The 57,671-nt window shown below is 40.9% G+C and carries 54 protein-coding genes and 1 pseudogene (1 of these 55 running past the window's edge); 32 read left to right on the forward strand and 23 right to left on the reverse strand.

Features of this window, described 5'->3' with window-relative positions:
- On the forward strand, positions 1 to 489 hold a 489-nt coding region (locus VL121_RS17200), incomplete at its 5' end, for a helix-turn-helix transcriptional regulator (RefSeq protein WP_325407640.1).
- Between the two features lie 83 nt (positions 490 to 572).
- On the forward strand, positions 573 to 1,682 hold the full coding sequence (locus tag VL121_RS17205) for an alkene reductase (RefSeq protein WP_325407642.1): 1,110 nt from the start codon (positions 573 to 575) through the stop codon (positions 1,680 to 1,682).
- 134 nt (positions 1,683 to 1,816) lie between these two features.
- Here the strand turns inward: VL121_RS17205 and VL121_RS17210 are convergent, their stop codons facing one another.
- Both VL121_RS17210 and VL121_RS17215 read right to left on the reverse strand, forming a co-directional pair.
- Positions 1,817 to 2,191 carry an outer membrane beta-barrel protein gene (locus tag VL121_RS17210; protein WP_325408054.1) on the reverse strand — a complete coding sequence of 125 codons (375 nt, stop codon included), beginning with the start codon at positions 2,189 to 2,191 and terminating at the stop codon, positions 1,817 to 1,819.
- A gap of 54 nt (positions 2,192 to 2,245) precedes the next feature.
- Complete coding sequence (locus tag VL121_RS17215) at positions 2,246 to 3,388, reverse strand: papain-like cysteine protease family protein (protein WP_325407644.1); 1,143 nt, start codon at positions 3,386 to 3,388, stop codon at positions 2,246 to 2,248.
- A gap of 614 nt (positions 3,389 to 4,002) precedes the next feature.
- On the opposite strand from VL121_RS17215, the gene cas6 reads away from it, so the two are divergent.
- The 9 genes from cas6 to VL121_RS17260 all read left to right on the forward strand — a co-directional run bounded on the left by cas6 (position 4,003) and on the right by VL121_RS17260 (position 15,483).
- Positions 4,003 to 4,815, forward strand: a complete 813-nt coding sequence (gene cas6 / locus VL121_RS17220) for a CRISPR-associated endoribonuclease Cas6 (protein WP_325407646.1) — start codon at positions 4,003 to 4,005, stop codon at positions 4,813 to 4,815.
- A gap of 10 nt (positions 4,816 to 4,825) precedes the next feature.
- Positions 4,826 to 5,719 (forward strand): helix-turn-helix transcriptional regulator, encoded by an 894-nt coding sequence (locus VL121_RS17225; protein WP_325407648.1) that lies wholly within the window; start codon positions 4,826 to 4,828, stop codon positions 5,717 to 5,719.
- A 631-nt stretch (positions 5,720 to 6,350) separates the two neighbouring features.
- Positions 6,351 to 8,471, forward strand: a complete 2,121-nt coding sequence (locus VL121_RS17230) for a hypothetical protein (protein WP_325407650.1) — start codon at positions 6,351 to 6,353, stop codon at positions 8,469 to 8,471.
- An 11-nt stretch (positions 8,472 to 8,482) separates the two neighbouring features.
- A complete protein-coding gene (locus tag VL121_RS17235) occupies positions 8,483 to 9,919 on the forward strand; it encodes a hypothetical protein (RefSeq protein WP_325407652.1) in 1,437 nt (478 codons plus the stop codon).
- Positions 9,909 to 10,634, forward strand: a complete 726-nt coding sequence (gene cas5 / locus VL121_RS17240) for a CRISPR-associated protein Cas5 (RefSeq protein ID WP_325407654.1) — start codon at positions 9,909 to 9,911, stop codon at positions 10,632 to 10,634. The genes VL121_RS17235 and cas5 overlap by 11 nt, the downstream gene beginning before the upstream one ends.
- Positions 10,631 to 12,931, forward strand: coding sequence for a CRISPR-associated helicase Cas3' (gene cas3, locus VL121_RS17245; protein WP_325407656.1), 2,301 nt, complete (start codon positions 10,631 to 10,633; stop codon positions 12,929 to 12,931). The genes cas5 and cas3 overlap by 4 nt, the downstream gene beginning before the upstream one ends.
- Before the next feature lie 425 nt (positions 12,932 to 13,356).
- Positions 13,357 to 14,115 carry a type IV toxin-antitoxin system AbiEi family antitoxin domain-containing protein gene (locus tag VL121_RS17250; RefSeq protein ID WP_325407658.1) on the forward strand — a complete coding sequence of 253 codons (759 nt, stop codon included), beginning with the start codon at positions 13,357 to 13,359 and terminating at the stop codon, positions 14,113 to 14,115.
- Positions 14,116 to 14,162: 47 nt separating this feature from the next.
- On the forward strand, positions 14,163 to 14,990 hold the full coding sequence (locus tag VL121_RS17255; RefSeq protein WP_325407660.1) for a nucleotidyl transferase AbiEii/AbiGii toxin family protein: 828 nt from the start codon (positions 14,163 to 14,165) through the stop codon (positions 14,988 to 14,990).
- A 28-nt stretch (positions 14,991 to 15,018) separates the two neighbouring features.
- The gene (locus VL121_RS17260) at positions 15,019 to 15,483 is read left to right on the forward strand and encodes a hypothetical protein (RefSeq protein ID WP_325407662.1); all 465 of its coding nucleotides are present in this window, start codon (positions 15,019 to 15,021) and stop codon (positions 15,481 to 15,483) included.
- 331 nt (positions 15,484 to 15,814) lie between these two features.
- On the opposite strand, the gene VL121_RS17265 is transcribed toward VL121_RS17260, so the two are convergent.
- From VL121_RS17265 to dut, 4 genes are all read right to left on the reverse strand, one after another.
- Positions 15,815 to 16,633, reverse strand: coding sequence for an SDR family oxidoreductase (locus tag VL121_RS17265; RefSeq protein WP_325407664.1), 819 nt, complete (start codon positions 16,631 to 16,633; stop codon positions 15,815 to 15,817).
- Between the two features lie 20 nt (positions 16,634 to 16,653).
- Positions 16,654 to 17,937 carry a murein hydrolase activator EnvC family protein gene (locus VL121_RS17270; RefSeq protein WP_325407666.1) on the reverse strand — a complete coding sequence of 428 codons (1,284 nt, stop codon included), beginning with the start codon at positions 17,935 to 17,937 and terminating at the stop codon, positions 16,654 to 16,656.
- A gap of 74 nt (positions 17,938 to 18,011) precedes the next feature.
- The gene (gene lolB1 / locus VL121_RS17275; protein ID WP_325407668.1) at positions 18,012 to 18,824 is read right to left on the reverse strand and encodes a lipoprotein insertase outer membrane protein LolB1; all 813 of its coding nucleotides are present in this window, start codon (positions 18,822 to 18,824) and stop codon (positions 18,012 to 18,014) included.
- 18 nt (positions 18,825 to 18,842) lie between these two features.
- Positions 18,843 to 19,289, reverse strand: a complete 447-nt coding sequence (dut, locus tag VL121_RS17280; RefSeq protein ID WP_325407670.1) for a dUTP diphosphatase — start codon at positions 19,287 to 19,289, stop codon at positions 18,843 to 18,845.
- Positions 19,290 to 19,672: 383 nt separating this feature from the next.
- Between dut and VL121_RS17285 the strand changes: the two genes are divergently transcribed.
- Complete coding sequence (locus tag VL121_RS17285; RefSeq protein ID WP_325407672.1) at positions 19,673 to 20,680, forward strand: aspartate-semialdehyde dehydrogenase; 1,008 nt, start codon at positions 19,673 to 19,675, stop codon at positions 20,678 to 20,680.
- Between the two features lie 48 nt (positions 20,681 to 20,728).
- Here the strand turns inward: VL121_RS17285 and VL121_RS17290 are convergent, their stop codons facing one another.
- The 8 genes from VL121_RS17290 to apaG all read right to left on the reverse strand — a co-directional run bounded on the left by VL121_RS17290 (position 20,729) and on the right by apaG (position 28,070).
- The gene (locus VL121_RS17290) at positions 20,729 to 21,397 is read right to left on the reverse strand and encodes a DUF2461 domain-containing protein (protein ID WP_325407674.1); all 669 of its coding nucleotides are present in this window, start codon (positions 21,395 to 21,397) and stop codon (positions 20,729 to 20,731) included.
- A gap of 186 nt (positions 21,398 to 21,583) precedes the next feature.
- On the reverse strand, positions 21,584 to 22,147 hold the full coding sequence (locus tag VL121_RS17295; protein WP_325407676.1) for an NUMOD4 domain-containing protein: 564 nt from the start codon (positions 22,145 to 22,147) through the stop codon (positions 21,584 to 21,586).
- Between the two features lie 103 nt (positions 22,148 to 22,250).
- Entirely contained in the window at positions 22,251 to 24,359 is a 2,109-nt protein-coding gene (gene ligA, locus VL121_RS17300) for an NAD-dependent DNA ligase LigA (RefSeq protein WP_325407679.1), read from the reverse strand.
- Between the two features lie 141 nt (positions 24,360 to 24,500).
- Positions 24,501 to 25,151, reverse strand: a complete 651-nt coding sequence (locus tag VL121_RS17305) for a HaeIII family restriction endonuclease (RefSeq protein WP_325407681.1) — start codon at positions 25,149 to 25,151, stop codon at positions 24,501 to 24,503.
- Positions 25,108 to 25,458 carry a HaeIII family restriction endonuclease gene (locus VL121_RS17310; protein WP_325407683.1) on the reverse strand — a complete coding sequence of 117 codons (351 nt, stop codon included), beginning with the start codon at positions 25,456 to 25,458 and terminating at the stop codon, positions 25,108 to 25,110. The genes VL121_RS17305 and VL121_RS17310 overlap by 44 nt, the downstream gene beginning before the upstream one ends.
- A gap of 1 nt (position 25,459) precedes the next feature.
- Positions 25,460 to 26,311, reverse strand: coding sequence for a DNA adenine methylase (locus VL121_RS17315; protein ID WP_325407685.1), 852 nt, complete (start codon positions 26,309 to 26,311; stop codon positions 25,460 to 25,462).
- A 122-nt stretch (positions 26,312 to 26,433) separates the two neighbouring features.
- Complete coding sequence (locus VL121_RS17320; protein WP_325407687.1) at positions 26,434 to 27,504, reverse strand: fatty acid desaturase family protein; 1,071 nt, start codon at positions 27,502 to 27,504, stop codon at positions 26,434 to 26,436.
- 179 nt (positions 27,505 to 27,683) lie between these two features.
- Positions 27,684 to 28,070 (reverse strand): Co2+/Mg2+ efflux protein ApaG, encoded by a 387-nt coding sequence (gene apaG, locus VL121_RS17325; RefSeq protein WP_325407688.1) that lies wholly within the window; start codon positions 28,068 to 28,070, stop codon positions 27,684 to 27,686.
- A gap of 155 nt (positions 28,071 to 28,225) precedes the next feature.
- Between apaG and VL121_RS17330 the strand changes: the two genes are divergently transcribed.
- Positions 28,226 to 29,677 (forward strand): isocitrate/isopropylmalate family dehydrogenase, encoded by a 1,452-nt coding sequence (locus tag VL121_RS17330; protein WP_325407690.1) that lies wholly within the window; start codon positions 28,226 to 28,228, stop codon positions 29,675 to 29,677.
- Positions 29,678 to 29,864: 187 nt separating this feature from the next.
- Positions 29,865 to 30,326: a hypothetical protein gene (locus VL121_RS17335; protein WP_325407692.1), complete on the forward strand. Its 462-nt coding sequence runs from the start codon at positions 29,865 to 29,867 to the stop codon at positions 30,324 to 30,326.
- Between the two features lie 80 nt (positions 30,327 to 30,406).
- Here the strand turns inward: VL121_RS17335 and VL121_RS17340 are convergent, their stop codons facing one another.
- Positions 30,407 to 32,053 carry a peptide MFS transporter gene (locus VL121_RS17340; protein WP_325407694.1) on the reverse strand — a complete coding sequence of 549 codons (1,647 nt, stop codon included), beginning with the start codon at positions 32,051 to 32,053 and terminating at the stop codon, positions 30,407 to 30,409.
- Between the two features lie 215 nt (positions 32,054 to 32,268).
- Positions 32,269 to 33,777: a peptide MFS transporter gene (locus VL121_RS17345; RefSeq protein ID WP_325407696.1), complete on the reverse strand. Its 1,509-nt coding sequence runs from the start codon at positions 33,775 to 33,777 to the stop codon at positions 32,269 to 32,271.
- Positions 33,778 to 33,936: 159 nt separating this feature from the next.
- On the opposite strand from VL121_RS17345, the gene purD reads away from it, so the two are divergent.
- The 7 genes from purD to VL121_RS17380 all read left to right on the forward strand — a co-directional run bounded on the left by purD (position 33,937) and on the right by VL121_RS17380 (position 42,256).
- Positions 33,937 to 35,217, forward strand: coding sequence for a phosphoribosylamine--glycine ligase (gene purD / locus VL121_RS17350; protein WP_325407698.1), 1,281 nt, complete (start codon positions 33,937 to 33,939; stop codon positions 35,215 to 35,217).
- A 213-nt stretch (positions 35,218 to 35,430) separates the two neighbouring features.
- Positions 35,431 to 36,456 carry a rod shape-determining protein gene (locus tag VL121_RS17355; protein ID WP_152268270.1) on the forward strand — a complete coding sequence of 342 codons (1,026 nt, stop codon included), beginning with the start codon at positions 35,431 to 35,433 and terminating at the stop codon, positions 36,454 to 36,456.
- A gap of 83 nt (positions 36,457 to 36,539) precedes the next feature.
- A complete protein-coding gene (gene mreC, locus VL121_RS17360; protein ID WP_325407702.1) occupies positions 36,540 to 37,388 on the forward strand; it encodes a rod shape-determining protein MreC in 849 nt (282 codons plus the stop codon).
- A gap of 3 nt (positions 37,389 to 37,391) precedes the next feature.
- The gene (gene mreD, locus VL121_RS17365) at positions 37,392 to 37,922 is read left to right on the forward strand and encodes a rod shape-determining protein MreD (protein ID WP_325407704.1); all 531 of its coding nucleotides are present in this window, start codon (positions 37,392 to 37,394) and stop codon (positions 37,920 to 37,922) included.
- A gap of 9 nt (positions 37,923 to 37,931) precedes the next feature.
- Entirely contained in the window at positions 37,932 to 40,115 is a 2,184-nt protein-coding gene (gene mrdA / locus VL121_RS17370) for a penicillin-binding protein 2 (protein WP_325407706.1), read from the forward strand.
- Positions 40,115 to 41,458 carry a rod shape-determining protein RodA gene (gene rodA / locus VL121_RS17375; protein ID WP_325407709.1) on the forward strand — a complete coding sequence of 448 codons (1,344 nt, stop codon included), beginning with the start codon at positions 40,115 to 40,117 and terminating at the stop codon, positions 41,456 to 41,458. The genes mrdA and rodA overlap by 1 nt, the downstream gene beginning before the upstream one ends.
- A 51-nt stretch (positions 41,459 to 41,509) precedes the next feature.
- Positions 41,510 to 42,256: an MBL fold metallo-hydrolase gene (locus tag VL121_RS17380; RefSeq protein WP_325407711.1), complete on the forward strand. Its 747-nt coding sequence runs from the start codon at positions 41,510 to 41,512 to the stop codon at positions 42,254 to 42,256.
- A 58-nt stretch (positions 42,257 to 42,314) separates the two neighbouring features.
- Here the strand turns inward: VL121_RS17380 and VL121_RS17385 are convergent, their stop codons facing one another.
- Positions 42,315 to 42,998 carry a zinc metallopeptidase gene (locus VL121_RS17385; protein ID WP_325407713.1) on the reverse strand — a complete coding sequence of 228 codons (684 nt, stop codon included), beginning with the start codon at positions 42,996 to 42,998 and terminating at the stop codon, positions 42,315 to 42,317.
- Between the two features lie 467 nt (positions 42,999 to 43,465).
- On the opposite strand from VL121_RS17385, the gene radA reads away from it, so the two are divergent.
- The 5 genes from radA to VL121_RS17410 all read left to right on the forward strand — a co-directional run bounded on the left by radA (position 43,466) and on the right by VL121_RS17410 (position 48,603).
- Complete coding sequence (gene radA / locus VL121_RS17390; RefSeq protein WP_325407715.1) at positions 43,466 to 44,836, forward strand: DNA repair protein RadA; 1,371 nt, start codon at positions 43,466 to 43,468, stop codon at positions 44,834 to 44,836.
- Positions 44,837 to 44,870: 34 nt separating this feature from the next.
- Positions 44,871 to 45,545 carry a ComF family protein gene (locus tag VL121_RS17395; RefSeq protein WP_325407717.1) on the forward strand — a complete coding sequence of 225 codons (675 nt, stop codon included), beginning with the start codon at positions 44,871 to 44,873 and terminating at the stop codon, positions 45,543 to 45,545.
- 16 nt (positions 45,546 to 45,561) lie between these two features.
- Entirely contained in the window at positions 45,562 to 46,950 is a 1,389-nt protein-coding gene (locus VL121_RS17400; protein WP_325407719.1) for a hypothetical protein, read from the forward strand.
- A 54-nt stretch (positions 46,951 to 47,004) separates the two neighbouring features.
- Complete coding sequence (locus VL121_RS17405; RefSeq protein WP_325407721.1) at positions 47,005 to 47,517, forward strand: glutathione peroxidase; 513 nt, start codon at positions 47,005 to 47,007, stop codon at positions 47,515 to 47,517.
- A 123-nt stretch (positions 47,518 to 47,640) separates the two neighbouring features.
- Positions 47,641 to 48,603, forward strand: coding sequence for an aldose 1-epimerase (locus VL121_RS17410; protein ID WP_325407723.1), 963 nt, complete (start codon positions 47,641 to 47,643; stop codon positions 48,601 to 48,603).
- Between the two features lie 194 nt (positions 48,604 to 48,797).
- Here the strand turns inward: VL121_RS17410 and VL121_RS17415 are convergent, their stop codons facing one another.
- The gene (locus VL121_RS17415; RefSeq protein ID WP_325407725.1) at positions 48,798 to 49,232 is read right to left on the reverse strand and encodes a LexA family protein; all 435 of its coding nucleotides are present in this window, start codon (positions 49,230 to 49,232) and stop codon (positions 48,798 to 48,800) included.
- Between the two features lie 72 nt (positions 49,233 to 49,304).
- On the opposite strand from VL121_RS17415, the gene VL121_RS17420 reads away from it, so the two are divergent.
- The 4 genes and pseudogenes from VL121_RS17420 to VL121_RS17430 all read left to right on the forward strand — a co-directional run bounded on the left by VL121_RS17420 (position 49,305) and on the right by VL121_RS17430 (position 52,742).
- Complete coding sequence (locus VL121_RS17420; protein WP_325407727.1) at positions 49,305 to 49,919, forward strand: 2'-5' RNA ligase family protein; 615 nt, start codon at positions 49,305 to 49,307, stop codon at positions 49,917 to 49,919.
- A 98-nt stretch (positions 49,920 to 50,017) separates the two neighbouring features.
- Positions 50,018 to 50,431: pseudogene (locus VL121_RS21755) on the forward strand (GxxExxY protein).
- 253 nt (positions 50,432 to 50,684) lie between these two features.
- Complete coding sequence (locus tag VL121_RS17425) at positions 50,685 to 51,794, forward strand: PA0069 family radical SAM protein (RefSeq protein ID WP_325407729.1); 1,110 nt, start codon at positions 50,685 to 50,687, stop codon at positions 51,792 to 51,794.
- 114 nt (positions 51,795 to 51,908) lie between these two features.
- Positions 51,909 to 52,742 carry a Fic family protein gene (locus tag VL121_RS17430; protein ID WP_325407731.1) on the forward strand — a complete coding sequence of 278 codons (834 nt, stop codon included), beginning with the start codon at positions 51,909 to 51,911 and terminating at the stop codon, positions 52,740 to 52,742.
- A 26-nt stretch (positions 52,743 to 52,768) separates the two neighbouring features.
- Here the strand turns inward: VL121_RS17430 and VL121_RS17435 are convergent, their stop codons facing one another.
- Together VL121_RS17435 and VL121_RS17440 are read right to left on the reverse strand one after the other, a co-directional pair.
- Positions 52,769 to 54,319, reverse strand: a complete 1,551-nt coding sequence (locus VL121_RS17435; RefSeq protein ID WP_325407733.1) for a glycoside hydrolase family 10-like protein — start codon at positions 54,317 to 54,319, stop codon at positions 52,769 to 52,771.
- Between the two features lie 99 nt (positions 54,320 to 54,418).
- Complete coding sequence (locus VL121_RS17440) at positions 54,419 to 54,892, reverse strand: MarR family winged helix-turn-helix transcriptional regulator (protein ID WP_325407735.1); 474 nt, start codon at positions 54,890 to 54,892, stop codon at positions 54,419 to 54,421.
- 221 nt (positions 54,893 to 55,113) lie between these two features.
- Here VL121_RS17440 and msrB point away from each other — a divergent pair, with 221 nt between their 5' ends.
- A complete protein-coding gene (gene msrB / locus VL121_RS17445; RefSeq protein WP_325407737.1) occupies positions 55,114 to 55,593 on the forward strand; it encodes a peptide-methionine (R)-S-oxide reductase MsrB in 480 nt (159 codons plus the stop codon).
- A 142-nt stretch (positions 55,594 to 55,735) separates the two neighbouring features.
- Here msrB and VL121_RS17450 read toward each other — a convergent pair whose 3' ends face one another.
- From VL121_RS17450 to VL121_RS17460, 3 genes are read right to left on the reverse strand one after another with little or no spacing between them, the layout of a single operon-like run.
- Entirely contained in the window at positions 55,736 to 56,167 is a 432-nt protein-coding gene (locus VL121_RS17450; RefSeq protein WP_325407739.1) for an arsenate reductase ArsC, read from the reverse strand.
- Positions 56,168 to 56,181: 14 nt separating this feature from the next.
- Positions 56,182 to 57,030 (reverse strand): arsenite methyltransferase, encoded by an 849-nt coding sequence (locus tag VL121_RS17455; protein WP_325407741.1) that lies wholly within the window; start codon positions 57,028 to 57,030, stop codon positions 56,182 to 56,184.
- Between the two features lie 55 nt (positions 57,031 to 57,085).
- Positions 57,086 to 57,418 carry an ArsR/SmtB family transcription factor gene (locus VL121_RS17460; protein ID WP_325407743.1) on the reverse strand — a complete coding sequence of 111 codons (333 nt, stop codon included), beginning with the start codon at positions 57,416 to 57,418 and terminating at the stop codon, positions 57,086 to 57,088.
- A 107-nt stretch (positions 57,419 to 57,525) separates the two neighbouring features.
- Here VL121_RS17460 and crcB point away from each other — a divergent pair, with 107 nt between their 5' ends.
- Positions 57,526 to 57,671: the beginning of a fluoride efflux transporter CrcB gene (gene crcB, locus VL121_RS17465; protein ID WP_325407745.1), read on the forward strand. Its footprint extends 226 nt past the window's final position; 146 of the gene's 372 nt are visible here — the first part of the coding sequence; the start codon lies at positions 57,526 to 57,528; its stop codon lies beyond the right edge, outside the window.

Consider the following 57,671-nt stretch of genomic DNA (forward strand, 5'->3'; position numbering starts at 1 on the left):
GAAAGCTTGAATACCGAAACGCAACAAATATTGAAAAATATTGCCGCTATCAATATGAACGATGATCTGAGTAATTTTTTGGTGCAAATAAAAGTGCAGGAATTATTATACCACTTATTTCATAAGCTATCCAAAAGAGAAAATACTTCGCAGAGAGCTTTGTACAATGCGGATGCTGAAAAACTATTTGAAGTACGTAATATTATTTTATCAGACATTGGGGAACCTCCTTTTATACCTCAATTGGCTACTGCCGTTGGAATGAGTGAAACCAAACTGAAACAGTTGTTTAAACAAACCTTTGGCGATACTATCTATAACTACTATCAAAAAGTGAGAATGGAAGAAGCCGCTTTTTTATTAAAGCAATCAGGCTACTCAGTTTCTGAAGTGGGCTACCAGCTTGGGTTTTCCAACCTCAGCCATTTCAGCCGCTTATTTCAAAGACATTACGGAATCACCCCCAAAAAATATTCCTCCACCGGATAGGGCTATTTATAAGCCCTTTAAGGTTATTTTGCCTGCGCAGTTCAATCCAACTTTGCTGTATCAAATTATTAAATACAACAAAGATGAAAAAATTATTAGCGCCTTATATAAAAGGCAACTTCGAGCTGAAAAACCATCTGGTAATGTCGCCGATGACACGCAGCCGTGCCATAGACAACCTGCCCAATCAATTAATGGCAGACTATTACGGTCAGCGTACCGGCGCCGGCCTGATTATTACAGAAGGTACCGCGCCTGCTCCCGAAGCATTGAGCTATCCCAGGATACCCGGCGTTTTTAGCCAACAACAAGTGGATGCATGGAAGCCCGTTACTAACAATGTACACCGTGGCAGAAGCAAGATATTTTTGCAGTTGATGCATACGGGCCGTATCGGTCATAATGATAATCTGCCGAAAAAAACCGCTCTTGTTAGCGCTTCTGATATTAAAGCAGCCGGGCAGATATTCACCGACACCAAAGGTTTGCAAGACTTTTCAGAACCGTTTGCACTTTCCAAAGAAGGAATCAAAAATGTAATTGAAGGGTTTGTGATAGCTGCAAAAAATGCGGTTGCTGCCGGCTTTGATGGCGTAGAAATTCATGGCGCCAATGGCTATTTGATAGAGCAGTTCTTAAACCCACATGTAAACAATCGTAAAGATGAATACGGAGGCAGTATGGAGCATCGCAGCAGGTTTACCATTGAAGTGGTTCAGGCAGTTGCTGATGCTATCGGAAAAGGAAAAGTAGGAATTCGTTTTTCTCCCTTTTCAAAATTGGGTGATCTGGCAGAATATGGCGAAGAAGAAACGCATAACACCTACGCTTATCTTGCTCAAAAATTAGACGGGCTGCAAATCGTGTACCTGCACATAGCCGTTAACGCACCTATTCCTGCAAAAACATTACAGGCCATTCGTGACAACTTTTCAGGAACCATCATTTTAGCCAACGGGCTTACTCCCGCAACTGCTGAAGAAGCGCTTGATAAAGGCTTTGCAGACCTGGTTGCGTTTGGTCGTTCTTTTTTATCCAATCCTGATTTTGTAGAAAGAATAAAAACAAACGCAACGCTTAATCCTGTTAATTATAATACACTCTATACGCCGGGCGCAGCAGGCTATACAGATTATCCGGCAATTGATTCATCAAAACAATTAAAAATTTATCAAAATGAAATTCAGCAATAAAGTGGTAGTTATCACCGGCGCTGCCGGAGGAATTGGTACAGAAATTACCAAACGTTTTTTAAATTTTCTCTTCCCGATGGGGGTCTTCACAGTCAGGCAACTGTGTAAAGCATGAGAGCCCGGCGCGAATTGGTTTATCCCCCGCTCTTTATCCGGCTTTGTTCATCGGCCGATCCGCCGGTTCGCCTGCGTGCAGGAGCTATATTGTTTTTCCCGAATTTATAAGTAAATGAAATAACATATTGCCTGTTGTCTTTTCTCCGGTCATTAAGAATATCTATATCAACATCCGCATAGCGTGAATACCCGCTGAAGTTTTGCGTACGGAATATATCCCGCACACCGATCTTGATGGTTCCGTTTTTCTTAAGGATTTGTTTTGCCAGTGCCATATTCATAGCACCCATATTCCCTCCTGCCAGCAGTCCTTCTGAAATCCTGTTTGTGAACCAGCCGCTAAGCTCAGCCGTCCAGGTCAGAAGTAAAGGAATTAAATAAAAAACGGTCAGCCTGCGTTTGGTGCGTGGCTGACCGCTTTGTTTTTTTTATTATAAACGCCATCATTATGCGCCCATCCTATCGTCCTGTTTTTCTATCGTGGCTTTTAGCCTTTGTACCAATGCATTAAATTCTTTTTGATCCAGCACACCGTCCCTGTCTTCAAAATGACGCACTAAGTAATATTTATTCTCTTTGCCATTGCTGCCGGTAAGCCACAATGCTTCTAAGTTTAGCGCGGGATACCGCAGCAGGCGAAGTTCATTGCCATCATCTGCGCTGCTTTCTACGCGCCTGAGTTGCTCTATTCCATTTTCGATATTATTCAAATACGCTTTATCGGTACTTACCTGCAGTACTTCGGGCCGGCTTTCATTGGTGGAGAGATCATAGATCGCTACGGGTTTTGCTGCATCAAGCTCAATAACACGTACACTTGATGGTTCTTTAGATACGCTTATTTCTTTATCAATCTCCTTCAATGATACGGTAAAGACATGATGCGGCATGCTTAAGTCAAGCTGATCTAATTTCTTCTCTATATTCAGCTCGGGCAATTGAATTTTAAGCAATGGCCTGATGATGGGAATGGGGATTAATAACTTTTCGTACAATGTCAGATCCAAAAACCGCATATAAGAATATTTTTTGGTGATATAACTATGTGTCCATCCGCCGCTTCCCTGGTAATTATTAGAGAATTGATCTGCTGTTAATACACTCTTTCCGTAAATAGGATCATCAATATGAAAATAATGTGTAAACCCTATCCGCGACACCCCATGAATAACCATAAAATGACCGCCTCCGCCGTTCCATCCTATACGTGTTCCCACTACCAGCCCTTTATCTATTTCTGCTTTTACCGCGTCCCATGTCATTGTTCCGCCGCTCATGGATACATAATTGTGTGTACAGTCGAGCGCCTTATCTAAATACCACGGCACATTACAACCCGATGGCGTGGGTGTATTGCAACAGGACAACCCCTGTTCATTGGAAGCAATTTTGCATTGCGACCAGGGATTTAAAAGTTTGGCATAAAAATGAGATACGCTGTCTGCCGTTGCTGCCCAGCACCAGTTCGACCTGAGCTGCGCCTCCATATTGAAATTAAGCACTTTGCTGTAATACAGCCATGTAAATACCTTTTGTTCCAGTTCGTATGGAACATCAATCCTTAAATTGTTGAGATTTTTAAAATCCATAAAATACATTGTTAACGGTTATTAAAACAATCGGGTTTTTTAGCAGCATATGCTGCATGATATACATCCTGCAGGCGAAATGTTACCCGGTGCTGTGTATAATTTTTCCTCTCGGCATACTGCCCGGCATTAGCGCGGAAACAATACGCTATACTGGTAAAACCCCGATAATAGGTAACAAAGGAAAGACGATGAAATCCCCGCAGTGTCTGTGCAAGGGCATTCAGACGGGGCAGAGGTGAAAGGGAGTGAACAGGCAATAAAGCATCACTTCCTTCCTGGCAAAATAATATGTTTTTAAAGCAGGCCCTAAAATGATCAGGTTGCTTTTGCCTGGTTGTAACTCCAATACAGCTTATGCAGGCAGGAATCTCAATGTACCTGTGCACTACAGGATATTACATGAACAAGAAACACTGGCGTACCGTTGTGTAGACGCTGTTGATTTTATCCAAACGGCTGAAGATATGATTGCTGTAATTTGGTGAGAAAGAAGAGGAAGAAGCAAAATAAATTTTTTATACAAAAATAAATTTGTTTACATTTATAACTACCCATCCATTTTGTCCTTTGGCGGCCTGCATTGTTTCACCCTCAAAATTTGAACTTGCCTCATGCAGTTTCACCTTGTCCTGGCTGCTTTAAGCAAAGGGAGTTTTATTCCCATCAACAATAGCTATGCTGTTTCGGCTGTTATATTCAAAATACTGCACAAAGCGGATAGTGATTATGCTGCTTTCTTACACGATAAGGGGTATACACAAAAAGATTCACTTAAGTCATTCAAGCTTTTTACTTTCTCCGATTTAAAAACACCATTTCAAATTCGTGGCGACCGCCTGTTATTATTAACCCGGCAGGCAGAACTGGTGGTTTCTTTTCATTTGCCACAGGCAGCGGAAACGTTTATTAAAGGACTGTTTATGCAGCAGCAAATAGAAATAGCCGACCGTAAAAGCCGCGCCACTTTTACCATTACCCGGGTTGAAGCATTGCCTTTACCCTTAACCAACGATGCAATACAGGAGTTGGTATTACAGCCACGCTCACCTATGGTATGCGGTTTAAAAAATGAGCGGGGCAATTATAGCTTTCTCCCGCCGGAGCACCCGGAGTTTGTATCACAATTAATGTATAACTGGACGGAGAAATACAAAACACTATACGGAACAGAAGCTGCTGAGGTTGCTTTTGCAGAATCGGCTATGGAAGTTATTTTCTACAGCAATCCGCCCAGATCGAGGTTGATTACCATAAAAGCGGATACCCCGGCGGAAACAAAGATCAGGGGATTTGTGAATTTCAGGCTGCGGGTGAAAGGGAAACGGGAGGCGCTGGAGTTGTTGCTGAATAGCGGGGCGGGGGTATATAATAGTTTGGGGATGGGGAGTGTGGAGGTAGAAAAACAGGAAACCGGAGCAGGGTAACTTACGAATAATGGATCAGCAAAAAATAAAACGATTGTTGGGCATGCTGCTTTTACTTTCGGGTAAACGGCGGTATAGCATTGCCGAAATACAGGAGCGGTTTGATATTTCGGACCGTACCGTATTTCGTTACCTCGAAACTTTTGAAATCGCGGGGCTGATGATGGATCACGCAGGCAAGGGTTACCGCCTGCAGCAAGACAGTTCCGCTACGCGTTCCTTACAGCGTTTGATGCATTTTACAGAAGAAGAAGTGTTTATACTGGAAGAAACCATAGAGAAGTTAGAAGGGGAGTCGGCCGTTAAGCAACAATTATTGCGCAAGCTGAATACCTTATACGACAGGAAGACGCTGGAAGAAAAAAAGCAAAGCAATGACTTTAAGAAGATACAACAATTGAGCAACGCCATTCGCAATAAAAAGCAGGTGCAACTGGTCGCGTACCGTTCTTCCAACAGCGATAAAATATCCGACAGAACTGTTGAGCCTTTCGATTTTTTACCGGCATATGAAGGCGTTTGGTGTTATGAAGTTAAAAGCGGGAAATGCAAACAGTTTTTGATTGCCCGTATGCAGCGGGTGGAAATACTGCCGCGGGATTGGCAAAATGAGGGTAAACAACAACTACCTTTTACCGATGCCTTCCGCATGTCGGGCAGCAAGCCTGCCGCAACGGTGGTAGCCCTGCTGGACCTGAAAGCGTATAATTTGCTGACGGAAGAATACCCGCTGGCTAAAAAGTTTATCAGCGCGGAACAGGGAGCTTACCGGTTAAGCATACCCGTAGCGCAGTATCACGGTATTGGCAGGTTTGTGCTGGGATTGCCGGGTAATATTAAGGTAGTGGGCCCCGCAGCGTTCCAAATATTTTTGAAAGAAAAGATAAACGGTTCTACATACTGACGGAAGTTGACAGTGGAGGACAATAAGTTTGTGAGTGAGAAAGCCGGAGGTGGCTGAACGCTTAAACTATTAGTGGACTGCTTATTGAAACACTACAGAGAAATTTATAAAAAAAGGAGAAATAGGATGGAGGAGTTGGAGGGAGTATGAATAAATATAAAGAAGAAAAAATATTAGCCTATATAAATTAGTTTTTAATAATGAACTAAATTACTTTTAAAGACACCAAAACAAGGAGTAATATAATTGATTACAGAGACTATATTATCTTAAGCTATAAAAAAGAAGCGGCAGGCATTGCTAAGAGGTATGCATATAACTGATGTATTAAGTTACCTGCATCGGGTATGAGTATTGAAGAAGTATTGGATAATTTTTATAAATTAATGAGAAAAAATTTTAGCATGCTTATCCTATGCTGCGGTTACAGAAAAAAAATAATGCTTGTTGTGCAAATATTCCATGTTATAAATAATTTATTCACATAAACGCACATGTAGGTAACAAAGTTTTGGATTATAGGTATTGCAGCATATAGCGGAATAGGCTTATTGTTGGATTGGCTCGTATAATGAGGAGGGGGACGGGGGTGTTGAAGAGTTGTAAAATAATAATAAAAAGAATAGACGAAATGAAATTACAATACACAGGCCATCCAATTGTAGATACCGGGCTTGCAGTTATGATAGCAAGGGCAAAGGAATTGGAAAAAGAGCTAAAAGTCGAGGTAAATAAAATAAGCGACTTAACCCCTGAAATTATTGAAAAGCTAATAGTTACTAATAAAAATTGGTTATCAAATGCTAATAGAAAACTCAACTCTTATACAATGGTATTTAGCAGTAATGGACCGTTAACTAATGCTTCGAGTAATCCTGACTTAGTAATTAAAAATACTCAAAGGAAAATTGGGGTAATACAAAAAGACATTGAAGAAATTATTGCAAACCTTAATGTTAACAAGCAGGAGATAGCTATTAAACAAGAAGAAATAGAAATAATTACTGATAACAAAAAAATAAAATCAGCGAGAAAAACAATACAAGAAATTGAAAAGAAGATTAAAAAATACGAAAATGATTTTCAAAAGAAAGAAGAAAGCTTAAAAAAAGCTAAAGAGAAATTAGGTGAGAAGGAATCCAAAAAAAAGAACACTGAAGAAGATAAAGGGTTAGATGAGTATAAGAAGATTATTCAAGACTTAGTCAATGACATAAAAAGTTTAGAAGATGATAGAATGAAATGTGAAATAACAGGATTATATCCAGCATCCAAGGTCATTGAAGAAAATGGAAAGAAGTTAAGCAAAGAATGGTTCCCTTTATTCGGCTCAGTACAAGATGCGCAAACCTACCCTTCTTCAAGCCGTACATTTCGAGCAAGTGCTATTGCTTTATTAGCATCTCAATTTTTGCCTATAGGCGTTGGTATAATAGGCAATAGATTAGTCTGTTTTCAAAGCAATGATTATGCAAGCGAAGGAATACCTTTATTTCAGTCGCTTGTAGAACAAATTTATAAGGATACAATAAAAAAAACGCAAATATTAGATAAGGTTGAAACTTGGGGGAAAGGAAATGCTTATAATAATATTACTCTTCTTCTCTTAAACTATTTAACAAAAGTTGAAGAGGAAAAGCAAGAAATAGATTTTAAACATCTATGCCTCAATCTATGGTTGTTTTCTAACTCAGGGCAAGAACCTGCATTGGAAATTTATGAACTGCCAAGTACAACCTTACAATTTTTGTGGAAGGTATGGAGAGGAATTCATCGTGCCGAAATTGAAAGTTATATCCGAGCAGAGAAAGATGTAAAATACTCTTTATTAGAATGTATAAAAGACAAAAAGGAATATTTTCCATTTTATCCGACTGATAAAGAAGTGACAGTAGAATTTAAAGAATTTCTTCCTGATAAGAATTTTATTAAAATAATTGAAGAGTTTGGTGAAAAGTTGAGTTATAAAAAGAAGGAAAATACACTTACATTAAAACAGCCATTAACGACTGAAGAAATAAGCAAATTATATCGCCTTTATGATACAAATTTACCTTATCAAACTGCAATCAGGAAACTGTTACATTTACAGTCACAATCCGCAAGTGTTGAACTTTTTGAATTATATAATCAGCAAATTTTAGGATATACAGAAGATGCACTCATAATAGCGAGATGGATAGCTCAAAAATTAACTGAAAGAGAAAAGAACATTCACACCTGGAAGAAAAAAGTTGAATTTAATAAGTTGAAAGAATTTATGATAGATGTTATTCCTGATGAATTCACATATGAACATTACCTAAAAATTTTTCCATGTAGTATACATCCGCTGAAATTAGATGATAAAATAAAAAACATTAATCATAAAATTATTCGCTACTATTTGTACCAAACAGAATTACTCAAAATTGAATTACCCATGCTAAAAGATCAATCTTTCGCTCATCCAAAATATTTAAAAATCAAATCTTTTGCAAAAGACTTTTTTGATTCATACATTGATGAAGAAGGTAAGGATAGATTTAAAAGACGAATCCTGAACGTCTTTTCTAATAATCAGATAAAACCAAGAGATATAGAAAACTGGTTTGCTTCGCTAGCAGAATCGGGTAAGAAAAATTATACAAATGAAGAATGGGATGATTTATGCCGAAATGAAGATGGGGAAAATGATGTATGGGAAGTAATGTTTCAATTACGACTAGAGTTAGCTAGCCTTTATCATCAAAAATATTCAGCTAAAAATTAATAAGCATAATTATGACAAACAAAAAATTAACACATATTGTGGGGACTTTTCTTATTCAAGCAGAAGGTTCTTTTTTGAACGGTTCAACTTCAGAAAAGGATGGAAAAAATACCGTTACTGTTCCTAAAACTTTACGGGAATTTAAGGATGATATTCCTTATGTCTCAGCACAAGCCTGGCGCCGTTGGTTAAGAGATACATGTTTTGAAGAATATAATGATCCGAGAACTCCAATTGAAACTACTCAATCAGGAGATGGTGAAGGCGAAAGCAAAGATAAGTTCACTACAAAAAAGGTTGGAGTTGCAATTGATCCAATCGAATATGCAGAGCATGATATTTTTGGGTACATGAACTCAAAAGAAGGACAAGGAACCGGTGGTGTTAAAGCAACGATTAGAAGTTCTCCATTTCAAAGTTCAATTTTACTTTCGGTTAGAAAAACTGGATGGCAGGGTGAAGATAAAGGGTTTGTTCATCCACAAGGAGTGGCAATTAGTTTATATGAAGAAGCATTGGATGAAGTTACAAAAGACAAAGAAAAATTTACTCCTGAAACTTTGAAAAAAATTGAAGATCTAAAGATGATTCTAAAGGAGGATATTTCACGGGAGGAATTAGTGAAAAAACTTTTAGAAGGCCTAAATAGTTTGCAGGATGAAAAAGAGAAGGAACTTATTAATAATGTGGTTCGGAAAATTACCTTAACAGTGTCCTCCTCTCTTCCTTATACAACCCGTTTTTACAATACTCATTTGCAAGGAGTTTTTGGTTTAGCATATCACCGTGTTGGCTTATATCGAAATGCTGGTGATCGAGAAGAATTGGAACAAGTTCTGGTAGATAAATATTTGAAGGAAGATAAAATTGAGAAATCAATTCTCCCAGATAAATATGCTACAATATACGAGCTTAAGGATAAATCAATTAGGCTATCCAGAACAGAAAAAATTTTAAAATCCTTAGCGGTGCTAAGAGGCGGCGCTAAACAAGCCCAATTTGGTACTGATGTATCACCCAAAGTCTTAATAGTAGCTGGTCTCTCAAGTGGTAATTTGATATTTAATGACCTGTTTGAAGATACAAAGGAAATAGTAACAACTCCAAGAGAGGATAAGGGTTATGAGGTAATTGAAAGTGAGGTAATAGGTGGCACTCGAATTAAACTTGATACCTTAAAACAAATATTATGGGATTATAAAGACAGATTGGTTACACCTGTATACGTTGGTATTCGGTGTGGATATTTAAGTAAGTCAAATGAAAAAGAGTTAAGTAATTGGATAAATGAAAAAGACGAAATTAAAAAATGGAAAGATTGTACATCGGTAGAAAAATCTTTGCTAGTAAATACACCTCAAATAGTATTGTGTAGCCCTATAGAGGCGATTGACAAACTAATAGAAGAAATAAAGAAAATTGAACAGCCCAAGTCAAATGACAACTAAACTATTATACGCATGTTTATCAGGTTGGACAGCTACTTTCAAGTCACCATTATTTGTATCGAATAGTGGTGTTAGCAGCTATATGCCTACGCTAAAGCTACCTTCTTACTCTACTATAATTGGCCTATTAGGAAACATAGTTGGCAGAGATTTAGAATTAAATGAAATCAAGCGTATAGGATATATTTTTGATTTCGAAAAGAAAGAGGGAAATATAGATATAGAAAAGATTAAAAGTTTTTCTATAAATAAAAAAGGCGAATTGCAAGAGAACAAGGGCAATTCAAATCCCGCAAGAAGAGAGTTTTTGGTTCGTCCTCAATTGCAATTATTTTTAGAGAATGTAGAACTATTTGAGCCTTCTTTTTATTCACCTCATAACATACCTTCTTTTGGAAGATCACAAGATGTAGCGTGGTTTGAACGGTTGCCAAACGGTAAACAATATGAAATAATTGAAGCAAGTGAAGTAAGCCAAGGTATAGTCAGAAATACTTTAGTCCCTTTTCCACAGAAAAATGCAGCGGGTATTATATTGCCACTTGCAGAATATTATTACAATTACAAGTTAGGAGAAACACGTTATCCTTTAAAGATGAGAACATTTCAATTTATTGATACAGAAACTGCGATTGAAAGAAGTAATTTATTTGCAATACCATCTTTAGATAACATTACAATTTATCTTCATGATATTACAGAAATTGCCAAATGAAGAAAGATTATGGAGTTTATTGGGCAAAAGATTCTGGAGAAACTTTATTTCAACACTTGTGTAACATAGTTAAAGTGGCAAAAATAATTTGTAATCAATTACCTTTTGAAAATAATATTAAAGAAAACATTAGAAAAGAATTGATTGAGATTTGTGTACTACATGATATTGGAAAAGCGGCATCAGGTTTTCAAAAAATGGTTAAAGATGGTATTTATTGGAATGGTCACCGACATGAAATTTTATCTACCGCAATTGCCTCCCAGATAGCGCCACATCTTTCAGAAGAAGCACTGTTTGCTATACTCACACACCATAGAAATATATTACCGATTATAGGAGGGATAACACGAGAAAAATGTTTGCCAGATCATGAACTGCCGTACATGCAGCCTAATATACTCTCCATGTTACTTTCAGAAATAAGTCATGAAGATTTTATAAACTTTTTAAGCAGTTTGCAAAAGGAATTTAACTATAAATGGCAGTGTGAAACTATTTCTTATGATGTTAATAGTTTAGGAAAGCTTAAGTATTCTTGGTTAAAAAGAGACAAGCAATTACTAAGAAGCTTTGAACAAAGAAAAAAAGCAAGCTTACTTAGAGGCCTTTTAATTACTTGTGATCATTTAGCCTCAGCATGGCAACTATCAGTTCCAAGAGTACCGAAGCTCACTAACTATACCAATTCACTAATAAAACAAGAGTTAAAAGGTGATATTTCAAATCTCTTGCCCTTTCAACAAAGATGTGGAATGACAAACGGTTCTATTATATTAAAAGCCCCCACTGGATCTGGGAAAACGTTTGCAATGTTATTTTGGGCATCCTCTAACCAGAAAGAAAAAGGAAGACTCTTTTATACTCTACCTTATACTGCAAGTATTAATGCTATGTATAAGCGCCTTCAAAAAGTTTTTCCAAAAGATTCTATTGGTGTACTGCATCATAAAAACGCTGCCTTTCTTTTTACTTTATTAGAAAATGAGAACAACCAAAATGCCAATAAAAATGCAAAACATTTAGCTGGACTTGCTCATGAAATGTATTTTCCTATTAAAGTTTTAACACCACATCAGATTTTAAGGATTTCATTAAGGGGAAAAGGATGGGAGCTTGGATTAACTGAATTACAAAATGCTTGTTTCATTTTTGATGAAATTCATGCATGTGAACCTCTTATAACAGGATTAATTGTTGCTACAGCAAAATGGCTTCAAACTATGGGAGCAAATATTTTATTAGCATCTGCTACTTTCCCAAAATTTCTTGAAAATATTTTTAAGGAAGAATTATATATTTATCCTGATAATATAATTGAACCTGACAAAGCTGATCCCAAAGACAAAAAAGTTTGTGATTTAAAAAGGCACAAAATCGTTATCAGGGAGGGTTCTTTACTTTCTAACTTGCCATTGATTATTGACGATATAGTCAGTGATCCCCAAAAAACAATACTTATCATTTGTAATTATGTAGCAACCAGCCAAGAAGTTTGTGATAAATTGGAAAAAGAAAATATAGAGTATATGCTTCTGCATTCTCGCTTTAATAGTTTAGATAGGAATATAATTGAAGAAACAATTACATCCAAAAACCCTCCGCGGGTTTTGGTTGCAACCCAAGCAATAGAAGTTTCATTAGATGTTGACTATGATTGTGGTTATACAGAGCCTGCACCCATTGATGCTTTAGCTCAACGGTTTGGAAGAATTAATAGGAAAGGTAGTAGAACACAACCGTCTTTGGTTACTGTTTTTGAAAAAGAATCTGTTGAAAATGGTCAGATCTATGACAAGAAAATTTTAGAACAGACCGTTTTGCTTTTAAAAAAGCAACATTGTGAAGATGCATTATCTGAGCAGGATATAGTTTCTATTTTAAATGAAGTTTACTCTGAAGAAAATCTTATTGAATGGTATAAAGAATATAACAGAGGTAAAAACTATACAGAGGTTAATGATTTTGAAAATGTAATGATAGCAGGAACCCACGAAGATTGGACAGATAAAATTATTGAAAAATCAGACGGTCAAATTGAAATATTACCCTTCAATAAAATAGATGATAAGGGAAATATTGTTTGTCTTTACAATGAATATATTGATATGATTAAACAAGGCAATTACATTAAGGCTCGTATGTTATTAGTTTCTGTCAGAATTGGTTCTTTTCAACAAGCAAAACAAAAAGGATTAATTAGAAAAAGAAAAGGATTCGATGTTTACGTTACTGAGCTCGAATATTCATCAAAGCAAGGTTTAAACTTAAAGAAACAAATAAACACTATTTGGTAATTTTATGCATCCAACCTTACAGCCACCTACACCAATCGTCACCAGATCTGCCATCGCAAGCCCATTGCCCCAGTTCGTGTTAAGAATCGGAATACACTGGCTCGTCCCAGCACGCCCCCGGCTGTTGAGAATTGTACCTGAAATTATCTAAAAGACATTTTGTCTTATAAGAAACTATGAACAAGCCCTTACATCAACTCTTTACAAAGGAACATCACCGGATTGAGCAGTTGTTAAAAAGGCAACTGAGCAACCAGAAGAAATTGATATGGAATACCATTGCCCTGGTTCGTGTCTGTAAATGAAGTGCAGATGTACTTGAGCAAGGGGCAGGATAATTTAATTTAATACATAAGAATGATTTCAAAATTACCTTTTATTATCTCATAATTTCATAAATTTGAACTTTAGTATAATAAAAGGTAATGAAAACCCCGGAAGCACTATTAAAGCTATTGGAGCAGCACGAGTTGGATATTTTCACCGCAGCATCATTTGGAACTGTGGTTGGCGAAGCCCTAGATGAATGGATGACACAATTACGCACCTTAGTTAGAAATGAATTAATTAACATCATCGAAAAGGGCAAATACTGCCGCCATAATTTTCGCAATGAATATGTAATAGGAAATTACTTAGCTCCGGATGGCGCAATTGCTTATTGGTCGGCATTAAACTTACACGGATTAACAGAACAGATTTCCAACACCATTTTTATACAAACAGCAAAACTCAAAAGAGACAAAACTGTTTTTGGCGTACGATATCAGTTTATTAAAGTGAAGCAGGAGAAAATAGCCGGTGTTGAAACAGCCGGGTATGGAAATCATTCTTATAAAATAACCGGTAAAGAAAAAACCATTGCAGATTGTTTTGACCTGCCTGAACATGGAGGAGAATTTCCCGGAATCGTCAGGGCATTTGTGACGAATGAATGGAATGAGCAAAAATTAATTGAGTATGCTGAAATAGTCAATAATGTTGCGGCAATCAAGCGAATGGGCTATTTAGCAGAAATATTTGATTTACCCTTACGGCATTTCATTGAATTTGCTAAGGGAAAAGTTACTAAAACCATTTCCCTGTTTGATAATGCAACTGAAGGCAAAGGAACTTATTTGACGTCCTGGGGATTAAGATTGAATATTAACAAAGATGATATTTTGGCTATGAAATATTATTGATAATGATTTTACGAAGTGAAGTATTATCTAAAGCTGAAAACTGGAGCGTGCCTGCAAATACGGTAGATAAGGATTATGTTTTGGGGCTTTTTTTGAACAGCTTTTACAGCTTTGGAAATAATCGAAAATTATTTGTTTTCAAAGGTGGAACCTGTTTGCGGAAATGTTATTTTCCCGATTATAGATTTTCTGAGGATTTAGATTTTACGTTATTGGATAAATCATTTTTGATTGATAAATCGTTCTTTGAACAAATTGCAAAACAATGTGAGGCCCATTCAGGTATTCGTTTTGAGGTTAGGACTTTTGAAAACAAACGCTTTAAAGATGAAGAAAAAGGGTACAAATGTGTCATCAGTTTTTGGGGAGCAAATCATAGTCAGAACCAGGCACCGGCACCAAAAGAAAGATGGGCAACAAAAATAGAGATTGATATAAGTTTTGATGAAGAAATTTTGTTCCCGGTTAGTCAAATCAACATTATTCATCCTTATTCCGACTTAGTAAAAATCAATACAGATGAAATTCCTGTTTATTCGCTTGCTGAAATATTAACTGAGAAAATAAGAGCGTTTTATCAGCGAAGCTATAAAGCGCCCAGAGATTTTTATGATGTTTGGTATTTATTAAATCATGTTCAGTTTGAAGATTGGGAAAACATCGGAACAATTCTCCAAAAGAAATGCGCTTTAAAAAATAAAAAGATTGATACCAGGATATTCAGTGATGAAGCTATTTTAAAATCGGTTTCCAATTCCTGGAACAGGAGTATTGCTCATCATTTACCGCAACATAAATTGCCGGAATTAAACAAAGTATGGGATTATTTAAGCGAACATCTTTTTGTGAAATTTCTGCAAATAGATGACAACTAATTCAGTCATAAATTAAAATCCTCCCATCATGCATCCCTACCTCCCCCATCTTCTTGCCGACATCGCTGCAGCACACCGGACAGAAATTCCGGAAGAAGAAACTGAACAGACTATTGAAGAGCATCTCGAAGCCGCTGACAGATGGGTGAGCGGAGAAGAACCAGAACACACTTTCGGATATTATTGCGGATTGCATCCGGAAAGCTTTCCACCCGTTGATCAACTATCAGATGAAGAAATGAAAATGATCCGCAACGCTTTTGAAAAGATGATGTACACCTTGAACCATGGAATTGATTTGCCTGAAAGTTTACCTGCTGCATTTGCCTATAAAATAATAGTGGATTCCCTGGATTGGAAAGCGAATATTGTAAACAGCGGATTTATGAGCTTTGATTTTTGCAGCGGCTATGCGCCGGATTGTATATTTAAAGCATATTGCTCCTGCCTGAAAATAGGGAATGAGAAAAATGATGACAAGGATATAATCTGAAAGCTGACAAATTACCATTTGGACAATCTTGCCCGCAAATGAATTTGAAATCGTAGCCAATGAGAAATCGTTACACAAAGCCAGGCTATCAGCAACTGGCTATCGGCATGTAATAATTGTAGCCTATAACCAACATATTTACATTAGTTTTGCTGGTTGTAAGCGACACTTTTATGGATATTTTGTATGAATACCACAGCAATCTAATCAGCCATGTCAGCGACTCTTTTTTTCGATACCTGATGGATACTATTGAATGGAACCAGCGTATGCTTCCCATTACACGGGAGGGAATGTGGGGAACAAAATTGCTATTGATGCCGATGCCTTCTTACAGGAACAGGTCGGTATACAATTTAGCTCCGGGTACCACGCTGTATTTTTCCAGGTCGGTTATGCCTTCCTGGGCCAACACCTCTTCATCAATAAAAAAACTACCCGTGCAGCTTTCGGAGGAACGCGATAAAATATAATAAACCGCATCGGCAATTATTTCAGGCGTACGGCTCATCTTTATTAATGTATCTCCCCCTAACAGGTTTTGCACCGCGGCGGTAGCGATAGTGGTTCGGGGCCAAAGCGCGTTAACGCCTATCTTATCCTTTTTTAATTCTTCAGCCAGCCCCATCGCAATCATGCTCATATTGTATTTACTAAGCGTATACGCCAGGTGGTTGCCGAACCATTTGGGCTGCATGTTAAGCGGGGGTGATAAATTCAGGATATGGGGATTATTGCCTTTTCGCAAATGCGGTATACAGGCTTTGCTTACGAAAAAAGTACCTCTTACATTAATGTCATGCATGAGGTCGAAACGTTTGGGATCTGTTTTTTCCGTGGGTGTAAGCGATATGGCCGAAGCGTTATTAATAAGGATGTCTATTCCGCCAAATACTTCAATGGTTTTACTTACGGCGTTGTCTATCTGTTCTTCAAACCGTATATCGCACTGAACGGGTAATGCCCGTCCACCCGCTTCCACTATTTCTTTTGCTACCGAAAAGATCGTTCCGCCCAGCTTAGGGTTTTCTTCCACCGATTTGGCGGCTATCACTACCTGCGCTCCTTCTTTGGCCAATCGTAAAGCTATGGCTTTACCAATGCCCCTGCTGCCACCTGTAATAAAAACAGTTTTTCCGCTAAATGACATATCGTTTATTTTAGTTATTGCTACCTGGGTTTGATCCAGTCTTCGGGGTTAAGATATTTGGGATTATTACCAACCACAACGGTAACAACAAAAAGCACTTTACCTATGCCGTCTTCATCTTCCGATTCGGCGGCTTTACCAATCACCTGTCCTAATTTTATTTCCTGGTCTTTATTTACGCTGATGGCGGTAAGGTTATAGTAAGTAGTAAGGTATTTACCATGCCGTATGGTTACGGCCGAAACAGCGCCGAAACTATGTACCGATGATACTGTTCCTTCATATACGGCCTTTACAGGCGCGCCGATATTGGTTTGAATGTATACGCCGATATTATCTTCATATAAGCGGGTGCCTTCTATTTTGTGCCTGCCAAACGGGCCGGTGATGTCGCCCTTGGCAACGGGCCAGGGAAGCTTTCTGCGGTTATTTTCAAAGCCTACGGAAACCGCGGTTACTTCGGGGGTGTTTTCAAGCTTATTTGCCGCGCGTGAACTGGTGCTTGCGGCAGCCACAGGCTTATTGCTTCCTGCAGCTTTAGCGGCGGCCTCTCTTTTTGCCCGCTCCGCTTTTTCCGCTTCCATGATTTCTCTTTTAATAATAGCGGCAATGGAATTCCTGATATTGTTCTCTAACTTTCTTTTGGAAGTAAGTTGTTTATCCAGCTCTCTTTCCTTGAGCTTCAGGCTCGAAACAACAGCGTCTTTTTGTTTCTTTTCCTCTTCCAGCTTTTTCATTTGCTGGCTTTGTTCTGCAAGCGTTTGTGTTTTGAGGGTTTTGTTTTCAGCAAGTGCCTGGTTTTTTTGCGATAACAGCGTCTGGGTTTGATAAATATTATCTACCTGTTTTCCCCTGTATTCGCGATAGGCTTTCAGGTAAGCAACCCTTTTGATGGCATCATTAAAGCTAACGGCTGAAAAAATGAAGTTGAGCATATCGTAACTGCTCCTGTTCTTGTAAGCATATTCAATCGTTTTGGCGTACTGTGCTTTTAGTGTATCCAGCTCATTTTTTAAACGCGCTATTTCCCGGTTGTTGGTGTGAATATCATCATTGATCAACTGCACCTGCCTGTTAATGGTTTCTATAATGGCGTCTCTTTTTTTGATCAGGTTTCTGATACGCGCCAGTTGACCCAGGCTCTCTTTTTTATTTTTCTGGATGGCATTTTGCGATTTTCTTAAGTCTTCAATCTCCTGCTGTATTTGTTTGCGCTGGCTCTCTAATTCATCCTTAGACTGGGCAGATGACTGCATCTGGAAACCGCAAAGAAATACAAACAGTAAGAAAAAGAATGTGCGCATGCCGGAAATTTTATATGGTTTGTACTGCAAATAACGATGGTATATGCCTGTGATTGTGCCGCATTTTGTTAAAATTATTGAATACTGTAATTACGCGGTATATTAAAAGGATAGCTGAGGGGTTTATCAAATTCTACCTGTTTATATTCAAGACTTACATCTAACCTTGTTTTTTCGGCAACGGAAATTTTCCTGCCCGTGGAAAAAAGCCTGCCGCTGATAGTAATATAATCATTATAGGTAAAGTCGGCAGTACGGCTGCGTCCCACATCCACATCATCTAATTTGCTGTGTAGCACAGCATAATCATCCTTTCTGAGCGACAGCAACTGTTTAAAAAAATTACCCATCGTGGCTAAGGAAACCGAAGTTTCTCTTTCTTTATACATCAGCACTTTTGTACTGTCTAAATATACAGGATTGCCCACAATGAGGTTCTGCAAGGTAAAAAAATCTACAGGTAACTGCACAATTTCCCTGATATATTCTACGGAGCGGTATTGTACATTCTTGTCCAGCTTATCCATCACTTTTACACTGTCGGGTGTAATAAAAACCCGGAAAGCCTCAATGCCAAACGCGGCGTTGATAGATATCCATATAATGCTGTCTTTTTGGATACGTACAAACGCGTTGAAATCATAATTCCTTTGCTTACTGTCTTTATACTGCACTTTTATTTTGGAAGAAAAGGTTTCGAACTGAATATAATTACCTCTTATTTTTTCAAAAGTTTCATGCACCAGCCTGGCCGAATCGGTTGCCGCGGGATTGTTAAGAGCAGTAATGACCGTATCTTTTTTGGTAATAGCCGATTGTAGCTTTTTTGAACTGCGGCAACTGCATAGCACAGCGATAAAAAAAAGTGTAGTAAGAATAAACCGCATGATCGCTTTTTAAGTAAATTAATTTTTGCCTGTATGGCCAAAGCCGCCTTCGTTCCTGGAAGTAACGCTTATGGTTTCCGCTGTTTCCCATTGGGCCTGTTCTACCCGTTGAACGATTATTTGAGCGATCCTGTCGCCGGGCTGGATGGGCTGGGGTTCATTGGAAAGGTTAATCAGTATAACCTTTATTTCACCACGGTAATCCGAATCTATAGTGCCTGGTGTATTTAAACAGGTGATTCCCTGTTTTATTGCCAGTCCGCTGCGCGGACGAACCTGTATCTCGTACCCCCCGGGTATTTCAACAAAAAGCCCCGTAGGAATTAATGACCGTTCCATGGGCTGTAAAATAACCGGCGATGAAAGAAATGCGCGGATATCCATACCGGATGCTCCGGGTGTGGCATACGCAGGCAGGGGATTGTTTGATTGATTAATGATCTTAACCGTAAGTGTTGCTGGCATCCGGCAAAAATAAGATTATTGGGATAGAATACACTATCGGCGTTTTATGTAAAGGTATCGGGTATCAGCAGTTAGTATAAGCTACAGGCAGTGCAAAAAGAAGTACGCAGCCTGTTTTGGTAGTTACTACACTAATAGCTGACGGCCGATTCTGAAAACTTCCGTATTATACGTTTATTTATTTTTGGAAGAATCCTTATAGCTGGTTAACTTTGCCGCCCATGTCAGAGATAAAGAAACATACCAAACGTACGAAGAAACAGTTCCTGAAAAGGAAGGGTTAAAGCGTGTATGGTGTGACCAAACATATTTGAGGCCTTTCCGGAACAGGGAAGGCTTTTTTAATGAGCTGTATCAAAACTAAAACCATAAAATCAATTAAAATGAAAGTTGCAGTAGTAGGGGCCACAGGATTAGTAGGCACTAAAATGTTACAGATTCTTGCGGAAAGAAATTTTCCGGTAACCGCGTTGTTTCCGGTTGCTTCCGAAAAATCTATTGGTAAAGAAGTGGAGTTTAAGGGCAAAAAATACAAGGTAGTAAGCGCAGCCGATGCTATTGCGGCTAAACCTGATGTGGCTTTGTTTTCGGCCGGCGGAAGTACTTCCCTGGCGTTAGCCCCGCAATTTGCCGCAGCAGGCATTACCGTTATTGATAACTCTTCTGCATGGCGCATGGACCCTTCTAAAAAATTAGTGGTACCCGAAATTAATGCCGATGCTTTAACAAAAGACGATAAGATCATTGCCAATCCTAATTGTTCTACTATACAAATGGTTGTGGCGCTTAACCCGCTGCATAAAAAATACAACATACAAAGAATTGTAGTGAGCACTTACCAGAGCGTTACCGGCACAGGCGTAAAAGCTGTGGAACAAATGCAGGGTGAAAGAAACCGTGCGGTTAAGGGAGATAGCAGCGAATACCCGATGGCTTATAAATACCCGATTGATCTGAACGTTATACCTCAAATTGATGTATTCCTTGATAACGGGTATACTAAAGAAGAAATGAAAATGGTGAATGAAACCCGTAAAATATTGAGAGATGACAATATCCGCGTAACCGCTACTACGGTTCGCATTCCGGTTATGGGCGGGCACAGCGAAAGCGTAAATATCGAATTTGCACAGGAGTATGATTTGAATGAAGTAAAAGAAATACTGGCTAAAGCACCGGGCATAGTGGTAGTCGATGATCCTTCCAATGCGTTATATCCGATGCCTAAAGATGCGCATGAAAAGGATGATGTATTTGTAGGGAGACTAAGACGGGATGAATCGCAGCCCAACACGCTGAACATGTGGATCGTTAGCGATAACCTGCGCAAGGGCGCTGCAACCAACGCGGTGCAAATTGCGGAATACCTGGTGGCAAAAAATTTATTATAAACGATGGGTAGGGATGTTCAAAAACTTCATAAGTGAACAGGAACATCCCTATTCTTCTATAGCCCGGTTCAAAAAGTAAATCAATGGTTGTATAGCGCCGAAAGCTTCTACGGTTTGCTTCAACAGGCTGGCGGAATGTAAGGCTGTATCATTGATTTCCTGCATGGCAATCCAGCTTTTTAGCTTAAGATATTGTGCTGCGGGGTTATCTTTAGCGTACCCTTTAGGCACATTCACTAAAGTAATTTCCGGTTCATTATCCAATTCGCTGTAAATGGACCTGAACTTTTTTGAAGTGATGATTTTTTTGAATTCGGGCCAGCAATAATCAATTTCCTGTCTTATTTTTTGCGTTTCCCCCGGCATGGGCATCCAAATGCCCCCGCCCACAAAGCTATTGCCAGGTTCAAGATGAAAATAATAACCGGCAAAAATGGATTTTTTTCCGCCGCGGTTAATGCTGGCAGCAAAGTTTTTTTTGTACGGTGTTTTATTCTTGCTGAACCGGATATCCCTGTTAATGCGGAATAAGCATTGCTTCGCTATTAAAGGAGCAATGGAAGGATCAGATTTACCAAATGCATCAATAACAGATTGAATAAAATCTTCGTAGTCTTTGCGGGCGGTTTCGTATTCCTTCCTGTGCAGATCAAACCAGGGCTTATTATTATTTTTGGAAAGATTTTTAAGAAAACGCATTGTAGCTGGTTGTATCATTGGGTATGTTTAATCAATAATTTGAGATTTCAAATTTAAGATTTGATACTGTATCTGTTCGGATCCGGAATTTTTTCTTCAAAATTGTTCGATAGATGAAATGGAAGCGCCTATGCCTAGCTTTATTATTAAGCACCGTTCCTCAACACAGCGTATAGCGGGAAAGAAGGTGAGGCCCGGGGCCCGCTACTTTATCCTCCCCCAGTTTTCGCCGCTTTTAATTCTGTACAGCGTCATTTCACTTACCGCGTATTTTTCAGCAAGTTGCTTATAAGTAAGTTTACGCTTGGGGTCGGCAATGGTTTTTTTAATGGCGCTCACCTGGTTGGTATTCAACTTCAGTCCTGAGGAACGGTTAGCCTGAATTTTTTTGTAGGCAATCTTAGCCGGGCTTTTTTGCTGGTGGTGGCTTACCTCACTTAAAGTGGCCCATTTAAGGTTGGCGGATTTGTTGTCTGTTTTATTATAATTAAGATGAATGACAAACTGGTGTTTGGGCGATGGCTTTTTACAAAATAAACGTGCAATCTCCCGGTGAATATAAAGGGTGCCTTTGTTATTGGGCCGGTGCAGGTTGAGGCTCCTGTATCCCGTGGTGAGTGACCCGCTGAGCAACTGCCCATCGGCATAAATATCATCAGTATAACTGGCTACTTTGCCATAATTAGAAACAGCGTATTGCTTACGAAGCTGCTTCCATCCGGAAAACTGTAATGGCTTCCATGTTTCGCCGGGAACTTTCTTTATCATGAGGAGATGTTTTTAGGCATTATAAATTTAATACATTAGAATGGCTTCGCATATTTATTTTTTATGCCCAAATTTTCTGCCATGGTTACCCTATGTAAAGTCCTTATTCAGCCGGTCTGTTGATCATGCCCAAAAACGCCTCTTCGCTAATGATTTTTATAGTGGCTATCTTCTTTGCCTTTTCAAACTTGGAGCCCGCGTCTTCACCCACCACTAAGTAATTCAGCTTACTGCTTACACCGGTTAAAATGGCTCCGCCGTTTTCCTCCACTATTGCCTCCGCTTCACTTCTTTTAAGCTTATGGAGTGTGCCTGTAAAAAGAAAGGTTTGCCCTGCCAGGTTGCTGCCGGTATGCAATTCTTTCTTTTCATTTTTAAGCTGTAATCCTATATCTTCCAACTGACGCAGCATTTGTATGTTTTGCTCATTATGAAAAAACTGGTATACGCTACCCGCCACTTTAGGACCCACATCTTCCAGCTCCCGTAATTGCTCAACCGTATACCGGGTATAATCCAGCAAGTGATCAACCTGCTGCGCCAGTACTTTAGCGGTTGTTTCGCCTATATAGCGTATTCCCAGCCCATATATTAACCGGTGGAGCGGTTGTTTTTTGGATGCTTCAACGGCAGCCTGCATGTTGCTTACACTTTTCTCTCCAAAGCCCTCCATTTCCCGGATTTTATCAAAAGGGAGATGATAAATGCCGGGAATATCCCTGAGGTAATCCAGGGCGTAGAATTTTCTTACCATCGCATCTCCCAGCCCCCGTATATCCATAGCATCCTTACTGTTGAAATGAATGATCCTTTCTACAATCTGTGCCGGGCAGTTATTGCTGTTGTTGCATCGCCATACCGCCTCATCTTCCGGCTTCTCCAGGGCATAGCCGCATACCGGGCAGGATACCGGAAAAGGAATGACCGTTTCGGCGCCCGTTCTGAGCTCCGGAAAGGATTTAACTACCTGTGGAATTACATCACCCGACCGTTCTATTAAAATAGTATCGCCCAACCGAAGGTTCTTCTCTTTAATATATTCTTCGTTATGTAACGAAATACTGCCTACCGTAACTCCGCCCACCTGCACAGGATCAATTTTTGCCACGGGCGTAACGGCGCCTGTTCTGCCTACCTGAAATTCTACCGTTCTCAACTTGCTGGTACCCTGCCTGGCTTTAAATTTATAGGCTATTGCCCAACGGGGATGGTGTGTAGTCATACCTAACCTTTCCTGCATGGATAGTTCATTTACTTTAATAACCATACCATCAATTTCATAAGGAAGCTCATCCCGCTGCTTTTCGAAAGCTTCGCAGTATTCAATAACGGCGGTTATGCCTTTAAACACTTTTTTTTCTTTTTCCGGGCTTCTGAAGCCCAGCTCCCACAACATTTTTAAGGAGCCGCTGTGGGTTTGTAAGGCGGAAGGCGCATCATGCTTTGGCAAAAGGTTTACATCACTTATATGATACAGGAATGCTTCTAAGTTTCTGCGGCTTACTTCTTTGGGATCTTTAATGCGCAATGAACCCGCGGCGGCATTACGCGGATTGGCCAGCCTGTCTGTACCTTCTTCTTCCAGCATATCATTATAGGCTTTGAAATGATTTTTATTCATCAGCACCTCTCCCCGTATTTCAATTTGCTGTATGCCATAAGCCGAAAAATTTGCCGATAAAGGTACCGATCTGATCTGCCGGATATTGGTAGTAATGTCATCCCCTACCACACCATCGCCCCTGGTGGCGCCCCGTGTCAGCATATCGTTTTCATATATCAGTGAAATACTGGCCCCATCAAACTTGGGTTCAACGCAATATTCCATTTCACTCAAGCCGCTCAGCTCCCTGGCTTTACGGTCAAAATCAACCAGGTCGGCCGCATTGTATGAGTTGTCGAGCGACAGCATAGGAACCAGGTGCTGTACTTTGGGGAAATCTTTGATAAGCCCTTTGGATACCCGCTGTGTGGGCGAATCTGCTGTAATGAGGTCCGGGTGTTCCTGCTCTGTTTTTTCCAGCGCTTTATACAACCGGTCATATTCGGCATCTGCAATAAGCGGGTCATTCATCACATAATAGCGGTATTCGTGAAAGCGCAGCAGGCTGCGCAGTTCATTCATTTGCGCTGCCTGAATCCCCTTATCAGTATGCTTTAAAAAAGCGGTGGTTTGCTGTTGTAAATGCTGTGTCTGTTCTTTATTATACATAGCGCATGTTTTCTGGTGTAAAAGTAGGTCAAAGCAGGATAAGCAGAACAAGCATTGAAAGCGATGGCATTATGGGCCGCTAAGAATGTTTCGTAAAAAAAGCATGTAAAAGCAAATAACTAAAGCATTTTATAATATACTTCAGACTACCCAATTCAGATGATGTGTGTATAAAGAGGGCGGTTGCCCGATTAAATTAATATCAAATTTTAATGAAGGCTCAATTTTACTGCTTGCATTATGAATACGGAAAGAAATTTGCCAGCCCTCATCACAAGTGAGGATAATTGTATCTGTTGAGTTTGGTTTTAAAATAATTTCTATAATGCGGGTAGGAAGTTTTAAGCGCGTAACTTTAAATTTTGGTTTAATCTTTTCTGCAGATTTGTTTAGCGTATTGTAAAGGTGGAATCCATAAATCTCAGTTTTCCCTGATCGCTTAATTACTTTATAAAAATCTTTATTGCCAATTAAATAACGTAAAAGATTAGCAGGAACTATTGACGGGTTCTGCCTGTCAAGCTGTATCAATTCATTCTTGAAGGCTTCAAGTACGGGTATATAAAACCTTGTATGTTTACCTGATAGGTTCCTCCAAAGTTCATGCTGTTTTTTTAATTGGCGTAACTCCTGAAATATCGGAAGCACCTTGTTGTAATACGAATCACTGCACGTTAAACCCAACCATTCTTTACCAAAATCAATCTTGTCGGAAAGTCGGGAATGTTTAACGGCTTTATGATTATTTTTAGCAGAAATACCAATTTCCCAGCTTTGAGATGATCGAAGCAAAAGAACATCTCGAACGTCTCCCTTTATTCCTTCGCTGTCCGGGGCGATTTAGTAAAGTTAAAATATCATAAGCGGAAGAAGGGCTTTCTAACTTTGGCTCCATCTCTATAATATGTTGGATTGCTGTTATAGCAGCGTGCAAATATTTTTCCTGCTCTTTTGCATCAAATAGGTCAAAACAATTTTTTGCTACCTGTAAAGAGTTATCTTCTTTCAATTCAACTGAGTGATACTGTGAAAGAAGCTCATAAGTTTTTTTAACTAACGCATATTCAAAGGCTTTTCCTGCTTCGGTTTGTGCAGCCATTCTAATAAACCGGTTGTCCTTTAATCTTGAAATCTTTGCTGAAGATCAGAATCTCTTTGGAAGTTTTCTCATTGCTCATACCGTATTTCCAGTTGGGCATAAGCATATGGAAGCCTGCATACATTTCTCTTATAACCTCACAATCGTTATATGATAATATCCAATGTTTCCGCTCTTTTAGTATCTCAGCCAATCCTGCATGATCAAAACCTTTATGCGCATCGCCATTCTTACCATATAAAGAACTTTCAATAAGATAGGGCGGATCAAGGTAGGTAAATGTATGCGGATGCCCGGCAAGCGCATGTTTAAAGTCGCCCTTTTTAATGATAATATTAGGGTTGTAAAATTTTTTGAGCCGCTCAATTGCCGTTTCTGTAAACCGGGGATGATCCGGCGACATGCCCCCCGAAAGAGTGGAGCCCGAAAAAGAAGAGCGGTTTAATACATAATATACCGCGGCTCTTTGTAACTTGGTTTTGAAGCGGGTTTGTGCTTTCTGCAGTTCATAAAAATCATGTTTGGGAAGGGGAAAGTATTTTTCAACTTCACCGGCTAACTCCCGCGGCTTTGTAAATACACATTGCCAGAATTCTACAAGCGGAGGAAAAATATCATAACCATATACCCTGGTTCCTTTTGCCGCTATAGCCAGTTCTATAGAACCGCCACCGAAAAAGGGCGATAAGAGTTTGTTGAGCTGCTTTGGGAAAAATTGAGTAATAAAATCAACCCCTCTTGTTTTCCCTCCCGGATAGCGTAAAAGGGAACGGTTACTATAATTATTATATGGCTGATTGTCTGAACACTCGGTTGTATCCAAACTTGTTTCCCCTGTTGTTATACTACGCATCGCTATCCAAATGTTATTCTAATATAGAAAAGTCCATATTCAAATATAAACAGCAAAGGCGACAACTTTACAAAAGTGTCGCCCTTGCCTGTATTATCTTGCAGAACTAATAGTATTATTGTTTACGGCTTTTGCCCCAGGTGCTTCATAAACCGGTAATGCGATGCTACCGCCGCACCAAGTGAAGGATAATAGATGTACTCCAAATCAAACTGCTGGCAGGTTTGCTGTACTATTTTACTAATGGCGGGGTAGTGTATATGGCTGATGCGGGGAAACAGGTGGTGCTCAATCTGGAAGTTCAGTCCGCCAACAAGCCATGAAAGGAATTTATTATCTGCCGCAAAATTGGCTGTAGTTTTTACCTGGTGAATGGCCCACTCATTTTCAATTTTTTTAGGTTCCATGCCTGCCACTTCAAATGATGCGTCTTCTACCACATGCGCCAGTTGAAACACCACCGCAAGCGTTAATCCCAAAACAAAATGCATCACCAAAAAGCCTAATAACCAGGGTTGCCAGCCCAATACCACTATGGGAATAACGATGGTAATAGCAATATACAGCAACTTGGATATCCAGAAAGTAAGGTGCTCCTGCAGGTCCATCGGCTTTAATGGCGTGGTGTATACTTTGCGGGTTACATATTTTATATAATCTGTAATAAACAACAGGAAAAGGGAGGTAAATCCATAAAGAAAAAACATATAAAACTGCTGGTAACGGTGAATGGGTTTCCAGGGCTGTGTGGAACATTCACGCATAAAGGGCATGTTATTGATGTCGTCATCAATACCATCAATATTAGTATAGGTATGATGTACGATATTGTGTTTCAGTTTCCATAAAAAAGCATTGCCTCCCAGCGCGTTCATGCTTAAGCCAAACAGGTCATTTACCCATTTGCGTGTGGAGTAGCTGCCGTGGCAGGCATCGTGCATAATATTAAACCCAATGCTGGCGAGTGTAAACCCGAATAAGCCGCTCAGCAATATGCCTGTAAACAGGTTAAGGGGAAGCAATAACAGGGAAAGATAAATCAGTATGGCGGCCGGTATAAGTACAGCCGATTTCAGATACAATTTCCAGTTACCGGTTTTGCCGATATTATTATCAATAAAGTATTGATCTACGTTTGCTTTTAGCGCATTAAAGAACACTTTGTTCTTATTGTTGAAAGTTACCTTGTACATTTATTTAGTTTTTCCTGTTGTGTATGGTAGGTGCATACCGTGCAATTAATGAATAACGTTTGTTGGGGGAATAAATTTCAAAATCTATCTCACCTTTTCTCCTCTTGCTCAATTAAATAATTAAATATCGATTTTACAGGCGGATGGGCAAAGGTACAGCTTTTATGGTGAAAAGAATACTAATTCATCTTAAACGGAACGATCATGTCAAATACGGGTATCTTAACATCGAACTGCTTTTTGGAGGCAATATTTTCCATGACATAGATGCCATACATTTTACCCATTTCCGTACGCAGGTTACAACCACTTACGTACTGGTATTGTTCGCCGGGATTAATTTGAGGCTGAACGCCTACTACGCCTTCCCCCTCTACTTCCCGCTGGGTGCCATTGCTGTCAAAAATATACCAGTGCCGTCGCAGCAACTTTACAGGATATGCATTATTATTCTGCAGGGTAATGCGATAAGCAAACATAAACTCACCGCTTACGGGATTACTGTAATCCGGCTGGTAGAATGTTTCAACCGTTACTGTTACCCCTTCCGTTACTTTTGATGCCATTGCCTTACCAAAGTTTGGCTTAAAAGTAGCAAAAAACAATGACAGCCTGCGGAATTAATGAGAATTTTCTATATGCAACCAAATCCGGTTTACCTTTACAGCAAAATCTGATGTATTTTTTGATTCATATATAGTAATATTAAATCCTTGTAATCATGAAAATTGCCGTAGCCAAAGGTGATGGAATAGGACCGGAGATAATGGATGCCACTTTAAGCATATTTGAAGCCAATAAAGTACCGCTCGAATATGAGTTGGTGGATATGGGAAAATGGGTTTTTGATAAAGGCTTTTCAAACGGAATGACGCCGGAAGCTAAGCTAACCATAGAAAATCTTGGGCTTTTGTTTAAAGGACCAATGGAAACACCCAAAGGCAAAGGAGTGAAAAGCATTAATGTAACTGCCCGGAAAACCTGGAACACTTTTGCGAACAAAAGAGTATTTCAAACATTACATGGTGTTGATACCGTGTTTTCAAAGGCGGGAATACCCATTGATATTACGGTGGTTAGAGAAAATATTGAAGATACGTACGGCGGCATTGAACATATGCTTACCCATGATGTGGCGCTGAGCCGCCGCTTTATTACCCGCCCGGGAAGTGAACAGGTGATCAGGTATGCTTTTGAAATGGCGAAGCTAAAAAAAGCCAGGCGTGTGAGTTGCGGTCATAAAGCCAATATTATGAAAATAACAGATGGCTTGTTCCTGGAGTGTTTTTATGATGTGGCAAAAGCCTATCCCGAGCTGAAAGCGGATGATATTATTGTAGATGATCTTTGTATGAAATTGGTAACCCAGCCCGATGCTTTTGACGTGTTGGTGCTTACTAATTTGCAGGGTGATATTGTATCGGATCTGTGTGCAGGACTGGTAGGGGGATTGGGCTTTGCGCCTTCCGCCAATATAGGCGACCATATCTCCATTTTTGAAGCGGTGCATGGTACCGCGCCAGATATTGCGGGCAAAAACATAGCCAATCCTACCGCTTTAATATTAAGTGGCATATCTATGTTGCTGCACCTGGGCCTAACAGAGAACGCGGGGATAATAGAGAACGCACTGCTGTATACTTTAGAAAGCGGTGTACATACCGGCGACTTTGGCGATAAATCCACGCCTGCTGTAAATACAACGGAATTTGCCCGTGCTATCATAAACAATCTCGGTAAAAAACCGGAATTTAACGCAAAACCCGTTATCACTAATAAACCCGGCACGCCCGCTCCTTTTAAACTGCAGCAAAATGCCATGATGGTGTCAAAAGAAACCGGCGATGAAAATATTGTGGGCGTAGATATGTTCATAGAAAGTGATGAACAACCGATGACTATTGCTACTAAATGCCAGCGGCATGCCGGGGTTAAATTTAAATTAGTAAACATCAGCAACCGCGGCACCCAGGTATGGCCTACCGGTTCGGTATACACGAACCTGGTAAATTTATATAATGTACGGTTTGAAAGCCTTGATCAAGAACCGCTTACCCAGCAGGATGTGCTGGGGCTTTATGTGAGCCTGAGCGGCAATTTTAAAATATGCTCATCCGAATTACTCAATATGTGGGGCGATAAAAAAGCGTATAGCCTGGCGCAGGGACAGTAAGGAAAGCGGAGTAGTGAGCGGTCCTGATACCTGACACTTCATACCTCATACCTCCCCCAACGTTAAACAAGGTTAAAGGTTTTTATGGCTTCCCGCTGTAAACCGGTGCATTATGCGGGCTGCACATTTTATGATTAAACTTTGAAAAGAATGAAGAGTCTATCCGGTATCACTAAACAATTGATACATGAAAAAGATTGCACTGGGTATACTGGCACTTGCATTAGCCTTTCCGGCTGTTTATGCACAGGAAAAAACCAACAAAGAGGTTAACAAAGAAACTAAGGTATACCGCCACCATACCGGTAAACATAAAAGGCAGCACGATGGGGCGTATAAAAAACTAAATCTTACCCGGGAACAGCAGGATCAGTTAGCGGTAATAAACAAAAACTACCGGGCAGGCATAGCCGATCTTAAAAGGCAGGAAGCCACAATTACAGTAAAAGATTATAAGGCGCAGATGCAGGCGCTGAATAAAAAACGCCGCGGTGAAACAGATCATGTTTTTACCAAAGAGCAGAAAGACCAGTTGCGCCAGATGAGGACCCGGCAAAAGGAAAAACTTACGGCTGATGGAAGGGCAGAAAAAATGAAAAAGATGGAAGGATTTAAAAGAGGTGGAAATCGAAGCAGAATGTCTAAATAAAAAAACAGGTAGCAAAAGGGTATAGCGTAACCGGTATCGTACGATGCCGGTTATTTTTTTGTATAGGAAATATCCCTGTTTTAATTTATGCCTCTTTCCTTTAAAATAGTATTCAGCCAGCGAAGCATGGCAAAACAGGCTGCGGCCGCGGCGATCAACAAAGCAAAATTGAGCCAGAAATAATTAGCTTTATGATCATAATCATCCCACATGGTTGCCAGCACGCCCGATAGTTTATTACCTATCGAAGTAGAGAGAAACCATCCTCCCATCATTAACGCCGTTATTCGGGCGGGACTTAGTTTGGATACAATGGATAACCCCATCGGACTTAAAAACAGTTCGCCAACCGTAATCACGCCATAACTTGCGATCAGCCACCAGGTACTGGCCTTTTCTGCTCCGTTATTACTTGCATACACCGCGCCAACCATTACCAGGGCCGATAGCGCCGAAATAAAAAGCCCCCATGTGATTTTTGTTGCTGTTGAGGGTTCCCGGTTCCTTTTCCGGAGCCAGGTAAAAAAAGCAAGGATCAGCGGTGTAAAAATAATTACCCATCCCGGATTCATGGACTGGCTGAGATTGGTGGCCCATACACTAATACTGCTGCCTGGTTGGGGTAGGGATTCGGGTTTTATGTTTTTAAAATAGGAGGAGTAATCATAAGTACGGATGATCTTTCCATCTTCCTTTTGTAAACGAAACTGTTCATCATATAAGGGTACGGAATCTTTTGTATAAGCGATTTGCTGTGAAAACCTTAATGTTTCAAAAACCTTTTCCGGGGCGCCTTTTACCTCGCGGTTGGTATACCGGTCGGCCCAGGTGTTCAATGCGGAGCCGTTTTGTTTAAATACCGCCCAAAATAAAATCACTACCGCAAATATGGCCAGCAAAGCAAGTATGGGCCGCTTCTCTTCTTTTGCCGCTGTAGCATACAATGAGGTATAAAAGTAAATAACGGGCAGGCAGGCAAAAATAAATGCATCGGTAGAAGATGAGCCGAATAAAGCGGTGTTCCACATTAATCCGGGCAGTAGCCACCCTGCCGCGCCGAAAATAACGGATGGCAAGAGGATAAGCAGAACGATCCGGGTGAACGGCATATCGGTTGGCTGCGCACTTTTTTTAATATCAAAAGCGGTATAATGTTTTGTGCCCGTTAAAAATACAAGCACGCCAATAAACATACCTATACCGGCTGCAATAAAAGCATAACTCCATCCCATCATAACATAAAGTGCCGCTCCAAAAAAATTACAGATAAACGCGCCTATGTTGATGCCCATATAAAAGATGTTGTAGCCTTCATCCTTCTGTGCTTTATAGACCGGGGTGGAATATACATTTCCAAGAAGCGTAGAGATATTGGGCTTAAAAAAACCATTACCCGCAATTACCAGGGTCATGGAAATATACAGCGTTGTTATATCATGAACAGCCATCAGGCAGTAGCCCACGCCCATCATTAAGCCACCAATGATAATAGATTTCCTGTAGCCCAGGTAGCGGTCGGCTATTAATCCGCCTAGGAATGGCGTAAAAAATACAAGGGCTATAAAAGTTCCGTATAAATCGGCCGATTCGGCTTCCGTCATGCCGTAACCGGTTTTTACATCCTTAAGATATAAGGTAAAAATGCCGATCATCAGGTAATAGCCAAACCGCTCCCACATTTCCGAAAAAAATAAAAAAGGGAGTGCTTTGGGATGATTTTTCCACATATGCCAGTGTTGAAGTTTATAGTGCTGCGCTAAACGAGAAACCTGCCAGCTCTGCCTACCCGACAGGCAGCAGGCTGGCGTGAGAAGTGAAACACCTCCTTCACCTTTCTCCCCGTCCGAATGGCCCGCCAGGCGGGCTCTCACTTTTCACCATAAAATACAGATATTATTTGTTTGACTTAATATATAGTATTGCGTGAAAAAAAAGGGCTTAATTATTGATCCTGGTGCATCATATATTGCAATCTTTTAGTGAGAAAAAATAATAGCAGAGATGCAATACCTGCCATAAATACAAACAACATAAAAAAGTCGTGCATATCGTGCATTTGGTAGCCTAAAAAAGAAGTGGTTTTTCCGGCTTCGGGATAGAGGGCGCTTAGTACTCCTGCAAGCTTATTGGCAGCGGCATTGGCCAAAAACCATACTGCCATTAATAAAGAAGCAAATTTGAAAGGAGCTAATTTATTAACTAACGACAAGCCTATGGGCGACAGGCACAATTCGCCCCAGGTATGTAACAAATACATGCCTGTAAGCCATATCATACTTACTTTAATGCCGGGCTGCACATTTTTTACCCCAAAAGCTATCCATAAATAGCCCAGCGCCAGTAATGCTAATCCTATGGCCATTTTAGTAGGCGAACCGGGGTCTCTTTTACCAAGCCTGAGCCATAGCCATGCAAACAGCGGGGCAAATGCAATTACAAAAATAGAATTGAGCGATTGAAAAAAACTGGCCGGAATTACAAAAAAGCCCATATCCCTTTGTGTTTGTTCCTCCGCAAAAAAAGTAAGGGAGGCGCCGGCCTGTTCAAATGCACTCCAAAAAAAGATAACAAAGAAGGCGGTAATAAAAATTACGCCTATACGCTGCTTTTCAATACCGTTTAACGCTTTGTCGGAAAAAATAACAAACGCAATAAACAATACGGCGGCAATAAGTAAATAGGTAAGATAGCTGACCACCCTGGCATCTACATAAAGCAGGCCGATCATTAAAAAAGACATTAAAACCAATCCTCCCACAACAACAAAGGGTTTAGTGGCAATTTTGGGCGATTCTTTCGGCACCAGTCCCAGCACTTTGCCCTCAGGATTCAATACATATTTGTGATGAAATAATTTTTGAACAAGTACACTCAAAAGCATACCAATACCCGCAACCAGGAATGCCCATTTAAAGTCTGCAGGATTTCCCGTATCGCCTACCAGGCCACATATAAAGGGTCCAATAGCCCCGCCTACATTAATACCCATGTAAAAAATAGTATAGGCTGCGTCAATCCTTCTGTCTCCTTTAGGATATAATTGCCCTACAAGAGAAGAAATATTAGGTTTGAAAAAGCCATTACCGGCTATCATGAAGCCAAGCCCCGAAAAAAACAGGAAAGCCGAAAGCTGGGGAGAGCTTTCATATAAATGACCACAAAAAAACAATATAAACTCACCGGCAGCCATTACTAATCCGCCTGCAATAATAGACATCCTGTTGCCCCAGTAACGGTCGGCAATATAGCCGCCCAGTAAGGGCGTTAAATAAACAAGGCTCGTGTAACTTCCATACAGGTTGGAAGCAAACGCTTTATCAAAAAGGAGGGCTTTAGTCATAAACAGTACTAAGATGGCCCTCATGCCATAATAATTAAACCGCTCCCACATTTCGGTAGCAAACAAAACGTATAATCCTTTGGAATGCCCTTTTGTAGCTGTTTGGTTCATTCAGCGATGATTTTTGTGGATGAATGTTTCCGGTCTGCAGCCCAATATAATGCATATTTTGAGACAGCTATTACTTAATACCGCTCCGTTTATAAAAAAAATAAAGTTTTAAATCACTATCGTTCTATTTTCGCAACTCTTTATTATAAGTTTACTGATATGAATATTTTACTATTAGGCTCGGGCGGACGCGAACACGCTTTTGCCTGGAAACTCAGCCAAAGCAACCGGTGTACCCAATTATTTATTGCCCCCGGCAATGCAGGTACCAGCCTGTGCGGAACCAATGTGGAACTGGCGGTTACTGATTTCAACGGAATCAAACAATGTTGTGTTGAGCATAGTATTGGAATGGTGGTAGTAGGGCCCGAAGAGCCTTTAGTGAAAGGCATTTATGATTACTTTAAAGAGGATCCTGCTATTCAGCATATCCCGGTAATAGGACCCTCAAAAGCCGGCGCCAATTTAGAAGGTAGTAAGGCTTTTGCCAAAGCATTTATGCAGCGGCATGGCATTCCTACCGCCGCGTATAAAGAATTTGACGCGGGCAATTATGAAGAGGGCATTAGCTACCTGCAATCGCATGCCACGCCTATTGTGCTGAAAGCAGACGGGCTGGCAGCAGGTAAGGGAGTGATCATTTGCCAGAATCACGTGGAAGCGATGGCGGAATTTGAGCTGATGATACAGCAGGCTAAATTTGGCGATGCCAGTAAAAAAGTAGTGGTAGAAGACTTTCTTTCAGGGATAGAATTAAGCGTATTTGTATTAACCGATGGAGAGAATTACGTGCTGCTGCCGGAAGCTAAAGATTACAAACGTATTGGCGAAGGAGATAAAGGACTTAACACCGGTGGCATGGGCGCTATTAGCCCGGTTCCTTTTGCGGATGAAACTTTTATGCAAAAAGTAATCAGCACCATCATTGATCCTACGATCAGCGGACTAAAAAAAGAGCAGATTGAATATGCCGGGTTTATCTTTTTTGGAATAATAAAGGTAGGAGATGAGCCTTATGTAATTGAATATAATTGCCGTATGGGCGACCCCGAAACAGAGGCTGTACTGCCCAGGTTAAAAAATGACCTTGTAGCCTTATTTGAAGCAACAGCCGGGCAGCGGTTGCACGAAATAAAGCTGGAAACAGACAGCAGGCATACCGTAACGATAGTAGCGGTAAGCGGGGGATACCCCGGTGAATATGAAAAAGGCCTTCCTATTGACGGGCTGGATTTGCTGCAGGAAGATGACGCTTTTGTATTTCATGCCGGTACCAAACAGGAAGAAGATAAAACGGTTACCAATGGCGGAAGAGTACTGGCGGTAACTTCTTTTGGAAATACTTTGCAAAAAGCGGTTGAAAAATCAAGAGCCATCCTTGATATTGTTCAGTTCGATGGCATGCATTTTCGTTCGGATATTGGATATGAATTTTATTAAACCAGCATTACCTGGCGGCTAATTATGTATATAAGCCGCCACGGAGCAACATTACGGTTATGGAAATGGCAATTATCGGGCAATGACCGTAAATATGAAAAAAAATTATTTCCCTCAAAGTCAATAAAAATCAAGGTTTTGCCGTTGTATTTCAAATTATTTACAACAACTTTGCAAACATTATTTTAGAACCACATTTCTCCAATATCAATTATGGGTCTTTTCAACTGGTTTACACAGGAAATTGCTATAGATCTGGGAACGGCTAATACCCTTATTATTCATAACGATGAGATAGTAGTAAATGAACCGTCTATTATAGCATTAGACAGGAACAATCCTAAAAATGTACTTGCGGTGGGTAAGAAGGCATTGATGATGCATGAAAAAACCCATGAAAGTATACGCACCATACGACCTTTAAAAGATGGTGTAATAGCCGATTTTAACGCAGCAGAACTAATGATAAGGGAATTGATCAAAATGATTTACCCCAAGAAGCCCCTTTTTCCACCAAGCTGGCGGATGATGATTTGTATTCCTTCAAGCATTACAGAGGTAGAAAAGCGTGCGGTAAGAGACAGTTCTGAGCAGGCGGGCGCCAAAGAAGTATATTTATTACATGAGCCCATGGCCGCAGCCCTGGGAATAGGTATAGATGTAGAAGAGCCGGTAGGAAATATGATCGTTGATATTGGTGGCGGAACTACAGGTATTACGGTTATTGCCCTGGCAGGTATTGTTTGCGACCAGTCTATCCGTATTGCCGGCGATGAGTTTACAGCCGATATAATGGAAGCGCTGCGCCGTTACCACAGTTTGCTGATTGGTGAAAGAACGGCAGAACAGATAAAGATACAGATAGGGGCCGCTATGAAAGACTTAGACAATCCGCCGGACGACCTTCCGGTTAACGGGCGCGACTTAGTAACAGGTATACCCAAACAAATTATGGTAAGCTACCAGGAAGTAGCTGAGGCTTTGGATAAAAGTATTTTTAAAATTGAAGAAGCTATTCTTAAAGCATTGGAAACCACTCCTCCTGAGCTGGCTTCCGATATTTACCGCAGGGGAATTTATATTACCGGCGGTGGAGCGCTTCTTCGCGGATTAGATAAAAGGTTAAGCCAGAAAATTAAGTTACCCGTGCATGTAGCCGATGATCCTTTAAAGAGTGTGGTAAGAGGAACGGGCATCGCCCTTAAGAATTATCAACGCTATCCCTTTGTAATGAGATAAATAGCCACTATTGCTGATTCTACACCTCCGCTGCAAAAAATTTTGGCGGTATTCAAATGGTAGCATTGTAAAAACACAACGAAGTGCGAAATGTTTTTCTTTTTGTCAGACGTTATTTTAATTTCCTCTTCTTCATTATAATGCAGGCGGTTGCCCTGTATATGCTGTTTCAATACAACAGGTTTCATGAAGCGGCATTTATGGGTGTTGCAGGCGAAGTAACCGGTAAAATAAGCAAGCAATACAATACCATTGAGTACTATTTTCAGCTCAAAAAAACCAATGAACTGCTTATTGAAGAAAATCAGAAACTGCGTAATTTATTAAAAAATGATTTTCTTCCGGCAGATACAGCCACTGAATTTGTAGTAGATTCCATAAAAGTAGATTCACTGGAGCAATACCGGCGTTATTTATATTTCCCCGCCAAGGTCATTAATAACTCCGTTACTTCCCAAACCAATTATTTAACAATCAGCAGGGGCTTCAACCAGGGGCTCAGCAAAGATATGGCAGTGGTAAGCCCGTCCGGGATTATTGGAACCATTGTTAATGTAAGCGCAAATATGGCTACCGTAATGAGCCTGCTGCACCGGCAAAGCCGCGTAAGCGCCAGTTTATTAAAAACCGGGGAAACGGGCAGTGTGGAATGGGATGGTAACGACCCGCAACTGCTTACTTTCCGGAATATTCCTAAATCGGCTCCTGTACAAAAAGGCGATACGGTTATAACCGGCAGGTATTCTGCTTTTCCCCCGGGCCAACCGGTAGGTGTAATTGTAGATGTGGAAAGCCAGGAAGGCAGTAATTTTTATGTGCTGAAACTAAAGCCTTCTACCAATTTTTTTAATGTTCAATTTGTATACGCGGTAAAAAATTTACAAAAGGAAGAACAGGACGCTTTGGAAAAAGCAACACACAAACAGGAGTAAAAGATGAGCGAGCTGCTGAAAAATATTATCCGTTTTGTTATTTTTATTTTATTCCAGGTGTTTATCCTGAATAAAATACCGCCATTACACCAGTTCATTACGCCTTACCTCTATTTTCTTTTTATACTGTGGCTGCCGTTTAAAATACCGCGGCTTTCCTTAACCATAGTGGGCTTTATGTTTGGGCTTTGCCTCGATTTTTTTACTAAAACGCCCGGACTGCATGCTGCCGCCTGCACATTAATGGCTTACATGCGTCCCTTTATGATTAATATTCTTATTTCGAAGGAAGATTCAGACTATAACTATCTTGCCCCGGCGCCTTCCAGCATGGGATGGTCCCCGTATATCGTTTATGTGTTGGTACTGGCTTTTATCCATAATGTCTACCTTGTTTTCCTGGAGTGGTTGCAGTTTGCTAATTTTTGGTACTTCTTAGGCAAGGTTATAGCTACTACAGGCGTTAGCTTTTTATTGATAATGATTACAGAAATATTATTTTACAGGAAACAGAAGTTCAGGACAAATATATAGGGGGTTATTATGCCTGCGTTTAATCAATCACGACAAACCATTATACGACTCATTTTTGGGATCACATTCTTAATTATTGTGGTTCGCTTATTCATACTGCAGGTAGTTTCTGATAAGTACAAGCTGCTGGCGCTGGACAATGCCGTGTACAGGAAGGTAGTATACCCCGACAGGGGAATTATTTTTGACAGGAATAATAAAGCGATTCTGAACAATACCATCATTTATGATCTTACGGTTACGCCCTACGAAGTAAAAAAAGTAGATACCTCTTTTTTATGTAACCTGTTAAGTATAGATACAACGGAGTTCAGGGAAAGGATCATTACAGCCATTATTAAAAACGGGCGTTACCGCCCCTCTGTTTTTGAAGGGCTGCTTCCGCTTGAGCTACAAGCCAGGTTAGAGGAAAACATCTGGCGGTTTCCCGGGTTTACACTCATTGAGCGCCCTATAAGAAATTATTTATTTAACGCGGGGGCCCATTTACTGGGCGATATTGGCGAAGTGGATACAGCCATCATCCGGCGGAGCAATTATTTTTACCAGATGGGTGATTTTGTAGGCAGATCGGGGCTGGAGCAATATTATGAAAGTGTGCTGATGGGTAAAAGAGGTATTCAAAACCTGATTAAGGATAACAGGAACCGTTTACAGGGCTCCTGGGAAAAGGGGAAGTATGATACCGCTGCGGCAGCGGGGCGTAACCTGTATACCTATTTAGACATTGAATTGCAGCAGTTGGCAGAAAAGTTAATGACCAATAAGGTGGGCAGCATAGTGGCTATTGATCCTCAAACGGGGGGTATTCTTGCCATGGCTTCGGGACCTTCATTCGACCCCAATGATCTTACCGGCAGTTCCCGTAGGGGAAAATATGCAAGCTTAGCATTAGATGTGTCGGCGCCGCTTATGAACAGGGCCACGAGGGGCTTATATGAACCGGGCTCTACCTTTAAACCTATTGGCGGACTGGTAGCGCTTGATATGGGCGTTATTACCGCTAATTATGGCGTAGCATGCAGCGGTGCCTATTATGGCTGCGCCAAAGTAATAAGATGCGAGCATCACAACCCGGGACACGCCGCCAATATGCGGCTGGCGCTGGCCAATTCCTGTAACTCTTATTTTAGCCAGATATACAGACTTACCTTAGATAACAATAAAGACAGGGCTGTAAAAAAAGGGTATACCCGGTGGAAAGATTATATGAACGCATTTGGCTGGGGGCAAAAATTAGGGGTAGATCTGCCCAATGAATTGCCGGGCAATATTCCGGATACAACAGAATATAATAAAGATTACAGGGGATACTGGAATTCCTGTACAAATGTTACGCTTGGCATAGGACAGGATAAGATGCAGGTAACGCCTGTGCAACTGGCTAATGCCATGTGCATTATTGCCAATAAGGGCTATTATTACACACCTCATTTTGTGGAAAAAATTGAAAATGAAACGGCAAAGGATACCCTGCTGAATAAGTTCAGGGAAAAGCATGCCGCATTAACACATATATCAGATGCAGATTACGAAGCCATTCATGCCGGCATGCAGGATGTGGTGGAAAGTGGCACCGCCAGGAGCGCCCGGATACCCGGCATTAATATTTGCGCTAAAACAGGTACGTCCGAAAAATATACTATCCTGGATGGCAAACGCATTAAACTGCCTAACAACTCCATGTTTGTTTGCTTTGCTCCAAGGGAGAATCCTAAAATTGCTATAGCCGTTGCGGTAGAAAATGCCGGGTTTGGCTCAACCTGGGCCGCTCCAATAGCTTCCTTTCTCATGGAAAAGTATCTTACGGATTCCATAAGAACCGACCGGATGAAAGAGGTGGAAAGAATATCCAATACGAATCTTATGCCTTCTTATCTCAAGCGTAAACAATTTATAGCAGACTCTACCAGAGCTTATTTTTATTTTAACCTGAGAAAAGACAGCAGTTATATTAAAAGATATTTACGCGGGTATACCAGCAATGAAAAAAAACCTGCAAAAGCAACTCGGCCTGCAAAAGTAAAAACATCCGAAAAAATCGTGAACAGCAGGAATATACAAACATCTGCCGACACCCCATCATCACATGCCTTTCCGGATAACAAGATCATACATATTAAAAGACCGTCCCGTAAGGCAGATACGATATGGATCAACGATGATAAATACCTGAAAAATCAAGCGTCCTGATGAGAACCAATGATAATGGCATAACAAAGAGTGTGGACGGATTGCTGCTGTGGCTCTATATTTTATTATGTATTATAGGTGTTGTAAGCATTTTTGCAGCTACCTACAATGAAGGCGATGATATAGTGGATAGCTTCCTTTCTTTCAGAACCGATTACGGAAAGCAATCCATGTTCTTTATCCTTTCGCTTTTTATAGGCATTGTAATACTTTTAACCGACAGCAAATTTTTTACAGCAACAGCCAATTTGTGGTATACTGCGGGTATTTTTTTATTGTTGCTCGTTTTCCCGTTTCACTCCAACATTAAAGGAACCGAATCTATTATTAAATTCGGGAATGCCTTTCAGTTACAGCCTATACAGCTATGCATTGTGTTTGCCAACCTGGCACTTTCGAAATACATCTCCCGTATTGAAACGGATTTTACCAAACTCCGGTCGCAGTTAATTGCCGCGTCTATTGTAGTTGCTCCTGCATTGCTGGCTATTTTGCAAAAAGAAACTGGTCTGGCACTCGTATATTTTTCTTTTTTCTTAGTGATGTTTCGCGAAGGCTTACCGGCTATTGTGCTGGTAATCGGTTTTTCGTTTGCCATACTGGTGGTGGCTACATTACTGGTGGAGCCTAATATACTGGCACTTATTCTTACCGGCATTGCCCTGCTTACGGCTTATTTTATGCGCAGGCAAATCAAGCGTCACAAATCTGTTTTATTCTGGATCATTACCATATGGGCCATTTGTGTAAGCATACAGCGTTTTGCCGTACCTTTTATTTTTGATCATGTGTTGCAACCTTACCAGGTAAAACGTATTTATGATACTATCGGTAAGGATTATATTCCAAAGGATGCTGCCGCGCTTGCCGATATTGAAAAAAACACAACGCAAAAAAAAGATGCCGGAAACTATAATGTAAAGCAAAGTAAAATTGCAATAGGCAGCGGCGGTTTGTTGGGTAAGGGGCTTTTAAAAGGCACGCAAACCCGCTATGCTTTTGTGCCTGAACAAAGAACCGATTTTATTTTCTGTACTATCGGAGAAGGTTTTGGCTTTGTGGGCAGCATGTTTTTCATATCTATTTATATTATTTTTCTCTTCCGGATTATTACTATCGCCGAAAGGCAGCGAAGCGCATTTAGCCGGTGTTATGCCTACGGAGTGGCTTCAGTGCTTTTCTTTCACATCGCTATCAATCTTTGCATGACTATGGGGCTGGCGCCTGTAATTGGTATCCCACTTCCTTTTGTGAGTTATGGAGGGTTGTCGCTGGTAACTTTTAGTGCTATGATATTTATATTACTTCGTCTGGATAAAGACAGGCAGATGGTGCTGAGATAATTTGAAATTTAAGATTTGAAATTATCTGCTATCTGTCAATACATTTGCCTTATGAAAATTATTCCTTTAAGCGAAGGCGCTTTTACGATAGATCAGTCCAAAGAGTTTGTGCCTTTTAACCTTACCAGTGATAATTTGCAGCAAAGGCCTGCCGGAAGCCTGCTGGTAGAAATTCAGCCATTTGTTGTTGTTACCGCGAAAGATGTTTTACTGATCGATACGGGATTAGGTTTTGCAAATGCGGATGGCACATTACAGATCCATCAAAATCTCATCAGCCATGATATTAGCCCTGCAGACATCACCAAAGTACTGATGAGTCACCTCCATAAAGATCACGCCGGCGGTGTGAGTATGCACAACAGCATCCTTAACCAACGGTTTCTGAGCTTCCCCCAGGCTACTTATTATATACAACAGGAAGAGCTATCGTTTGCGTTGCAAAAAGGGTTCCCTTCTTATATACCAGGTGAAATTGAAATACTGCAGCGGGCAGACAATGTGCACTTTTTACAGGGCGATGGCGTTATTGATGATTATATCCGTTACGAGGTTACCGGCGCACACAGTCCCTGGCACCAGGTATTTTGGATAGAAGAAAATGGCGAGACCATTTTTTTTGGAGCAGATGACGCTCCCCAGTTACACCAGATGAAAAGCAGGTTTGTAGCCAAATATGATTATGATGGCAAAAAATGTATGGAGTTGCGGCAGCAATGGTGGCAACAGGGCCAGCAGGAATTGTGGACATTCCTTTTTTATCATGATGTGAAAAACCCGGTGTGGAACTTTAAATAGGGGCAAAAAAATACTCCCGGTTATGCTGCCGGGAGTATGTATATAAAAATAAAATCGTTTAATTTCTTCTGTTGCCTGCATAAATAAGTATGTATTGCGCAAGCGTAACTATAGACGCTATAGCGGCAACCACATAAGTCATGGCAGCCCATTTTAAAGCGTCTTTTGCCATAGGGTACTCTTGTACATTAGTAACGTTAGTGTGCTGCAGCCAGGCCAGGGCTCTTTTACTGGCGTCAAACTCCACCGGCAGGGTTATCACTGAAAAGATGGTTATAAGCGCAAATAACACAATGCCTATGAGTAATAAGGAAGGAAATACCTTGATGAGGAGTATCCCGCCAATTAAAACCCATTGCACCAGCGTAGAACTGTATTGCACAATGGGTACCAGGCGGCTTCTTAACATTAACCACCGGTAGGAGGTGGCATGCTGAACAGCATGACCGCACTCATGGGCAGCTACAGCGGCGGCGGCTACGGATACCCCGTTGTATACGTCCGGGCTAAGGTTTACGGTTTTATTTAATGGGTTATAATGATCGGTTAAAAAACCATTGGACGCATTAACAGAAACATCATATATCCCGTTTTCTTTTAACATCTTTTCTGCCACTGCCCTACCTGTTAAGCCACTGGCGAGGCCAATTTTGCTGTAACGGGCAAACTTTCCCTTTAACTGCATGCTTACCAGCATACTAATTCCAACAAAAATGAGCGATACCACCCAAATTGATCCCATAGTCTTTTAGTATTTAATAGTTTATAAGTATAGCAAACTACCTACCATTTATAAATATTGCCATTAAATCCGGTAAAGCTGCGGGGCTAAAGTCTTTTTGTCAGTTGCATTATTTTTAAAAATATACAACTGACAACTTGACGAAATAAGCAGGCATTTCAGCATTTAAATTATTTTTATAACTAATTGACTTATAGTTAACTAACTACGATATATGACCTCCCTTACCGGGTAAAAAGTTATTCACAAGGGCTAAAATTAATTTTGTTATGTTTGAGCAATTTGTAATTTAGTGCAAGAATTTAATGGGTTAGTAAGTACTAAAGGGTCAGCGAAAGTTGACCCTTTAACTTTGAAATACTTTTTCTTTTACCCCCGCAACTTATCTTCTTCCCACTTTCTTTACGATTGTTTTATCCGCTTTTCTATAATCTTACAATCCTGTAAATCTTATTTATCTTTAGCGCATGAGCAAAATAAAAACTGCATTCTTTTGTAGTAATTGCGGCTATGAATCTGCTAAATGGACGGGAAAGTGTCCTTCATGCAGCGAGTGGAATACTTTTGTAGAAGAGCTTATTGAAAAACCGTCAAAAAATAATAAGGGATGGAAAGGATATAGTGACAATGGCAACGAAGTAAAAACAATTGCACTGCATGAAATAGCTGCCGGCGAAGAAAGAAGGGTTATTACGCCTGATGCAGAGTTGAACAGGGTTCTGGGCGGTGGTATGGTAAGTGGAAGTTTAGTACTGGTAGCAGGTGAACCGGGGATTGGCAAGTCAACTTTGTTCCTGCAAAACGGGTTGCTGCTTACCGATATGATTACTTTATACATTAGCGGGGAAGAAAGTGAACAGCAGATTAAAATGCGTGCCGACCGCCTCAATATCAGGAACGAAAACTTTTACCTGCTTACCGAAACATCAACACAAAATATATTCCAGGAAATTAAAAAATTAAAACCGCAGTTAGTTATTGTTGATTCCATTCAAACTTTGCATTCGCCCTATATTGAATCTTCGGCAGGAAGCGTGTCTCAGATCAGGGAATGCGCTTCCGAGTTTCAACGCTTTGCCAAAGAAACCAACACACCGGTTTTTTTAATAGGACATATTACCAAGGATGGAAGCATTGCGGGACCCAAGATCCTTGAGCATATGGTTGACACGGTACTTCAGTTTGAAGGCGATCAGCATTATGCCTACCGGATACTGCGCACCCTTAAGAACCGCTTTGGTTCCACATCCGAATTAGGAATATATGAAATGACGGGGGCGGGTATGCGGCCGGTATCCAATCCATCCGAAATACTGATCACCCAAAAAGAAGAACAGCTAAGTGGTATAGCTATAGCCGCTACGCTGGAAGGACAACGGCCTTTATTAATAGAAGTGCAGGCGCTGGTTACCCAGTCTGTTTACGGAACTCCCCAAAGAACAAGCAGTGGTTTTGACCTGCGCAGGCTTCAGCTACTGCTGGCCGTACTGGAAAAAAGAGGCGGCTTTCATTTTGGAATGAAAGATGTATTTGTGAATATTGCAGGAGGGCTAAAAGTAGAAGATCCTTCTATAGACCTGGCCATGGTAGGGGCTTTGCTAAGCTCCTATGAAGACATTCCCCTGCCCCAGCAGATTGCCTTTGCCGGCGAGGTTGGACTAAGCGGTGAAATAAGAGCCGTAAACCGTATAGAGCAACGTATTGCGGAAGCGGAAAAGTTAGGGTTTGAGAAGATGATCATCAGCAAATACAATCAAAAGGGCTTAAGCAAACAACATTACAGCATTGAGCTGGTAACCATGAGCAGGGTGGATGAGTTGTACAAATATTTTTTTTAAAATAAGACGCCTGATAAAAACTGTTTTCAATAGCGTGTCCCATCTTCTTTTCCCACACCTGTGCAATGGTTGTGGAAGTGATCTTATTAACGGGTACCACCTGATTTGTTTGAAATGCTACCAGCACCTGAATGAAACCGGTTTCGCATCGTTGCCCGGCAATCCCGTTGAAAAAGCGTTATGGGGAAGGCTAATGTGTAACAACGCAATGAGTCAGTATTATTTTACTAAAGACTCTTTATTGCAACAGCTTATTCACCAGTTTAAATATAAAGACAATAAAGAACTGGCCCATTACTTTGGAACGCTGATGGGGGAAACATTACAAGCATCCGCGAGGTTTCAAGTACCGGATGCACTTATTCCTTTACCCCTCTTTCCCGACAAAGAATATAAAAGAGGCTATAACCAGGCGGCCTTATTGTGCGAAGGCATTGCGGCGGTTTTGCAGGTACCGGTATTGAACAATGCTGTACTTCGCACACGGTACACTACTACCCAAACCCATAAAACACGTATGGAACGGTGGCAAAATGTAGAAGGTGTTTTTATGTGTGCCGCAAATACAGAACTGCAGCAAAAGAATATATTGCTGGTAGATGATGTAATTACCACCGGCGCCACCATAGAGGCCTGCGGCAATGCCATCCTGGAAGATGTTCCGGATGTGCAGTTAAGTATTGCCACTTTGGCCTATGCCGCCGCTTAAAGAATTTTACGTACAAATGAAAAGACTCATTTATTTTTTATTGTTTTTGTTTTTGCTGGAGGGCGCTATGTCCTGTAAAAAGCAAACTTTCATTACTGCCGAAAACGCAGCATTAACCATTACCGCCGACACGCTCCGGTTTGACACCCTGTTTACTTCCGTTGGATCAGTTACGCAATACTTTACCATCATTAACAGTAATACGCAAAAATTAAAATTAAGCAGCATAAAGCTCATGGGAGGCACCAGCTCCGCATATAAAATAAATGTGGATGGAAATGCTGCAACAGAACTAAGTAATGTGGAGATGAACGCGGGCGACAGCCTGTATGTATTTGTTTCCGTTACCATTGACCCCTCTTTAACTGATCTTCCGTTTATTGTGCAGGACAGCATCCAGGTAAACTACAATGGCAATCAAAAATACATTCAACTGGAAGCATACGGGCAAAACGCTCATTTTGTGCGCAACCTTTATATTGATACGCATACTACCTGGAACAACAAATTGCCCTATGTTATTTCGGGCGGAATTCAGGTTGCGCAAAACAGTACACTTACTATAGAAGAGGGCTGCCGTATTTATTTACATGCCAATGCACCATTTATTGTAGACGGTACCTTGATAGTGAACGGAACAGCGGCAAATCGGGTAAGTTTCCAAGGCGACAGGTTAGACCATGGATACCGCGATCTCCCGTCATCCTGGCCGGGCATCTATTTCAGGGAAAGCAGTATAAATAATAGTATCCAATATGGCATCATTAAAAATGCTTACCAGGGCATTATTGCCGTGGGACCCGCTACTAACACATTACCCAAGCTGCAACTGAGCGAATGCATAATAGATAATATATACGATACGGGTATATTATCCATCGGTTCGGGTATTGACGCTGTAAACTGCCTGATCAGTAACTGCGGATCCAATATTGTTATAAGCGCCGGCGGAACATACCGGTTCACGTATTGTACTGTAGTGAGCTACGACAATAGTTATATCAACCATAAAAAACCGGTGTTAACCCTAAGTAATACAGATGAGACAGGCAACAGTTATGGTCTCAATGCCCTGTTTCGTAATTGTATGGTATGGGCCGGGGGCGATAATGTGGAAAACGAAGTGTATACAAACAAAAAGGGGAACGCTGCTTTTAACATAGATTTTGATCACGTACTATATAAGGCAAAAGATATATCGCCGGATATTCATTTAATGAACAGCATTGCTAACCAGGATCCTTTATTTGACAGTATTAATGCCGGCAGGCGGTATTTTGATTTTCACATTGGTAAAAATATTTCCCCGGCCATAGGCGCAGGTATGAGCGTTTCCATCAGCAATGATCTCGATGGGAAAGAAAGAACGGGCATCCCTGACCTGGGCTGTTATACAAAACATTAACGCCGGATTCGGTTTTTTTACATCAACTTTGTATCTTACTATAAATTCTTCGGTATGATACGTTTATTATTGGTAACACTCGCTTTAACGATTGCCTCCTCTGTTTACGATTTTAAAGTAGACGGGCTGGAAGGCGGCACGATTGATCTTTCCCAATACAAAGGAAAAAAGATATTAATTGTAAACACAGCTTCCAAATGCGGGTTTACGCCGCAATATAAAGACCTGGAACAGTTGTATGAGCAGTATAAAGATAAGCTGGTGATTATAGGATTTCCGGCAAACAATTTTATGCGGCAGGAGCCGGGTACCAATGCAGAGATAAAGGAGTTTTGTGAAAAAAATTACGGCGTTACATTTCCTATGGCGGCAAAAGTTTCTGTAAAAGGAGATGATATACACCCCTTGTTTAAATATCTTGATGCCGAAGCGGAAAAGATCGGTATCAAGAATCCCATAAAGTGGAACTTCACTAAGTTTTTGATAGATGAAAAAGGAAAGCTGGTTACTGTTTTCCCCAGCAAAGTAAAACCCATGAGTGAAGAGGTATTGAAATACCTGAATTAACCCGGTATAAGAAAAATATGAAATGCCCGTATACATTAGGTGTACGGGTATTTTAATTTACGCAATCGGTTGAGCGGCATTTTATGCATGTGTTATATTAACTTGGAGCGAAATCACAGGGGAATGTTTACAATAGAAAAACATCAGCATAATGGATTTGATAAAGTTCTTTTAACAGATCATACTGCCCAAACTACGGTAGAGATTGTACCCGGTTGCGGAGCCATGCTGCATGCGTTTGTTGTGCAGGATGGCAATAGCTTCATCAATATTATTGACAGTTATAGCAACAAAAAGGAATTTGACGAAAAAGCTGAAGCTAATGGATTTAAAGGATTAAAATTATCACCTTTCCCCTGCAGGATACCCAACGGGGTATATCGTTTTAATGGCCGGCAATACCAGCTTAATCATTTTCTGCTTAATGGATCTGCCATACACGGATTCCTGTACAAACAACCGTTTGCGTTGGTGCAGGAACAGGCGTCAAACAATTCGGCATGTATAGCACTATTACATGAATATAAAGGTAATGATGCCGGCTATCCTTTTTCGTATAACTGCAGTGTTGAATACCACCTGGAAAAGGGAAACACATTAAGCATTATAACCACTATAACAAATACAGGCGTTTCGCCATTGCCTGTGGCAGACGGCTGGCATCCTTATTTTACTTTTGGTGGTAAGGTAGATGAGCTTGAATTGCATTTCCAGTCGCGGGAAATGCTGGAATTCATTAATCTTGTTCCTTCCGGGAAACTATTGCCTAACACCGCGTTCACTTCGCCTGCACGCATTGGTGAAACTGCGTTAGACAATTCATTTGTGCTGGATTTCAGCGAAGCGCAGCCCATGTGCATTTTACGCGATCCCGCTACGGGGTGGCAATTGGAAATAAGGCCCCAAAAGAGCTATCCTTATTTACAAATTTACATTCCACCCCACCGTAAAAGCATTGCTATTGAGAACCTCAGCGCACCACCCGATTCTTTTAATAACGGCATCGGACTTATTACACTCGCGGCAGGAGCCAGTACCAGCTTCTTAACACAGTATACCATAAGGAAGGAGGCGGTAAGTTTGTAGCTTTTAGGTTTCAGCTATCAGCCACTTACTACTACCGACAGGCTGAATACGTCTTCTTTCGCTTCTTACTACCCCCTTATTGTTGGAATTTCGGGCTATGGTCTTCGGATTTAGTATTTGAGATTTATCCACCGCGGCGAACAGGTTTATTTTTTGTGATTTGATTCCTGATGCTTTATATTCTCTTCGGATTCTCACACCGCATGAATACAATAAGTAACCACTCCCCATATTGAGAAATCGGCGGCAGAGGGGTCTATATCTATTGGCGACAGTTTACGCGTTTCGGGTATCAGCCTTATTTTATTAAAGGTTTTCTCCAGCCGCCGGATCAGCATTTCACCATTAAGCACAGCAATCACTATTTTACCGCTAACGGCTTTCGCCGAACGGTCAACAATTACCGTATCGCCGCTAAAAATACCGGCATCAATCATCGCTTCGCCGCTCACTTTCATTATAAAAGTAGCCGGTTTGTTACGGATCAGTTGTTCGTTCAGGTCAATACCTCTTTCCATATAGTCATCCGCGGCAGCGCTAAAGCCTGTAGCATTGGCATGCGCCACATTCCATTGATTAAACCGCTTCGAACCCCGGTAGGCGCTGGTGTAAGTAATTTCTCCGTCCATATAATTGTTTTTGTAATTACTAATAATTTTAGTAAATTTATGCTAAATATCTGATCATTCAAAATGGTTTTTATGGATAATAATATTCAAATGCTGCCCGGTTACCGCATTAACGAATACCTGCTGGTATTGCGTCCGCCGGAAGAGTTATGGAACAAAATTGTAAAAGTAAAAGAAGGTTTTGCTGCAACTTACCAGTGTGCGCAGGCACGGTGGGGTTTGCCCCATATTACACTGGCAAAATTTGTGCAATACGAAATGATGGAAGCCCGCATTGTGAACCGGCTCAAAATCGTGGGTATGGGTCAATATCCGTTTAAGGCAGAGTTGCGCGATTACGGCAGCTTCCCTTCTCACAGCATTTATATTAATGTGGCAACTAAAATTCCGCTGCAGCAGCTTATTAAACAGGTACGCAGCGAAGGGCAGCGCTTAATGAAATTAAATGATGATAACAAGCCGCATTTTATAATGGAGCCGCATCTAACGGTAGCGCGTAACCTGCAACCCTGGCAGTATGAAAAAGCATGGATGGAATACAGCAACAGGCAATTTACCGGCCGCTTTATTACGGATAGCATGCTGCTGCTGAAGCGGGCTCAAAACGAAATGGCCTACCAGGTTGTTCAACGGTTCGCATTCCAGAATTTACCGGTAGCTACAATACAGGGAGAATTGTTTGGATAGTTGCCCGGGTATGCCGCCCTATTACTGTAGGCCAACGTGGCTAATTGCACACCTGCACACTTTGTAACAACATGAACTGATTTAAATATAAGACGTCAATGGTAAATAGTAGTGAGCAAAAAGATTTCGAGCCACTTACAGCAAGAGCGCAGTGGTTAGCTAACCAGGTAATGGATATTGCAATGTGCATTCATAGAGCATTTGGCCCCGGATTAATGGAAAGTGTATATGAAAAATGTTTCTGCTGTGAATTGGGTAAGAGAAATATTCCTTTTGAAAGGTAAAAGACTGTCCGGTTACAATTTGACGGACTGGTAATTGATGAAGGCCTGCGGATTGATATACTTGTAGATGGATTGGTTGTTGTAGAATTAAAAGCACAAGAGTATTACCATCCTGTATGGGACGTACAGGTGCTGAATTATTTGAAACTAAGTGGAAAACGTTTAGGTTATATATTAAACTTTACTGTACTCCTGATGAAAAAGGGAATTAAAAGAATGATTATGTAATGAACGGACAAATTGGTATTGGAACGCAGGGACGCGGAGACACTATGCTACAGAGAAAACAAAGGCATTTTCCGCGCTTTGCGCGCGAGTGCTTCAAAAAAATAAGAATCGTAGAGAACAAGACATCCTCCGTGTCTCTGTGACACCGTGTTTCAAAACAAAAAAGTATGGAATTTTTCAGATTATCTGATCGTGTGCAAAGAAGATGAGTTCGGCATTAATCCCATTTTATTAACAAGTTTGAATCAATTTTATGTCAGAAAAACTTAAGCAGGATCACTATAAAGTTTCCGCCAAAACAAAAGAGGAAACAGAGCAATATTTGCAGGGGCGTGGTGCGCAGTTCAACACAAAAAACCGTTTTTTGAAAGACGAGCGTACAAGGGAACATGCGGAAGCCATTGACGACTGGTCGGAAGACAATACCCCCACGCAATACCTGGAGCAATTGTCGAAAACCATTGTAAATAAAGTAGAGAGTCCGGATGTGGGCATGGCATACAGCATGAATGCTTATGCCGGCTGTGAGCATGGCTGTATTTACTGCTATGCCCGTAATGTGCATGAATACTGGGGCTATAGCGCAGGACTGGATTTTGAACGAAAGATCATAGTGAAAAAAAACGCTCCGCAATTGTTGCGCAAACAACTCATGCATCCCAAATGGGAGGTTATGCCCATTATGCTGAGCGGCAATACCGATTGTTATCAGCCCGCAGAACAAAAATACCGGCTAACGCGCGGACTGTTAGAAGTGTGCAATGAATTTAACCAGCCGGTTGGCATCCTTACCAAGAACGCGTGGATCATTAAAGACAAGGACGTGCTGCAGGAGTTGGCCAAAAAGCGCCTGGTATCTGCAATGGTTTCCATTACTTCGTTTAATGAAGATTTGCGGAGGGTGATGGAGCCCCGCACCACTACAGCCAAACAGCGACTGAAAGTGATAGAGGAATTAAGCAGTGCCGGCATTCGCATGGGGGTAATGATGGGTCCCATGATCCCGGGACTCAATGATCACGAAATGCAGCGCATTATGAAAGCCGCGGCAGATGTGGGCGCTGTGTTTACCGCCTATACATTCATCCGTTTAAATGGCGCTATACAATTCCTGTTTCACGATTGGCTGTATAAAAATTTTCCCGGCAGGGCGGATAAGGTATGGCACTTAATAGAGCAGAGCCACGATGGAAAAGTAAACGATACCCGGTGGGGTCTTCGTATGCGCGGTGAAGGCGCTATAGCGGAGATCATAACGCAACAGTATAAAAAGTACGGCAAAATGTATCGCATGAATGAAGATAGCTTTGAACTGGATACTACCATTTTCAGGAGGCCCGGACAGCAGGGGAGCTTGTTTTAGAATAAATCCTTACTATGACTGCTAAACATAACATTCATAATTGCCTAACTTTGCAGCAAAACAAATCTTTGAAAGTCACGTTTTTATTGTACATAAATAGTATACTGTCACATAATGAGTAATGATCATACAATAGAAAAGCTCTTAACTGAATATCAATCAACGCTTGAACAATACAAACGAGTAACATCCACATTTTCCAAAGAAACCCTTTTTGAATACAATGAAATCCTCCTTTCAGCTTATTCATGCGCGATAGAAGGCAACAGCTTTTCTGTTAACGACACAAAGGAACTGAAAGAGCATGGGCTTAATCTGAAGCTTCAGAATAAATCCATGATTGAAGCCTATGAAATCTTAGACCACTTTAAAGCTTTTGAATACCTGTTTACTAACCTGGAATTACCTCTGACAGAACAATTGCTGGTAGATACGCATAAGCTGCTTACTAATAATACGATTCAATATACCAAAGGTTATGCACCGGGAGAATATACCAAATCAAGGATGGCAGCAGGCGACACCATATTTCCTGATCATGAAACCAGCATCGCCAACGTGCCGGCTTTAATGGAGCAGACACAAGCAGCATTAGAAAAAAAAACAGTTCATCCAATTGAAATAGCTGCCAAATTCCACAAATATTTTATCTATCTCCACCCATTTCCTGACGGTAACGGCAGACTTGGACTACTCTTGTCAAATTTTATTCTGGCTAAAGCCGGCCACCCATATGTTATCATCGAAGCAAAACAAAAAGAGGAGTATATTAATGCACTTAAGTTTTCACATAAGCACAATGATTTAAATGTAATATCATCTTTTTTTATTCAGACCTCTATCAACAGGATGAAACAGGAAATGCATCAGGCTTCGCAAAATCCTGTACAAAATAATTCGCAAAAAGTTGCCAATAACAAATCAGGGGGAATGAAGTTTATTTTTTAATTGTAGCTTTTTTCAAACTTTCACGCTCACCTCACTATTTCCCAACCGGATTTTTCATTTGCCCTTTCCAATTTTTGCAGTATGCTGATCTCGCTTTCCACATTATTAATATCTACAGCGGTTAATCCTATATACATTTCCTTACCGGATTGCGGCAACAGGGATAATGCCAGTACATAGTCCAGCGAATCCGAAACAGCCGGGATGAGTTTTAATGGCGCCCTGTTGGAAATATCGGTATCTTCCAAGGAAGAAAAAGCATACAGGGCAAATTGCCGCAGGCGTTTTTCTTTATCAATATAGGCGGCGTTTATCCTTACCTGTTGGTGCTGCACATTGCCTTCGGTGGCGATAGCGTTAATTACCGGTGGAACGGGTGGTATGCTGTCTATCCACGGCATTGGGGGAATTAAAGCGGGATGTTGATAATAGTGCTGCTGCAAACTGTCGTTCCATCCGTTAGGGTTCTTTAAAAAAGATTTGCTGCTGAAATAAACCTGTCCCTGTATGGTGCTGTACGATCTCGCGTCTCTTATTTGCATGGGAATAATATTCCTGTCGCGCCACCGGGCATTGGTTCCTGCTTTGTATATGCCCAATCCTATATAACAATGTTTACCGTAGCTGTGCCGGCTCCACCACTCAACCAGCACTTCATACGGCGCTGCCCTGTGACCGTGTTCCCAGTACAACTGGGGTACTACGTAGTCAATATATCCTTCTTTCAGCCACAATAGTATATCCGCATACAGGTCATCGTAATTGGTTTGCCCGGCTTTGGTGTCGCTGCCCAAACTATCCTTGTCCTTATTGCGCCATACCCCGAAGGGGCTGATGCCGAATTTGCAGTGCGGGTTTTCCTGCCGGATACCACGATGCAGCTTAACAATAATAGAATCCACATTACTCCTGCGCCAGTCGCCCCTGTCCATACCCCCGCCATACGCCGCATAGGTTTTGTCATCCGGGAACTCCTGCCCCGCTATCCTGTAGGGGTAAAAGTAGTCGTCAAAATGAAGTGCATCCACATCATACCGGCTAACAATATCGCGGATCACATGCACCACAAATTCCTGGGCCTGTTTATTTCCCGGATCAAAATACCTTTTGCCTCCATACGCTACAAACCATTCGGGATGTATTTTAGTAATATGGGTAGGCGAAATGGAAGATTTGCCGATCTGTAATTCCGCCCTGTAGGGATTGCACCAGGCATGAAATTCCAGTCCTCTTTTATGCGCCTCTTCAATCATAAACTGCAATGGATCATAATAAGGAGACGGGGGGCGGCCCTGCTTACCCGTAAGCCACTCACTCCAGGGCTCATAAGGCGAAGGATAAAAAGCGTCTGTTGCCGGGCGGATCTGCACAATAACCGCATTCATTCCATTTTGCACATGCATATCCAGCAGTTTCCTGTATTCCGCTTTCTGGCTCTCGGAATTATAGTTGCCTTTTGAGGGCCAATCAATATTATCTACAGTGGCAATCCATGCGGCACGAAATTCATATTTAGGTTGTGCAACGCAAAAAACAAAAGGATAAACGGCAGCCCAGAGAATAAGCAGAATTTTCATGCAACAAGTATAATAATAAAGGAACAATAAACCTTTGAAGATAGTTTCAAATTTAACCTGCAATTATACATTTAAAATAGCATAGTAATGGATACACTTCTAATCCGGCTTCCTGATCTTGTCTAACAATTGGTTGAGCGTTTTTACCTCCGTTTGCGACAGTGCATGTAAAAGTGCATCCATTTCTTCATTTCTGCGATCCAAACGCTCCAGCATAGCCATACCTTTTGAAGTAATAGCAATATCTACCAGGCGTTTATCGGTGAGGCAGGTTTTTTTGTTCACCAGCCCTTTTATTGTTAACCGGTCTACAATACGGCTGGTATCACTCATCTTGTCCAGCATTCTTTCCCTGATTTGCATGGTAGAAATGGGTTTGGGATAAGCACCTCTCAGTATACGGAGGATATTGAACTGTTGCGGTGTAATTTTTTCCCCGTTGAAAAGTTTTTTCTGGCGTTCCATAATCCAGTTGCAGGTATAGATCATATTGATAATGCCTTTTTGGTGTTCATTACGGAATGCAGGCTGGCGGATATCCTCTTCTAACGACATGCTAATGGTTTGTTGCAAAAATATATTTTTAAATCATTTTTAACATTATATTCAAAAACAAGTTGATTTCTTACGGTCAAACACCACATAGCATCATAGTTAGTAATGTTTCGTAAATTTGTTTAACCTGAAAATTACAGATCATGTTTTTTAAACCGCTTTATACCTTACTGATCGTTCCCATGATCTTTTGCCAGTGTAGTTTTTCACAACCACCTCAAAAAAAATCATCAGTGTATATGGATAATACAAATAATAAAAATAAAGTGTACTCCCGTACGGACAAATCGAAGGTTAACCTTAGTGATGCCGAATGGAAAAATGTTCTACCCGAAGACGTTTTTTATATAGCCCGGAAAAAAGGAACAGAAAGACCGTGGAGCAGTAAATATGAAAAATTTAGCGAAGTGGGAACCTACTACTGTGCGGCCTGCGGCAATTCCTTATTCAGAAGCGATACCAAATTTGAAAGCGGCTGTGGCTGGCCCAGCTTTTACGAGCCTGTTACCAAAGGCAGCATTATTTATGCGCCCGATCATACGGCAGGAATGGAAAGAACAGAAGTAATGTGCGGACGGTGCAAAGCGCACCTGGGACATGTGTTTGAAGACGGACCTCCGCCAACAGGCTTAAGATATTGTATTAACGGGGTAGTGCTTGATTTTGAAAAAGCAGCCGCGGCCGAAAAGAAATATAAAGCAGAAAACAAAGCAGGCTGATTACAGCGCAAAAGAGCGCATGAGATTCAGTATGCAGGTGTGACCATGCTGGCTGCAGTATACTATTTTAAAAAGGATAGCCGCAGATGCGCAGCAATCATCTGCGCATCTGCGGCGAAAATAAACGGGCAAAAGGAATAGGCTATGCACCTTTTGGATGTGGTATGTTTTCTTTTACAAAATCATAAGCATAGGTTTTAATCATATCCCTTACGCTTCTGAACTGCTGCATGATCTCCTCCTCAGTGCCTTTTGCCTTTGCAGGGTCGGGAAAATGATGATGAAACTGCTGCGCGTTTGAAGGGAAAACCGGGCATCTTTCCTTTGCATTGTCACAAACCGTAATAATATAATCAAAATTAATATGCCGGTATTCTTCTATATTATTAGAAGTATGTTTTGAAATATCAATGCCATCGTTGTTCATAATTGCTATGGCACGCGGGTTTACGCCATGCGTTTCTATACCGGCACTGTATACGGCTGCCCCGCTGCCTGCAAAATGTCTCAGGTATCCTTCTGCTATCTGGCTACGGCAACTGTTGCCGGTACAGAGTACTAAAATATGCTTCATTTACACGTATTAATTTACTGGCAACAGCCGGATCCGCAACAGGCATCCTTTTCTAACACGGGTTTTTCTGCGTATACCGTAATGCTGAATATGCCGGTTTGGTCTGTTTTATAATTCTGCAATTCGTTTTCGTTCAGGTAGCTTTTCAGGATGTCATCCGGAATAACGACAGCCTTCTCTTTTTGCAATAGTATATTTTCAAAACCATTTGCCTGTATCAATGCCAAATAAGTGCTTTTTTGAATGGCGCCGGCCACACAGCCCGCATACATTTCTGCATCTTTTCTTAGGTTACCGGGAAGTTCACCCACCAGCACAATATCTGAAATGCTGAAATGTGCGCCCGGTTTGAGAACCCTGTATATTTCTTTAAAAACCTTTGCTTTATCAGGAACAAGATTAAGCACGCAATTGCTTACAATAACATCGGCCACACCGGCGGCAACAGGCATATTGTCAATATCACCCTGCCTGAATTCAACATTGGTATAACCCAGGTTTTCAGCGTTCGCCTTTGCTTTTACAATCATGGCAGGCGTAAAATCAATGCCAATTACCTTACCCGCTGCCCCGGTTTCTGCTCTTGCCACAAAACAGTCATTGCCGGCCCCGCTGCCCAGGTCAATAACCGTATCGCCCTCCTTTATTTTCGCAAACTGTGTGGGCAGTCCGCAACCCAGTCCTAAATCGGCATCGGGAACATATCCTTCCACCTTGCTGTAATCATCAGTCATAATATTATATACTTCGGTGGAGCAGCCACCGGCACCGCAGCACGATGACTGGTTGGTTGCTTTATCCTGTAAGGCTATTTCACTGTATTTCTGCCTTACTATTGCTTTGAGTTGTTCCTGTGCTGACATATATTTAATTTAAAATGTATAATCGAAATAGTATGATTGATCTGTTCAAAAAAAGTTAGCAGCATTTCCCTGCAAGACCTTTATATAATGAAAACAAATCGCTCATGTAATTTTTGGCGATATTCCATTCCGTTTCATTTATGCAATAGCAAACTTTTACTCCTTCTATATCTCCTTTTATTAAACCCGCGGCTTTCAGCTCTTTTAAATGCTGCGATACCGTACTTTGCGATAAAGGCAACCCGTCTACTATATCGCCACAGATACAGGCCTGCTTATTGATCAGTAATTTCAATATGGCTACCCGTGCGGGGTGCGCCAGTGCTTTGGCATATTTTGCTAACTTGTTATCTTTTACCGAAAACGCTTCTGCTTTTGTTGTACCCATTGCTTAAATTGTATCGCAATATTACGATTGATATTAAAAATAGAAAAATTTTTCTGTAGTATCCTTTTTTTGTATTCCTTTTGCACGGAGGCATTATTGTGAATTATATGCTTAAACAACTACTTTTTATAGGCATCGGCGGCGGTATTGGCAGCATATTGCGCTACACGGTGCAGTGGCTTCTGAGCCGGCACACCAGTATGGTATTTCCTGCGGGTACATTTATTGCAAATATTACCGGCTGCTTTTTAAT

This window comes from Agriterribacter sp., from assembly GCF_035497235.1.
Lineage (GTDB): Bacteria > Bacteroidota > Bacteroidia > Chitinophagales > Chitinophagaceae > Agriterribacter.

Bases quoted from the DNA above. Each gene is read 5' to 3' on its own strand.
- VL121_RS17205 (WP_325407642.1), top strand. From the start codon at position 573: ATGAAAAAATTATTAGCGCCTTATATAAAAGGCAACTTCGAGCTGAAA.
- VL121_RS17215 (WP_325407644.1), bottom strand. From the start codon at position 3,388: ATGGATTTTAAAAATCTCAACAATTTAAGGATTGATGTTCCATACGAA.
- cas6 (WP_325407646.1), top strand. From the start codon at position 4,003: ATGCAGTTTCACCTTGTCCTGGCTGCTTTAAGCAAAGGGAGTTTTATT.
- VL121_RS17225 (WP_325407648.1), top strand. From the start codon at position 4,826: ATGGATCAGCAAAAAATAAAACGATTGTTGGGCATGCTGCTTTTACTT.
- VL121_RS17230 (WP_325407650.1), top strand. From the start codon at position 6,351: ATGAAATTACAATACACAGGCCATCCAATTGTAGATACCGGGCTTGCA.
- VL121_RS17235 (WP_325407652.1), top strand. From the start codon at position 8,483: ATGACAAACAAAAAATTAACACATATTGTGGGGACTTTTCTTATTCAA.
- cas5 (WP_325407654.1), top strand. From the start codon at position 9,909: ATGACAACTAAACTATTATACGCATGTTTATCAGGTTGGACAGCTACT.
- cas3 (WP_325407656.1), top strand. From the start codon at position 10,631: ATGAAGAAAGATTATGGAGTTTATTGGGCAAAAGATTCTGGAGAAACT.
- VL121_RS17250 (WP_325407658.1), top strand. From the start codon at position 13,357: ATGAAAACCCCGGAAGCACTATTAAAGCTATTGGAGCAGCACGAGTTG.
- VL121_RS17260 (WP_325407662.1), top strand. From the start codon at position 15,019: ATGCATCCCTACCTCCCCCATCTTCTTGCCGACATCGCTGCAGCACAC.
- VL121_RS17265 (WP_325407664.1), bottom strand. From the start codon at position 16,633: ATGTCATTTAGCGGAAAAACTGTTTTTATTACAGGTGGCAGCAGGGGC.
- VL121_RS17270 (WP_325407666.1), bottom strand. From the start codon at position 17,937: ATGCGCACATTCTTTTTCTTACTGTTTGTATTTCTTTGCGGTTTCCAG.
- lolB1 (WP_325407668.1), bottom strand. From the start codon at position 18,824: ATGCGGTTTATTCTTACTACACTTTTTTTTATCGCTGTGCTATGCAGT.
- dut (WP_325407670.1), bottom strand. From the start codon at position 19,289: ATGCCAGCAACACTTACGGTTAAGATCATTAATCAATCAAACAATCCC.
- VL121_RS17285 (WP_325407672.1), top strand. From the start codon at position 19,673: ATGAAAGTTGCAGTAGTAGGGGCCACAGGATTAGTAGGCACTAAAATG.
- VL121_RS17290 (WP_325407674.1), bottom strand. From the start codon at position 21,397: ATGATACAACCAGCTACAATGCGTTTTCTTAAAAATCTTTCCAAAAAT.
- VL121_RS17295 (WP_325407676.1), bottom strand. From the start codon at position 22,147: ATGATAAAGAAAGTTCCCGGCGAAACATGGAAGCCATTACAGTTTTCC.
- ligA (WP_325407679.1), bottom strand. From the start codon at position 24,359: ATGTATAATAAAGAACAGACACAGCATTTACAACAGCAAACCACCGCT.
- VL121_RS17310 (WP_325407683.1), bottom strand. From the start codon at position 25,458: ATGGCTGCACAAACCGAAGCAGGAAAAGCCTTTGAATATGCGTTAGTT.
- VL121_RS17315 (WP_325407685.1), bottom strand. From the start codon at position 26,311: ATGCGTAGTATAACAACAGGGGAAACAAGTTTGGATACAACCGAGTGT.
- VL121_RS17320 (WP_325407687.1), bottom strand. From the start codon at position 27,504: ATGTACAAGGTAACTTTCAACAATAAGAACAAAGTGTTCTTTAATGCG.
- apaG (WP_325407688.1), bottom strand. From the start codon at position 28,070: ATGGCATCAAAAGTAACGGAAGGGGTAACAGTAACGGTTGAAACATTC.
- VL121_RS17330 (WP_325407690.1), top strand. From the start codon at position 28,226: ATGAAAATTGCCGTAGCCAAAGGTGATGGAATAGGACCGGAGATAATG.
- VL121_RS17335 (WP_325407692.1), top strand. From the start codon at position 29,865: ATGAAAAAGATTGCACTGGGTATACTGGCACTTGCATTAGCCTTTCCG.
- VL121_RS17340 (WP_325407694.1), bottom strand. From the start codon at position 32,053: ATGTGGAAAAATCATCCCAAAGCACTCCCTTTTTTATTTTTTTCGGAA.
- VL121_RS17345 (WP_325407696.1), bottom strand. From the start codon at position 33,777: ATGAACCAAACAGCTACAAAAGGGCATTCCAAAGGATTATACGTTTTG.
- purD (WP_325407698.1), top strand. From the start codon at position 33,937: ATGAATATTTTACTATTAGGCTCGGGCGGACGCGAACACGCTTTTGCC.
- VL121_RS17355 (WP_152268270.1), top strand. From the start codon at position 35,431: ATGGGTCTTTTCAACTGGTTTACACAGGAAATTGCTATAGATCTGGGA.
- mreD (WP_325407704.1), top strand. From the start codon at position 37,392: ATGAGCGAGCTGCTGAAAAATATTATCCGTTTTGTTATTTTTATTTTA.
- mrdA (WP_325407706.1), top strand. From the start codon at position 37,932: ATGCCTGCGTTTAATCAATCACGACAAACCATTATACGACTCATTTTT.
- rodA (WP_325407709.1), top strand. From the start codon at position 40,115: ATGAGAACCAATGATAATGGCATAACAAAGAGTGTGGACGGATTGCTG.
- VL121_RS17380 (WP_325407711.1), top strand. From the start codon at position 41,510: ATGAAAATTATTCCTTTAAGCGAAGGCGCTTTTACGATAGATCAGTCC.
- VL121_RS17385 (WP_325407713.1), bottom strand. From the start codon at position 42,998: ATGGGATCAATTTGGGTGGTATCGCTCATTTTTGTTGGAATTAGTATG.
- radA (WP_325407715.1), top strand. From the start codon at position 43,466: ATGAGCAAAATAAAAACTGCATTCTTTTGTAGTAATTGCGGCTATGAA.
- VL121_RS17400 (WP_325407719.1), top strand. From the start codon at position 45,562: ATGAAAAGACTCATTTATTTTTTATTGTTTTTGTTTTTGCTGGAGGGC.
- VL121_RS17405 (WP_325407721.1), top strand. From the start codon at position 47,005: ATGATACGTTTATTATTGGTAACACTCGCTTTAACGATTGCCTCCTCT.
- VL121_RS17410 (WP_325407723.1), top strand. From the start codon at position 47,641: ATGTTTACAATAGAAAAACATCAGCATAATGGATTTGATAAAGTTCTT.
- VL121_RS17415 (WP_325407725.1), bottom strand. From the start codon at position 49,232: ATGGACGGAGAAATTACTTACACCAGCGCCTACCGGGGTTCGAAGCGG.
- VL121_RS17420 (WP_325407727.1), top strand. From the start codon at position 49,305: ATGGATAATAATATTCAAATGCTGCCCGGTTACCGCATTAACGAATAC.
- VL121_RS17425 (WP_325407729.1), top strand. From the start codon at position 50,685: ATGTCAGAAAAACTTAAGCAGGATCACTATAAAGTTTCCGCCAAAACA.
- VL121_RS17430 (WP_325407731.1), top strand. From the start codon at position 51,909: ATGAGTAATGATCATACAATAGAAAAGCTCTTAACTGAATATCAATCA.
- VL121_RS17435 (WP_325407733.1), bottom strand. From the start codon at position 54,319: ATGAAAATTCTGCTTATTCTCTGGGCTGCCGTTTATCCTTTTGTTTTT.
- msrB (WP_325407737.1), top strand. From the start codon at position 55,114: ATGGATAATACAAATAATAAAAATAAAGTGTACTCCCGTACGGACAAA.
- VL121_RS17450 (WP_325407739.1), bottom strand. From the start codon at position 56,167: ATGAAGCATATTTTAGTACTCTGTACCGGCAACAGTTGCCGTAGCCAG.
- VL121_RS17455 (WP_325407741.1), bottom strand. From the start codon at position 57,030: ATGTCAGCACAGGAACAACTCAAAGCAATAGTAAGGCAGAAATACAGT.
- VL121_RS17460 (WP_325407743.1), bottom strand. From the start codon at position 57,418: ATGGGTACAACAAAAGCAGAAGCGTTTTCGGTAAAAGATAACAAGTTA.